The organism is uncultured Maribacter sp., assembly GCF_947500405.1.
Classification (GTDB): Bacteria; Bacteroidota; Bacteroidia; order Flavobacteriales; family Flavobacteriaceae; genus Maribacter_B.
Window position 1 is genome coordinate 115,343 of the sequence record NZ_CANMRY010000001.1, and the last position, 57,671, is coordinate 173,013.

At 30.8% G+C, this 57,671-nt stretch carries 63 protein-coding genes (2 of these 63 running past the window's edge); 24 read left to right on the plus strand and 39 right to left on the minus strand.

Annotated features, from left to right (window positions below; all coding sequences use genetic code 11):
• The 7 genes from Q0945_RS00570 to Q0945_RS00600 form a co-directional block, all read right to left on the minus strand.
• Nucleotides 1-411, minus strand: the 5' portion of a protein-coding gene (locus Q0945_RS00570; protein WP_299429719.1) for a hypothetical protein. Its footprint begins 87 nt before the window's first position; the window shows 411 of its 498 coding nt (coding positions 1-411); it begins with the start codon at nt 409-411; the stop codon falls past the left edge of the window.
• On the minus strand, nt 411-947 hold the full coding sequence (locus Q0945_RS00575; protein ID WP_299429722.1) for an FMN-binding protein: 537 nt from the start codon (nt 945-947) through the stop codon (nt 411-413). The genes Q0945_RS00570 and Q0945_RS00575 overlap by 1 nt, the downstream gene beginning before the upstream one ends.
• A gap of 181 nt (nt 948-1,128) precedes the next feature.
• On the minus strand, nt 1,129-2,310 hold the full coding sequence (locus Q0945_RS00580; RefSeq protein ID WP_299429724.1) for a hypothetical protein: 1,182 nt from the start codon (nt 2,308-2,310) through the stop codon (nt 1,129-1,131).
• A 158-nt stretch (nt 2,311-2,468) separates the two neighbouring features.
• Nucleotides 2,469-3,335: a hydroxymethylglutaryl-CoA lyase gene (locus tag Q0945_RS00585; protein ID WP_299429726.1), complete on the minus strand. Its 867-nt coding sequence runs from the start codon at nt 3,333-3,335 to the stop codon at nt 2,469-2,471.
• Nucleotides 3,336-3,364: 29 nt separating this feature from the next.
• Nucleotides 3,365-3,991, minus strand: a complete 627-nt coding sequence (locus tag Q0945_RS00590) for a LysE family translocator (protein ID WP_299429728.1) — start codon at nt 3,989-3,991, stop codon at nt 3,365-3,367.
• A 99-nt stretch (nt 3,992-4,090) separates the two neighbouring features.
• Entirely contained in the window at nt 4,091-5,131 is a 1,041-nt protein-coding gene (locus Q0945_RS00595) for a quinone-dependent dihydroorotate dehydrogenase (RefSeq protein WP_299429730.1), read from the minus strand.
• Between the two features lie 86 nt (nt 5,132-5,217).
• The gene (locus Q0945_RS00600) at nt 5,218-5,658 is read right to left on the minus strand and encodes a Spy/CpxP family protein refolding chaperone (protein ID WP_299429732.1); all 441 of its coding nucleotides are present in this window, start codon (nt 5,656-5,658) and stop codon (nt 5,218-5,220) included.
• Nucleotides 5,659-5,823: 165 nt separating this feature from the next.
• Here Q0945_RS00600 and pepT point away from each other — a divergent pair, with 165 nt between their 5' ends.
• From pepT to Q0945_RS00615, 3 genes are all read left to right on the plus strand, one after another.
• Nucleotides 5,824-7,050, plus strand: coding sequence for a peptidase T (gene pepT / locus Q0945_RS00605; protein ID WP_299429735.1), 1,227 nt, complete (start codon nt 5,824-5,826; stop codon nt 7,048-7,050).
• Nucleotides 7,051-7,054: 4 nt separating this feature from the next.
• Nucleotides 7,055-7,657 carry a DUF1801 domain-containing protein gene (locus Q0945_RS00610; protein ID WP_299429737.1) on the plus strand — a complete coding sequence of 201 codons (603 nt, stop codon included), beginning with the start codon at nt 7,055-7,057 and terminating at the stop codon, nt 7,655-7,657.
• Between the two features lie 94 nt (nt 7,658-7,751).
• Nucleotides 7,752-9,212, plus strand: a complete 1,461-nt coding sequence (locus tag Q0945_RS00615; RefSeq protein WP_299429739.1) for a phospholipase D family protein — start codon at nt 7,752-7,754, stop codon at nt 9,210-9,212.
• A gap of 56 nt (nt 9,213-9,268) precedes the next feature.
• On the opposite strand, the gene yajC is transcribed toward Q0945_RS00615, so the two are convergent.
• From yajC to nusB, 3 genes are read right to left on the minus strand one after another with little or no spacing between them, the layout of a single operon-like run.
• Nucleotides 9,269-9,562, minus strand: coding sequence for a preprotein translocase subunit YajC (gene yajC / locus Q0945_RS00620; protein ID WP_299429741.1), 294 nt, complete (start codon nt 9,560-9,562; stop codon nt 9,269-9,271).
• A 23-nt stretch (nt 9,563-9,585) separates the two neighbouring features.
• Nucleotides 9,586-10,062 (minus strand): DUF1573 domain-containing protein, encoded by a 477-nt coding sequence (locus Q0945_RS00625; protein WP_299429743.1) that lies wholly within the window; start codon nt 10,060-10,062, stop codon nt 9,586-9,588.
• A 40-nt stretch (nt 10,063-10,102) separates the two neighbouring features.
• On the minus strand, nt 10,103-11,050 hold the full coding sequence (nusB, locus tag Q0945_RS00630) for a transcription antitermination factor NusB (protein WP_299429745.1): 948 nt from the start codon (nt 11,048-11,050) through the stop codon (nt 10,103-10,105).
• 185 nt (nt 11,051-11,235) lie between these two features.
• Between nusB and Q0945_RS00635 the strand changes: the two genes are divergently transcribed.
• Together Q0945_RS00635 and Q0945_RS00640 are read left to right on the plus strand one after the other, a co-directional pair.
• Entirely contained in the window at nt 11,236-12,987 is a 1,752-nt protein-coding gene (locus Q0945_RS00635) for an ABC transporter ATP-binding protein (protein ID WP_299429747.1), read from the plus strand.
• Between the two features lie 80 nt (nt 12,988-13,067).
• Nucleotides 13,068-13,445: a PUR family DNA/RNA-binding protein gene (locus tag Q0945_RS00640; protein ID WP_299429749.1), complete on the plus strand. Its 378-nt coding sequence runs from the start codon at nt 13,068-13,070 to the stop codon at nt 13,443-13,445.
• A 196-nt stretch (nt 13,446-13,641) separates the two neighbouring features.
• On the opposite strand, the gene Q0945_RS00645 is transcribed toward Q0945_RS00640, so the two are convergent.
• The 3 genes from Q0945_RS00645 to Q0945_RS00655 all read right to left on the minus strand — a co-directional run bounded on the left by Q0945_RS00645 (nt 13,642) and on the right by Q0945_RS00655 (nt 15,620).
• Nucleotides 13,642-14,544, minus strand: a complete 903-nt coding sequence (locus tag Q0945_RS00645; RefSeq protein ID WP_299429751.1) for a lysophospholipid acyltransferase family protein — start codon at nt 14,542-14,544, stop codon at nt 13,642-13,644.
• An 83-nt stretch (nt 14,545-14,627) separates the two neighbouring features.
• Nucleotides 14,628-15,278 (minus strand): bile acid:sodium symporter, encoded by a 651-nt coding sequence (locus Q0945_RS00650; RefSeq protein ID WP_366135560.1) that lies wholly within the window; start codon nt 15,276-15,278, stop codon nt 14,628-14,630.
• Between the two features lie 3 nt (nt 15,279-15,281).
• On the minus strand, nt 15,282-15,620 hold the full coding sequence (locus tag Q0945_RS00655; RefSeq protein ID WP_299429753.1) for a tRNA-binding protein: 339 nt from the start codon (nt 15,618-15,620) through the stop codon (nt 15,282-15,284).
• Nucleotides 15,621-15,711: 91 nt separating this feature from the next.
• Between Q0945_RS00655 and Q0945_RS00660 the strand changes: the two genes are divergently transcribed.
• Nucleotides 15,712-16,269 carry a thioredoxin family protein gene (locus Q0945_RS00660; protein ID WP_299429755.1) on the plus strand — a complete coding sequence of 186 codons (558 nt, stop codon included), beginning with the start codon at nt 15,712-15,714 and terminating at the stop codon, nt 16,267-16,269.
• Between the two features lie 6 nt (nt 16,270-16,275).
• On the opposite strand, the gene Q0945_RS00665 is transcribed toward Q0945_RS00660, so the two are convergent.
• Entirely contained in the window at nt 16,276-16,815 is a 540-nt protein-coding gene (locus tag Q0945_RS00665) for a YfiT family bacillithiol transferase (protein WP_298487723.1), read from the minus strand.
• 169 nt (nt 16,816-16,984) lie between these two features.
• Here Q0945_RS00665 and Q0945_RS00670 point away from each other — a divergent pair, with 169 nt between their 5' ends.
• The 5 genes from Q0945_RS00670 (at nt 16,985) to Q0945_RS00690 (ending at nt 20,544) form a co-directional block, all read left to right on the plus strand.
• Nucleotides 16,985-17,623 (plus strand): peroxiredoxin, encoded by a 639-nt coding sequence (locus Q0945_RS00670; RefSeq protein ID WP_299429758.1) that lies wholly within the window; start codon nt 16,985-16,987, stop codon nt 17,621-17,623.
• 88 nt (nt 17,624-17,711) lie between these two features.
• A complete protein-coding gene (locus Q0945_RS00675; RefSeq protein ID WP_299429760.1) occupies nt 17,712-18,491 on the plus strand; it encodes a HipA family kinase in 780 nt (259 codons plus the stop codon).
• Nucleotides 18,481-18,864 carry a DUF3037 domain-containing protein gene (locus Q0945_RS00680; RefSeq protein ID WP_299429762.1) on the plus strand — a complete coding sequence of 128 codons (384 nt, stop codon included), beginning with the start codon at nt 18,481-18,483 and terminating at the stop codon, nt 18,862-18,864. The genes Q0945_RS00675 and Q0945_RS00680 overlap by 11 nt, the downstream gene beginning before the upstream one ends.
• Nucleotides 18,865-18,866: 2 nt before the next feature.
• Nucleotides 18,867-20,066 carry a crosslink repair DNA glycosylase YcaQ family protein gene (locus Q0945_RS00685; protein ID WP_299429764.1) on the plus strand — a complete coding sequence of 400 codons (1,200 nt, stop codon included), beginning with the start codon at nt 18,867-18,869 and terminating at the stop codon, nt 20,064-20,066.
• Nucleotides 20,067-20,349: 283 nt separating this feature from the next.
• Entirely contained in the window at nt 20,350-20,544 is a 195-nt protein-coding gene (locus tag Q0945_RS00690) for a cold shock domain-containing protein (RefSeq protein WP_013304911.1), read from the plus strand.
• 509 nt (nt 20,545-21,053) lie between these two features.
• Here the strand turns inward: Q0945_RS00690 and Q0945_RS00695 are convergent.
• The 3 genes from Q0945_RS00695 to Q0945_RS00705 form a co-directional block, all read right to left on the minus strand.
• Complete coding sequence (locus tag Q0945_RS00695) at nt 21,054-21,986, minus strand: peptidylprolyl isomerase (RefSeq protein ID WP_299429766.1); 933 nt, start codon at nt 21,984-21,986, stop codon at nt 21,054-21,056.
• 105 nt (nt 21,987-22,091) lie between these two features.
• Nucleotides 22,092-23,489: a M20/M25/M40 family metallo-hydrolase gene (locus Q0945_RS00700; RefSeq protein ID WP_299429768.1), complete on the minus strand. Its 1,398-nt coding sequence runs from the start codon at nt 23,487-23,489 to the stop codon at nt 22,092-22,094.
• Nucleotides 23,479-24,360 carry a PPK2 family polyphosphate kinase gene (locus tag Q0945_RS00705; RefSeq protein WP_299430304.1) on the minus strand — a complete coding sequence of 294 codons (882 nt, stop codon included), beginning with the start codon at nt 24,358-24,360 and terminating at the stop codon, nt 23,479-23,481. Before Q0945_RS00705 ends, Q0945_RS00700 begins: the two co-directional genes overlap by 11 nt.
• Before the next feature lie 197 nt (nt 24,361-24,557).
• Here Q0945_RS00705 and Q0945_RS00710 point away from each other — a divergent pair, with 197 nt between their 5' ends.
• Nucleotides 24,558-25,244 carry a hypothetical protein gene (locus Q0945_RS00710; protein WP_299429770.1) on the plus strand — a complete coding sequence of 229 codons (687 nt, stop codon included), beginning with the start codon at nt 24,558-24,560 and terminating at the stop codon, nt 25,242-25,244.
• Nucleotides 25,245-25,250: 6 nt separating this feature from the next.
• Here the strand turns inward: Q0945_RS00710 and Q0945_RS00715 are convergent, their stop codons facing one another.
• The 10 genes from Q0945_RS00715 to Q0945_RS00760 form a co-directional block, all read right to left on the minus strand.
• Nucleotides 25,251-26,414 carry a sigma-54 dependent transcriptional regulator gene (locus tag Q0945_RS00715; protein WP_299429772.1) on the minus strand — a complete coding sequence of 388 codons (1,164 nt, stop codon included), beginning with the start codon at nt 26,412-26,414 and terminating at the stop codon, nt 25,251-25,253.
• Nucleotides 26,415-26,423: 9 nt separating this feature from the next.
• Nucleotides 26,424-27,248 carry a DUF6268 family outer membrane beta-barrel protein gene (locus Q0945_RS00720; protein WP_299429774.1) on the minus strand — a complete coding sequence of 275 codons (825 nt, stop codon included), beginning with the start codon at nt 27,246-27,248 and terminating at the stop codon, nt 26,424-26,426.
• Between the two features lie 89 nt (nt 27,249-27,337).
• On the minus strand, nt 27,338-28,186 hold the full coding sequence (locus Q0945_RS00725) for a mechanosensitive ion channel domain-containing protein (RefSeq protein ID WP_299429776.1): 849 nt from the start codon (nt 28,184-28,186) through the stop codon (nt 27,338-27,340).
• A gap of 1 nt (nt 28,187) precedes the next feature.
• Complete coding sequence (locus Q0945_RS00730) at nt 28,188-29,516, minus strand: ABC transporter permease (RefSeq protein WP_299429778.1); 1,329 nt, start codon at nt 29,514-29,516, stop codon at nt 28,188-28,190.
• Nucleotides 29,509-30,444, minus strand: coding sequence for an ATP-binding cassette domain-containing protein (locus Q0945_RS00735; RefSeq protein ID WP_299429780.1), 936 nt, complete (start codon nt 30,442-30,444; stop codon nt 29,509-29,511). Before Q0945_RS00735 ends, Q0945_RS00730 begins: the two co-directional genes overlap by 8 nt.
• 216 nt (nt 30,445-30,660) lie before the next feature.
• Entirely contained in the window at nt 30,661-31,782 is a 1,122-nt protein-coding gene (gene dnaJ, locus Q0945_RS00740) for a molecular chaperone DnaJ (RefSeq protein ID WP_299429782.1), read from the minus strand.
• An 8-nt stretch (nt 31,783-31,790) separates the two neighbouring features.
• The gene (locus tag Q0945_RS00745) at nt 31,791-32,342 is read right to left on the minus strand and encodes a nucleotide exchange factor GrpE (protein ID WP_299429784.1); all 552 of its coding nucleotides are present in this window, start codon (nt 32,340-32,342) and stop codon (nt 31,791-31,793) included.
• A gap of 140 nt (nt 32,343-32,482) precedes the next feature.
• A complete protein-coding gene (locus Q0945_RS00750; protein ID WP_299429786.1) occupies nt 32,483-33,391 on the minus strand; it encodes a TIGR01777 family oxidoreductase in 909 nt (302 codons plus the stop codon).
• An 89-nt stretch (nt 33,392-33,480) separates the two neighbouring features.
• Nucleotides 33,481-34,146 carry a tRNA (5-methylaminomethyl-2-thiouridine)(34)-methyltransferase MnmD gene (mnmD, locus tag Q0945_RS00755; protein WP_299429788.1) on the minus strand — a complete coding sequence of 222 codons (666 nt, stop codon included), beginning with the start codon at nt 34,144-34,146 and terminating at the stop codon, nt 33,481-33,483.
• Between the two features lies 1 nt (nt 34,147).
• Nucleotides 34,148-34,639: a DUF4920 domain-containing protein gene (locus Q0945_RS00760; protein ID WP_299429790.1), complete on the minus strand. Its 492-nt coding sequence runs from the start codon at nt 34,637-34,639 to the stop codon at nt 34,148-34,150.
• A gap of 105 nt (nt 34,640-34,744) precedes the next feature.
• Between Q0945_RS00760 and Q0945_RS00765 the strand changes: the two genes are divergently transcribed.
• Nucleotides 34,745-35,809 (plus strand): branched-chain amino acid aminotransferase, encoded by a 1,065-nt coding sequence (locus Q0945_RS00765; RefSeq protein WP_299429792.1) that lies wholly within the window; start codon nt 34,745-34,747, stop codon nt 35,807-35,809.
• A 46-nt stretch (nt 35,810-35,855) separates the two neighbouring features.
• Here Q0945_RS00765 and Q0945_RS00770 read toward each other — a convergent pair whose 3' ends face one another.
• Entirely contained in the window at nt 35,856-36,242 is a 387-nt protein-coding gene (locus Q0945_RS00770; RefSeq protein WP_299429794.1) for a nucleoside triphosphate pyrophosphohydrolase family protein, read from the minus strand.
• A gap of 360 nt (nt 36,243-36,602) precedes the next feature.
• On the opposite strand from Q0945_RS00770, the gene Q0945_RS00780 reads away from it, so the two are divergent.
• The 5 genes from Q0945_RS00780 (at nt 36,603) to Q0945_RS00800 (ending at nt 40,280) form a co-directional block, all read left to right on the plus strand.
• Nucleotides 36,603-36,779 carry a hypothetical protein gene (locus Q0945_RS00780; protein WP_170146751.1) on the plus strand — a complete coding sequence of 59 codons (177 nt, stop codon included), beginning with the start codon at nt 36,603-36,605 and terminating at the stop codon, nt 36,777-36,779.
• Nucleotides 36,780-36,797: 18 nt separating this feature from the next.
• Nucleotides 36,798-37,166 (plus strand): fluoride efflux transporter CrcB, encoded by a 369-nt coding sequence (crcB, locus tag Q0945_RS00785; RefSeq protein ID WP_299429800.1) that lies wholly within the window; start codon nt 36,798-36,800, stop codon nt 37,164-37,166.
• 297 nt (nt 37,167-37,463) lie between these two features.
• Nucleotides 37,464-37,802 (plus strand): P-II family nitrogen regulator, encoded by a 339-nt coding sequence (locus Q0945_RS00790; RefSeq protein WP_299429802.1) that lies wholly within the window; start codon nt 37,464-37,466, stop codon nt 37,800-37,802.
• Nucleotides 37,803-37,832: 30 nt separating this feature from the next.
• The gene (gene amt, locus Q0945_RS00795; RefSeq protein ID WP_299429804.1) at nt 37,833-39,071 is read left to right on the plus strand and encodes an ammonium transporter; all 1,239 of its coding nucleotides are present in this window, start codon (nt 37,833-37,835) and stop codon (nt 39,069-39,071) included.
• Between the two features lie 117 nt (nt 39,072-39,188).
• Entirely contained in the window at nt 39,189-40,280 is a 1,092-nt protein-coding gene (locus tag Q0945_RS00800) for an outer membrane beta-barrel protein (protein ID WP_299429806.1), read from the plus strand.
• A 48-nt stretch (nt 40,281-40,328) separates the two neighbouring features.
• Here the strand turns inward: Q0945_RS00800 and Q0945_RS00805 are convergent, their stop codons facing one another.
• Complete coding sequence (locus tag Q0945_RS00805; protein ID WP_299429808.1) at nt 40,329-40,979, minus strand: DUF1684 domain-containing protein; 651 nt, start codon at nt 40,977-40,979, stop codon at nt 40,329-40,331.
• A gap of 225 nt (nt 40,980-41,204) precedes the next feature.
• Between Q0945_RS00805 and Q0945_RS00810 the strand changes: the two genes are divergently transcribed.
• On the plus strand, nt 41,205-42,416 hold the full coding sequence (locus Q0945_RS00810; RefSeq protein ID WP_299429810.1) for an MFS transporter: 1,212 nt from the start codon (nt 41,205-41,207) through the stop codon (nt 42,414-42,416).
• 45 nt (nt 42,417-42,461) lie between these two features.
• On the opposite strand, the gene Q0945_RS00815 is transcribed toward Q0945_RS00810, so the two are convergent.
• The 3 genes from Q0945_RS00815 to Q0945_RS00825 form a co-directional block, all read right to left on the minus strand.
• Nucleotides 42,462-43,874, minus strand: coding sequence for an alpha/beta hydrolase (locus Q0945_RS00815; RefSeq protein WP_299429812.1), 1,413 nt, complete (start codon nt 43,872-43,874; stop codon nt 42,462-42,464).
• Nucleotides 43,875-43,932: 58 nt separating this feature from the next.
• Entirely contained in the window at nt 43,933-44,757 is an 825-nt protein-coding gene (locus Q0945_RS00820; protein ID WP_299429814.1) for a mechanosensitive ion channel family protein, read from the minus strand.
• A gap of 61 nt (nt 44,758-44,818) precedes the next feature.
• The gene (locus Q0945_RS00825; protein WP_299429816.1) at nt 44,819-45,271 is read right to left on the minus strand and encodes an Lrp/AsnC family transcriptional regulator; all 453 of its coding nucleotides are present in this window, start codon (nt 45,269-45,271) and stop codon (nt 44,819-44,821) included.
• A 179-nt stretch (nt 45,272-45,450) separates the two neighbouring features.
• Here Q0945_RS00825 and Q0945_RS00830 point away from each other — a divergent pair, with 179 nt between their 5' ends.
• The 4 genes from Q0945_RS00830 (at nt 45,451) to Q0945_RS00845 (ending at nt 49,335) form a co-directional block, all read left to right on the plus strand.
• On the plus strand, nt 45,451-45,780 hold the full coding sequence (locus tag Q0945_RS00830) for a hypothetical protein (protein WP_299429818.1): 330 nt from the start codon (nt 45,451-45,453) through the stop codon (nt 45,778-45,780).
• Nucleotides 45,781-45,881: 101 nt separating this feature from the next.
• A complete protein-coding gene (gene purU, locus Q0945_RS00835; protein WP_299429820.1) occupies nt 45,882-46,733 on the plus strand; it encodes a formyltetrahydrofolate deformylase in 852 nt (283 codons plus the stop codon).
• A gap of 11 nt (nt 46,734-46,744) precedes the next feature.
• Complete coding sequence (locus Q0945_RS00840; protein ID WP_299429822.1) at nt 46,745-47,452, plus strand: DUF4197 domain-containing protein; 708 nt, start codon at nt 46,745-46,747, stop codon at nt 47,450-47,452.
• A 362-nt stretch (nt 47,453-47,814) separates the two neighbouring features.
• A complete protein-coding gene (locus Q0945_RS00845) occupies nt 47,815-49,335 on the plus strand; it encodes an AraC family transcriptional regulator (protein ID WP_299429824.1) in 1,521 nt (506 codons plus the stop codon).
• Nucleotides 49,336-49,625: 290 nt separating this feature from the next.
• On the opposite strand, the gene Q0945_RS00850 is transcribed toward Q0945_RS00845, so the two are convergent.
• Nucleotides 49,626-50,408: an alpha/beta hydrolase gene (locus Q0945_RS00850; RefSeq protein ID WP_299429826.1), complete on the minus strand. Its 783-nt coding sequence runs from the start codon at nt 50,406-50,408 to the stop codon at nt 49,626-49,628.
• Between the two features lie 219 nt (nt 50,409-50,627).
• Between Q0945_RS00850 and Q0945_RS00855 the strand changes: the two genes are divergently transcribed.
• The gene (locus Q0945_RS00855) at nt 50,628-50,822 is read left to right on the plus strand and encodes a hypothetical protein (RefSeq protein ID WP_299429828.1); all 195 of its coding nucleotides are present in this window, start codon (nt 50,628-50,630) and stop codon (nt 50,820-50,822) included.
• Between the two features lies 1 nt (nt 50,823).
• Here Q0945_RS00855 and pyrF read toward each other — a convergent pair whose 3' ends face one another.
• The 6 genes from pyrF to Q0945_RS00885 form a co-directional block, all read right to left on the minus strand.
• The gene (pyrF, locus tag Q0945_RS00860; RefSeq protein WP_299429830.1) at nt 50,824-51,636 is read right to left on the minus strand and encodes an orotidine-5'-phosphate decarboxylase; all 813 of its coding nucleotides are present in this window, start codon (nt 51,634-51,636) and stop codon (nt 50,824-50,826) included.
• A 6-nt stretch (nt 51,637-51,642) separates the two neighbouring features.
• The gene (gene prfA / locus Q0945_RS00865) at nt 51,643-52,719 is read right to left on the minus strand and encodes a peptide chain release factor 1 (protein ID WP_299429832.1); all 1,077 of its coding nucleotides are present in this window, start codon (nt 52,717-52,719) and stop codon (nt 51,643-51,645) included.
• 134 nt (nt 52,720-52,853) lie between these two features.
• Nucleotides 52,854-53,849 (minus strand): FAD:protein FMN transferase, encoded by a 996-nt coding sequence (locus tag Q0945_RS00870; protein ID WP_299429834.1) that lies wholly within the window; start codon nt 53,847-53,849, stop codon nt 52,854-52,856.
• A 52-nt stretch (nt 53,850-53,901) separates the two neighbouring features.
• Complete coding sequence (locus Q0945_RS00875; protein ID WP_299429836.1) at nt 53,902-54,345, minus strand: Rieske 2Fe-2S domain-containing protein; 444 nt, start codon at nt 54,343-54,345, stop codon at nt 53,902-53,904.
• Nucleotides 54,346-54,395: 50 nt separating this feature from the next.
• Nucleotides 54,396-55,574, minus strand: coding sequence for an AIR synthase related protein (locus Q0945_RS00880; RefSeq protein ID WP_299429838.1), 1,179 nt, complete (start codon nt 55,572-55,574; stop codon nt 54,396-54,398).
• Between the two features lie 69 nt (nt 55,575-55,643).
• On the minus strand, nt 55,644-57,671 hold the 3' portion of the coding sequence (locus tag Q0945_RS00885) for a glutamine synthetase III (protein ID WP_299429840.1). Its footprint extends 159 nt past the window's final position; only the last 2,028 of its 2,187 coding nucleotides appear in the window; its start codon lies off the right edge, out of view; its stop codon occupies nt 55,644-55,646.

The following is a 57,671-nucleotide window of genomic DNA, read 5'->3' on the forward strand; positions in this document are numbered from 1 at the left end:
TATCACAATGTACTTCATCCATAAGACACCTGTCCAAAGTAAATAGATACCTCCAAAAGTTAGTATTACAGATACAAATGGTTCTACGGTTAAAAACAGCTTTATCTTTTTAGGCAATTTAGTTAACCACACTAATATTCCTAAAAGAAAAAATATAAATGACATGGAAAGAATGTGTGTGTGAATGATAGTTAACATTTCTCTTTCACCCTTATGAAATTTCATTACTTCAGCATTTTCATCCTCTTCATTTCCTAAATAATTTTCTTGAATTCCTGCTGGAGATGCAGTACTGGTTTGGTTTACAAATAATAAACCTGTAAAAAAGCCCGCTGAGAGAATTAAAACAAAGGCCGATATAAATATTTTTATTTCCTTTGGAAATGTAGTAAGCAAACCATTGTACACCATTACAATTGGTTATTTTCTTGAAGAATTCCTATTGTTTGAAGTAGGTTATCCATTGATTTTGTCATTGAACGCACAGAAATTGTTGCTCCAGAAATAGCATCAATATTCGTTTTTATATCTACTCTATCAGACCCTGTTTTTCCTAAAAATTGTTTTAACCACCTCTTACTTCCTATCTCACCACCATATTCTTCTCTATAAATTAATACTTTAGAGTGTATTACTTTTAGATCCTTATCAAAAAGCACCAAATAATCAAACTGAGCAGTTTTACTGTTAGCCTTATCTGTAAAAGCATACCCTAAAAGGTTTGCTCCATCCATAAGTTTAAATAGGTTATCAGTTGTAATTTTAGAAGGCAATTGCGCATTTACACTTTCTGAAACGCTTACTGATTCCATAGAAAACGTACTAACTTCAAAAACGTTCATTACCTCTTTTTGTACTTTTTTATGAATGGATTTTGGCAATCCAAACCCAAAAAGGAAAAAAGTAAGCAACAATAAAAGACCTGTAATTTGGTTTCTAAGTATCATAGTGTAAAATTACTAATTTAGAATCATTTTTAATAATAAAATTTATTGATTTTATTGGATTACTGTAAACAATTATATTACCAATTTAACAAACCCGAATATGCAACCTAATATTTATTACAAAACTCTTGTTTTTTTAAATCCCCTCCCTTTTTTAAGGAAGAGGATTATTATTTATAATTTAGAACCAAACTCCTACTCCAAAATTTAGTCTGTTTTTTACACCATCATTACCATCAGCTTTATTTTTCCTAAACTGATAATCCCCTTTTACAACTACTCCAGGAGCAATATGATAGGTTAAGCCTGTTGTAAGATCTGTTCTGTTATATGCTTCATTTTCAACCAAAGCTCCATCTGTATTAGCATGGGTATCATACTTTTCATAACGAGCAAAAGCAAATAATTTTTGCATTTTATTTGTTGGTAATAAATTATAAGCTCCTTCTACATACCAACCTTGTAATGCACTTCCTAAATCTTTCCCTGTTGCAGTGTTATATGCTTCTGTATCCGATAATGATGCGTGTATAAATTGTCCACGTGCTGTAAAACGTTGGTACGCATATCTAGCATCTAATCCCAACATTGCTATACCAATATTAGCTCCATCTATCTCTTCTACATCATCAGCAGCCTGTGTTTTACCAAAATAAGTAGAAAACCCTAATCTTAATCCTGGAATGCCATAATAATCTAACTTTGTAGATAACGTTGGACTATCTACTGTAGATTGTATTGCTTTTTGCCTTCCTCCACGTAAACCGTTAGAACCTTTTAGCACTCCTGACAAGCCTCCTTCGCCATCACTAAATGTAGACTTAAAACCATTAAACACATAGGCTTGGTATCCTAAAGAAATATCATTAAATTTCCCAGAAACCCCAATACCTATTTCTCTCCAAGTAGTTGGTACTATTACGTTATCCATTGTTGGTCGTTCTGTACCATTAAAGGTAGTTGGCTCATGAAACTCATTCACAATTCCCATAGGCACTAACATTAAACCACCTCTTAAGTTTACATTATTGGCTACATTATAATTTACAAAAGCCTGCTCCACAAAAACTTCATTTACATGCTCTAATTCAACTTCTGTTACAAACTGGGTTTTATCATTAAAACGATAACCAAATAAAAGTACCATACGTTGTACATCTAGCTCTCCATTATCACCTTCTGGCTGGTTGTATAACATTTCAGCATAAGCACCTACAGTAACTGCTGATGCATAATTACCAGATAATAATCGTTGTGCTGCATTTATTTGTTTTTGCGGATTTAAGGTTATAGAATCTGTTGCAGTTTGCGCTGTTACGGTTAACGCAAAAAGTAAACCAAAAAGTAATGCTATTTTTTTCATTTGAATAATTACTATGTTTATTTAGACTTGTTTTAAATAATTTACGCAAAAATAAACCCAAAAATGGAATACACAAACTTTATTTGTAATAAATCTAAATAAACTTAATATTTTTTAATGAAAAGAATTATAACAACATATAGACCAACACAATAGAGTTAATGGTATGCTGAAAAAAGTTCTGAAGCTTTATTATAAGCCGCTTCAAAAACCATCCAATTTACGTTAGTTTCAACTTTCTCTGAAGTAAAATAAGAAAGTACTTTTTCTGTTGGCATATTCCCAGTAAGCTCATCTTTAGCCATTGGGCACCCACCAAAGCCTTGTATTGCTCCATCAAACCTACGACAACCTGCTTGGTATGCTGCGTTTACTTTCTCATGCCATTTTGTAGGCGTTGTATGTAAGTGTGCACCAAACTCTATGTTTGGATATTTAGGAATTAGATTAGAAAATAAATAATCTATAGTTTCCGCATTTGAGGTTCCTACCGTATCTGAAAGCGATAAAATTTTAACGCCCATATTAGCTAACTTCTCAGTCCACTCTCCAACTATATCTACATTCCAAGGATCACCATAAGGGTTTCCAAAACCCATAGATATATAGGTTACCACTTCTTTATTAGAAGCATCTGCTATATTTAATATTTCTTGCAGTATTTCTACAGACTGTGAAATTGTTTTATGCGTATTACGCATTTGAAAGTTTTCTGAAATAGAAAAAGGATATCCTAAATATTGTATTTCTTTATGTTCCGATGCATCTTGCGCTCCACGAACATTTGCTACAATAGATAATAGTTTACTTTCTGTTTTGGATAAATCTAAATTAGCTAAAACCTCAGCAGTATCAACCATTTGGGGTATTGCTCTTGGCGAAACAAAACTTCCAAAGTCTAGCGTATCAAAACCACAACCTAATAAAGATTGAATGTATTTTACTTTTTTATTGGTTGGAATAAAAGTTTTGATGCCTTGCATAGCATCTCTAGGGCATTCTATTATTTTAACAGATGTAGACATTCTTTAATTTAATGGGTATAAATTTACTATTATTTATCCGAAGAAAATAGAAATATTGCAATTCCGACAAACACAATAATTTGCAACCATTTAAAAAAAGAACCCATTTTCTGATTTTTTGAAAAAAAATCAGAAATAAAACCTGATAAAATTACGATTATGCTAAAAATAACAAAAGAGACAAACATAAACAAAAACCCTAGAACATAAAACTGAACTACAGTATTTAGCTCTTTACTAAACAAGAATCCTGGAAAAAAAGCTAGAAAAAAAATGGTGACTTTAGGGTTTAACACGTTCATTACAAACCCCTGTTTAAACAGCTGCCAAGTACTCCTCTTCGCCACCTCTTCTCCAGACAAATTAATCACATCTTTACTACTATATACCTTATATGCTAAATAGATTAAATAACTAGCTCCGCATAACTTTATAATAAAAAAAATGTTCTCGTTATTTTTAATAATTGCAGATACTCCAAAAGCTAGTAGTGTCGTATGTATTATGCAGCCAGAAATAAGCCCCATAACTGTAGCCATACCGTATTTTCTTCCATTTGTAATACTCTGCATTAGCACATAAATATTATCTGGCCCTGGAGAAATAGCCAAAACAGAAGTTGCCGCTACAAAAGCAAACAAAATTTCTACATTCAATTTTGATACATTATAGTTTATACTTTTTTTAAGCGTATAAGAGAAAAACTATTTTTCATGAAACCTCTAAGGAATCTTATGCTAAAAAACACTGAAATATTAGATATTTCTCTCTAAAATAGCCTTATTAATTTTCTTAACTAATGCTGGACCTTCATAAACAAAGCCTGTCCAAACTTGAATTAGGTCTGCTCCTGCTTCAAGCTTCTCTATAGCGTCTTCTGCAGAGTTAATACCACCAACTCCAATTATAGGAAATGCCTTATTACTCTTTTCGGACAAAAAACGGATTACTTCTGTACTTCTATCTTTAAGCGGTTTCCCACTTAAACCTCCTTTTTCTTCCGTTTCCACTAAGCTAGATTTTAAATCTTTTCTTTCTATAGTAGTATTGGTAGCTATTATTCCATCAATCTTAGTTTCTGCTACAATAGTAATAATATCTAATAACTGTGCATCTGTAAGATCTGGTGCTATTTTTAAAAGTATTGGTTTATTTTCACCATCTCTTTTAACCGTATACTTTTTGTTCTGAGTTTTTAACTCTTTTAATAAAGCTGTTAACGGTTCTTTATCTTGTAATTCTCTTAAACCTGGTGTATTAGGAGAACTTACATTTACAACAAAGTAATCTACATGATCAAAAAGAGCATCAAAACACACCAAATAATCTTTTATTGCATCTTCATTTGGCGTTATTTTATTTTTCCCAATATTACCTCCAATAAGCACATTATGCTTCTTTTTTAATTTTTCTACGGCTTCAAAAACACCTTTATTGTTAAACCCCATACGGTTAATAATAGCCTTATCTGCCTTTAATCTAAAAAGTCTTTTCTTAGGATTACCATCTTGGGGTTTTGGCGTTAAAGTTCCTATTTCTACAAAACCAAAACCAAAGTTTGCCAATTCATTATATAAAACAGCATTCTTATCAAAACCAGCTGCAAGCCCTACTGGATTATCAAATTTTAATCCAAATACCTCGCGTTCTAAACGCTTGTCTTTAACAACAAAAAGTAACCTAAATAGTCCGGACATTCCAATTTTTGAAGCAAACTTTATTAGTTTAAAACTAATATGATGAACTCTTTCTGGATCTAATAAAAAAAATAATGGACGTATTAAAATCTTATACATGATGTAAGGGAAAAATTTTGACAAAAGTACAAACTCAATTTGAGTATTATCTTCTTCTAGTTCTGTTTTTTAAAAGAACTTTTAAATTATTTTGGAGCAATACTATCTCTATAAACTACTGGTGTTATTACAAAGGGTTTTCTATACGCTTCTTTACACAATGCTATATAACGATTATATTGTTTTTCGTTAAAACTTTCTAACAATTTAAGATCTGTTTCCTCTGCTTTATCTGCTAATTTATTTTTGAGTGCTATATATTTATTTCCTAAAAGTTGTAATTCCTGTGGCGTACTCTGCGGATGATCTGCTAACAACTTTTCTATTTCTTCCTCCAAAGATTTTGCCTCTATACTATAAGCCGCTTTTATATCCTCAAGCTTATTTTTTTGGATTGTATTTAACTGAAAAACAGATACAATAGTTTCTACATTACCGCCCCCTACATTCAAGGTGCAATCTTGCGAAAAACTAACAAAACAGGAAAAAACAAATACTACAACACTATTATATTTAATATTCTTCATTTATTTACATTTTTACTAAAACCCTCTCCTAATAAGTGATTAAAATTTACGATAAAAGTACTTTTTTAGCTGTACTAATAAAAGTGATAATAAACTTACTTTTAACACACTACAATATTATAATTTATACATTAGAAACCCTATTTTTGAATAAAAATTATAGTAATGCAGCATCTTATTAATCGGTTTTTAAGTTACGTAAAAATTGACACCCAAAGTAATCCTGAATCTAAAACCACTCCTAGTACTGAGAAACAATGGAACTTAGCTCTAGAATTAGTAAATGAGCTAAAAAGTATTGGTTTAGAAGATGTTACTATAGATAACCATGCATATATTATGGCAACCTTGCCAAGTAATATAGACAAAGAAGTACCTACCATTGGTTTTATTGCTCATTTTGATACTACTCCAGATTTTTCTGGAACCAATGTTAAACCTCAAATTATAAAAAATTATGATGGAAAAGACATTGTATTAAATGTTGACAAAAACATAATTTTATCTCCAGATTATTTTGAAGATTTACTTTTATACAAAGGGCAAACACTAATTACTACAGATGGCACTACCCTTTTAGGCGCGGATGACAAAGCTGGTATTGCAGAAATTGTTACTGCTATGGAATACCTTATTAAACATCCAGAAATTAAACACGGTAAAATTAGAATTGCTTTTACTCCTGATGAAGAAATTGGAAGAGGTGCTCATAAATTTGATGTAGAAAAATTTGGAGCAAAATGGGCTTATACCATGGACGGTAGTCAAATTGGTGAGTTAGAGTACGAAAATTTTAATGCCGCTGGAGCAAAAGTAACCGTTACCGGAAAAAGTGTGCACCCAGGATATGCTAAAGGAAAAATGGTAAATGCAATAAACATTGCCAATGAATTTATGTCTATTTTACCTATGGAAGAAACTCCAGAGCATACTACTAAAAGAGAAGGCTTTTTTCATGTACACCACATGCAAGGAGAAATAGAGCAAGCTACTTTTGAACTAATTATTAGAGACCATGACAGGGAAAAGTTTGAAGAACGCAAACAGCTACTATTAAAAATAACCGAAAAATTAAATTCTATCCATGGAAATTGCATAACTATAGATATTAAAGATCAATATTATAATATGCGCGAAAAAATAGAACCTGTAATGTATGTGGTAGAAATTGCTAAAAGAGCAATGGAATCTATAGGAATTACTCCTATTATAAAACCTATTAGAGGAGGCACAGATGGTTCTCAACTTAGCTACATGGGACTTCCTTGTCCTAATATTTTTGCTGGAGGACATAATTTTCATGGTAAATATGAATATGTTCCTGCAGAAAGCATGGTACAAGCAGTTGGAGTTATCGTAAAAATTGCCGAAATTACTGCTGCTAAAGCGTAATATTATGGAAACTTCTGAAAAGCTAGAAAAGTATTTTTCTGAAGAACACACTTTTAAAAAAGAAATAGCAATACTCCGAAAACTAATCTTATCTACAGATTTAGAAGAAACTTTTAAATGGAGTGTTCCAACCTATACCATAAAAAACAAAAACGTTTTATCCCTTGGTAAATTTAAAAACCACTATGGCATCTGGTTCTTTAATGGGGTATTTTTAAAAGACCCAAACAAGGTTTTACGAAACGCTCAAGAAGGTAAAACAAAAGCTATGCGCCAATGGAAGCTTACAGTAGGAGATAAAATAAATACCAAGATGGTATTAGACTATTGCATGGAAGCCATAGAAAATGAAAAAAAAGGCCTAAAAATTTCTACCGTAAAAAAGAAAGCTTCTCCCTTAAAAATTCCTTCTTTATTATCTAAAGTTTTAAAAGATAATAGTAACCTAAATAAAGCGTTCAGAAAATTATCACCGTATAAACAAAAAGAATATACAGAATACATAATGCTAGCTAAACAAGAAAAAACAAAAATAGCAAGGTTAGAAAAAATCATCCCCTTAATAGAAAAAGGTATTGGCATAAACGATAAATACCGTAATTGCTAACTTTTAAGCTTTTCAAAAAATAAAAATGATTAAAAAGCTCTTTTTTTTACTTTTAACACTATTATTAATTCTCTCCTGTAAAGAAGAAAAAATAATGACAAAGACCTCTAGTAATTGCCAAAATATAAAAAGAGATACTACCATTTCTCTTTCTGCAGCTTTAAAAGAAGTTAAACCTTTAATGCAAGATAAAACAGGGGTTTATGTTTTAGAAGATGGCGGAACCGCCATGGTAACCAGAGCTTGGCTATGTGAGTATGCAGAAAAGAGCATAGATATACAGTACTTTATTTTCTCTACAGATAATATAGGTTTAATTGCGTGCGATTATCTTGTACGTGCAGCAGACAAAGGCGTAAAAGTTCGTTTATTAATAGACGATATTATGGTAGATGGCGGTTTTAAGGATATTCTTTCTCTTAATGCGCATGAAAATATAGAAATTAGAATTTACAACCCTGGAGTAAATCTTGGAAAAAACATTTTTCAAAAAATAGGAAAATTCGCTACAGACTTTAGGTCTGCTAACCAACGCATGCACAACAAAACTTTTGTTGTTGATGAGCAAGTTGTAATTACTGGCGGTCGTAACATTGCTGATGAATATTTTGATTATGACCATGAATATAATTTTAGAGACCGAGATGTTTTATTATTAGGAAAAGAAACAAAACAGGTAAATACGTCTTTTCAACAATTTTGGAATAGTTATTTAAGTGTACCTGCTACAGAATTAACAAATACATTACCAAAGGAAATTAAGGATAAAGACCGATTTTCTAAATTACATGAATACGCCTGTAATCCTGAAAATTTTTGGCCTCAAGTACGCGAAAAAATTCAAAATTTACCTCAGGTATTTAATTCTTTAAAAGAATCGGATAAGCTAGTTTGGACAGATTCTGTTTCTTTTGTTTCTGATTTTCCAGGGAAAAATGATGGCGAGAGTGGCTTAGGAGGAGGTGGCATTACTACCAGCAAACTTTTAAAATTAGTAAAAAGCGCAAAAAAAAGTATAGAAATACAAACTCCTTATTTAATTACTTCCGAACTGGGAAAAAATCTTTTTAAAGAAGTTGTAGAACGTGGTGTTAAAGTTAGAATCTTAACCAACAGTTTAGCATCTACAGATAATGTAGAAGCCTTTAGTAGTTACCAAACAGACCGTGAGCCATTATTAAAAACAGGGATAAAAATATATGAATTTAAACCAGATGCTGCAGAACAAACAAAAATAATGACAGGTGCTCTCCAAGAGAAATTAGAGTATAAACCTACCTTTGGATTACATGCAAAATCTATGGTCATAGATGGTAAAACAACAGTTATTGGCACTTTTAATTTAGACCCTAGAAGCGCTAATTTAAACACAGAGTGCATAACAATAATAAACTCTAAAGAAATAACAAAATTTGTTTTAGAAGGTATGGAAGAAGAGTTTAAACCAGAAAACTCCTGGCATATTACATTAGATTACAATCCGGATAGTGAAGTTAGCAACTACAAACGTTTAAAAACTTGGACACGTAAAATACTACCTAAAGATATTTTATAAATAAAAAGACCAGCAGTATTGCTGGTCTTTTAAATTATTTAAAAAATAATAAAGTCTTACTTTTTCTCTGAAGCTGGAGCATTCAACTTTTTACTCATTTCCATTGAAATTGCAGAACGATCAAATTTTAATTTTCCTGCCATGGTTTCAATAACGCAAGAAGCATCCTTATCATTTAAATCTATTACTTTTCCGTGTAGACCACTTTTAGTAACAATACGATCTCCTCTTTTTAATTGTTCTCCAAATTTGCGTTCATCTTTTTGCCTTTTCATTTGTGGTCGTATCATAAAAAAATATGCGACTACAAAAATTAAAATCATTGGCAAAAACTGTCCAATATCACCCATGTTATTTATTTAAAATTAATTATTTAGTTAGCAGTTGGCCCAACAGGAGTTGCTCCTTTAGGGTTTACAAATGCTTTAATACGTAACGTCTCAGACTTTTTTGCTGTATTAGCAGTTACCGTAATTGTTTTAGTTATTTGGTTTTGTCCAGACCCGTTAAACTTAACTAACATTTCTCCAGACTCTCCCGGAGCAATTGGTGTATTCTTTGGGTATTCTGGAATAGTACAACCACAACTACTTTTAGCATCTGTTAAAATTAATGGCCCTGTTCCAGTATTTGTAAAGGTAAATACAGTCTCTTGCGGGGTACCTTGTGTAATAGTACCAAAGTCATGCTCCGATTTATTAAAAGACATTATAGGTAAAGCTTTTGATGCTTCGTCTCTTTCTGCGGCTACAGCTACATTTTCTGTTTTTATTTTACTAGAAGCTTTTTCTTTGCACGACACAAATGTAAATGCAGAAAATAAAGCGGTCATTAAAAGAATTCTTTTCATTATTGTTGTTTTTTATTTATTACAAAATTAAAAAAAAAAATTATAAGAGCCCCCTACCTATTTTGTTTAGCTTTCCTTCTTTTTTATATTCTTTTACCAATTTATCTAAAATACCATTAATAAAAATACTACTTTTTGGAGTAGAATACTCTTTCGCAATTTCTAAATATTCATTTATAGTTACTTTTTCTGGAATAGACGGAAAGTTTAATAACTCACAAATTGCCATTTTCATTAAAATAGCATCTATACCTGCAATACGGTCTTTATCCCAATTAGGAGTTTTTCCTTCAATTTCTTTCTCTAAATCATCATTAGTTAATAATGTTTTAGACAATAGCTTTTGGGCATACTGCATATCCTCCTCATCTTTTATAAGGCTTGGCAAAAAGAAAGCATCCCTTGAGTTTTCTTTTACTTTCTTTAAATGTTTTAGTAAATAGGTGTTTACAATAGGAATATCATCTACCCAAGTAAGTTTGTCATCTTCAAAATAATCGTAAATCTTCTCATTAGGAGCAATTATTTCTTTAAACAAATCTACAATTAACTCTTTATCTTTATCATAAGAGTTGTCTTTGGTATGCATATATTTTAAATATATATTACTCTCTAGAATACTTTTATAAATTAATTTTACGTATTCTTCATTTAAATACCAATTATTTAATTTACGTATCTCTAACTCTTCTTTTAGCTGTTCATTATTTACTAATTGCAGTAGTAATTTATTAGCAACAAACTTTTCTTTAAAAGGTAAGTCGTCTCCTGCAGTAGCAATATATTTTTTTGAAGATAATTTTAATTGATTATCGGCCATTTGGTGTACCTCTATCAATAAGCTTAGTAACAATAGGTACAGGCTGTACATATTTTCTATACTTACATCTAAAAATTTTTTCTGTTTTTCTAAAGAATCGTCTTTAGATTGTATCAAGGCATAAATGCTTTGCATTACTTTTACCCTAATGTGTCTTCTTGTAAGCATGTTTTTAAGAACTTAAAAATAAAAAATAGGTTAAACTTTGAGGCTGTAAAAGTAAGCATCTATTTTAAAAACTAGACACAACATTTCCAATTATCTTATGTATTTTATAACATTTGGTTAAACATCAAAAAGTTATCTTTGCTACATTGTTCTATAAAACCGCAACATTCCCCTTATTATAACGCATGAAGGAATTAAAACATCTAAATAAATACTTTAAAAAATATTGGAAAAAACTAGTAATTGGTATCCTTATTACCATAGTTGCACGTGTTTTTCAGCTAGTATTACCTACTTACGTAAATAAATCTATTTCAGTTTTAGAAAATACTATTGGCTCTACTATTACAAAAGGAGAAGGGGAAGATTTATTGTTACAGTATATTTTAATAATTATTGCTGCAGCTTTACTTTCTGGTTTTTTTACATTTTTAATGCGTCAAACCATAATAAATGTATCTAGGTATATTGAATTTGATTTAAAAAATGAAGTTTTTGACCATTACCAACGCCTTAGTTTAAGTTTTTATAAACAAAACCGTACTGGTGATTTAATGAACCGTATTAGTGAAGATATAAACCAAGTGCGTTTATATTCTGGCCCTGCCATTATGTACGGTATGCAAACCTTAACTCTTTTTGTTTGTCTTATACCTTTAATGTTTATTAAAGCTCCCATTCTAGCAATGTATACTTTGCTGCCGTTACCTATTTTATCAGTTTTAATATACCAAATAAGTAAAGTAATACACAAAAGAAGTACTGTTGTCCAAGAATATTTATCCTCTCTCTCTACATTTACCCAAGAAGTTTTTTCAGGTGTTTCTGTTATTAAAGCGTATTCATTAGAACCACAAACTAATACAGACTTAGGGGTTTTAGCTTTAGAAGGAAAAGAAAAAAGTATGAACCTAGCTAAAATAAATGCTTGGTTTTTCCCTCTTATGATTCTACTTATTGGTATTAGTAATTTATTTGTAATATATATTGGTGGTAAACAATATATAAATGGAGAAATAGGTGTTGGTTTAATAGCGGAGTTTGTTCTTTATGTTAACATGCTTACCTGGCCTGTTGCTATTGTTGGCTGGTTAACTTCTATTATACAAAGAGCAGAAGCATCTCAAAAAAGAATAAATGCCTTTTTAAAGGAAAAACCCTCTATAACAAATACTGTTGAAGAAATAACTGCAATCGTTGGAAAAATAGAATTTAAGAATGTTAGTTTCACTTATGAAGACACAAATATTACTGCCTTAAAAAACATATCCTTTACAATAGAAAACGGAGAAACTGTAGCCATAATAGGTAAAACTGGCTCTGGAAAATCTACTATTTTAGATTTAATTTCTAGACTTTATGATGTTTCTTCTGGAGAAATTTTAATAGATAACAAACCTATAACCAACCTTAATTTAACCAGCTTAAGAGAAGCTATTGGAGCGGTACCACAAGATGCTTTTTTATTTTCGGACGCTATTAAAAACAATATTAAATTTGGGAAAGAGAATGCTACAGATGAAGAAGTTATTACGGTAGCAAAAAAAGCTGTAGTTCACAACAATATTTCTGATTTTGCTGGCGGATACGATACCGTTTTAGGAGAAAGAGGAATTACCCTTAGTGGCGGGCAAAAACAAAGAGTATCTATTGCTAGAGCTCTTTTAAAGAACCCAAATATTTATTTGTTTGATGATTGCCTTTCTGCTGTAGATACAGAAACAGAAGAAGAAATTTTAAACAACTTAAAAAAAGCATCAAAAAACAGAACTACTCTTATTGTAAGCCATAGAGTCTCTTCTGCAAAAAACGCTTCAAAAATTCTAGTTTTAGAAGACGGAAAACTAATACAGGAAGGTACCCACAAACAATTAAACAACGTAAATGGATACTACAAAGAATTGTACAAAAATCAGCTTTTAGAGAAAGAAAATTAAAAAATTGTTGCTCGATACGCTTTTTTTTTTCATTTTTGATAGAATAATATCTAATTAAATAATTTAGAAACTAGATTAAAATGAGCGACAGAGATTTAATGGAGCAGGAAGAGATACACTCCAAAGTATTAAGAGCAGGAAGAAGAACTTATTTTTTTGATGTTAGAAGCACAAAAGCAGGAGATTACTATTTAACAATCACTGAAAGTAAAAAGTTTACACATGATGATGGTACTTTCCACTATAAAAAGCATAAAATTTATTTATATAAAGAAGATTTTACGGCTTTTAAAGAAAACGTAGAAGAGATGATGGATTTTATTATTGATGAAAAAGGTTCTGAAGTTATTTCTGAGAGACACCAAAAAGACTTTAAAAAAGAAGAAGAAGTTAAGAAAGAAGAGGAGCCAACCTCTTCTCCAGAAAACTTTACAGATGTAAATTTTGACGACATTTAATCCTATAAAATATATTTTACTAAAAATGCTCTTTATTTCTAAAGAGCATTTTTTTTATACTAATTTTACGTATAAGTAATTATAAATAATTATAGCAAATACAACCAAAGAACATACACCCCAACTAAAGAAAAAGCCCAAAACTAAAGAAAGTAGTATAAAAAAAATGGGGTACATAAATAAAGCTAAAGCAAACCTAAAAGTTGCTGTAAACTCTTTTTCTGGTAATTTTGAAACTATTACTTTTTTCCACAAAAAAAACAATTGGAAAATTTAGAAGAACAAATAAATAATAAAAAAATCCCATCCTTCTTTTATTATTTGTAGCAGTTAACTGTATATCTTCTTTTAAATCATATCCTTTAATTTCAGTATTTACTTTTTCAGGGTCTAAATAACTTAAATTATCTACCCCAATTTTTTTAATGATTGTATCGTAATTTTCATCATCATTAATATGAGTAGTTATTTTTTTTAACTGACTAGATACTAAATCTTTAATTTTTGTAACAGACTCATTTAAATTCTCACTATTGTACCATTCTGAAATTTCAATAGGCTTTCCAAAAAAAAGTGCAGCCTTATCAGGAAAACTAATTGCTTCTTCATAATTAACGCCTACCGGAATAATTATTATATGTAAATTAGGATTCTTATGTAATGCTGTAAATATAATTCTAGTAAACCCTTTACTTAAAGGTCTCACTTTTCTTATAAGATTATGGCTGGCTTCAGGAAAAGCAAGAATAGCTTCCTTATTGCAAAGTAAACTAGCACAGGTATTAAAAATTGCTTCATTATTTTTTAAAGAACTTCTACCATCTCTAATTCTATATATAGGAAGCATTCTTAAAAAGTGGAATATTTTTTTTAGGAAAGGTTTTGCAAAAACATCTGACCTAACTAAAAAATATGGTTTTCTACCAGTACTTACTCCTATTAAAAGCGCATCTATAAGAGCGTTCTGGTGGTTTGGTAAAAATAAAACAGCCTTATTTTTGGGTACATTTTCTAACCCATGAACTTTTATTGTTTTAAAATAAAAATGCAAACTAAACTTTACCCAACTTCTAATTAGTTGATATCCTATAGTATTCAAAGAAAATTATTATTTAAACTGTTTTTTTATTCCAATAATTAGCTAAAATTAAACCCGAAACTAAATGCCACACCCCCTAACTCTCAAAAAAGTAAAATTAAAAGTAATCCTAAACCAAAATTTTGTATTCCAGTTTCTATTGCTATTGCCCTTTTATCCTTAACAGATAACCCAAACGTACTTGCTAAAGAAAACCCTGTAAAAAATGCTAATAGATTATGAAAAATAGTAATCCCTAAAACTAATGGAACTCCAAGCAATAAAGCTACAAGTTGTATCATTTTTAATGGACAAATTGCAACTTCTTCTAATATCATAGCAATTGGCAAATACAAATTACCCCAAAACTTTAAATTCAAAGGTATCATTACAATAGCAAGTAACGTTGCTATTGCTGTTAAACTTACTGATAATGCAGAATTGCCCTTTGCCAAATGGGTAATAAAATTTGATACATTCTCTCCAGGACAAGCCGCTACCATAAACATTCCTAATGCAATACTTGGGGTAGGTTCTACAATATAAACTAGTAAAAATGTTACTATAGGTAAAAAAACAAATTGACTAAAAACCCCGACCAAAATAGGTTTTGGCTTCTTTAAAAGCTCTTTAAAATCTGACAAAGAAATTTCTAAAATAATACCAAACATTATCAATGCCAAAGTAAAATTTAGAGTCCATAAAGATTGCTCATCAAAATTTATTTTAAGAGCATCTAAAGAGGTTACCAACATTAATTATGAAACTTTAAGCCCGTTAGAAACTACTTCTGTAGGCTGTAACAATGTTACATCTTTACCATCTACAGCTCCTAAAATAAGGCATTCGCTCATAAAATTGGCTATTTGTTTTTTAGGAAAATTTACTACTGCAGTGACCTGTTTTCCAAGCAAATCTTCTTTGGAATATAATTTTGTTATTTGGGCTGATGTTTTTTTTATTCCTATTTCCTCTCCAAAATTTACCTCTAGCTTAAAAGCAGGGTTACGTACTTCAGGAAAATTAGTAACACCTACAATAGTACCCACTCTAATATCTATTTTAGAAAAATCTTCCCAACTAATTAAATCTTTCATTCTTATAAAATATTTTTTGAAGTTAAAAAATGCCCTTTTATATTGCAAAGAATACCGTAAATACTTTTATCTTTAAAATAAAAAACTTGTCATGGCAAGAACACCAAGTAATATGCTACCCTTAGGTACAATAGCACCAGATTTTAATTTATTAAATACTATTTCTTTAAAAGAAGAGACTCTTACACAATGGAAAGGAGAAAAAGGAACTTTAATAATGTTTATTTGCAACCATTGTCCTTTTGTTATTCATATAAATCCAGAAATTGTAAAAATGGCAGAAAAATACCAGAAAAAAGGTATTCAATTTATTGCTATTTCTAGTAATGACGTTATTAATTACCCGCAAGATTCACCAGAGTTAATGAAAAAAGTTGCCCTAAAAGAAAACTATAGCTTTCCATATTTATATGATGAAACACAAGAAACAGCAAAAGCTTATGATGCCGCTTGCACACCTGACTTTTTCTTATTTAATACTAAGCTAGAATTAGCTTATAGAGGTCAATTAGATGATTCTAGACCCGGAAATGGCATACCAATTTCTGGTAACGACTTAAGGTTAGCAATAGACAATCTACTAGAAAATAAAGAAATTAATTCTATTCAAAAACCAAGTATAGGCTGTAATATTAAATGGAAAAACTAAAATATACTACCAACCTTTTCTATCTACCAATCCTTTTATATGTGCATAATGGTGGTTACTATGCCATGCATATTTATAAATATTTTCTAAAACGGTAACCTCTACATTACCTTCTGGATGCATATAACTTTTCTTTAAATCATCTGAAGATAAACCTCGTAAAAGATATACCAACTTTGCATGTAATGCACTTAAATAGTGTAGAGATAATTTTATAGGTGCAGTTTTAGCATCAAAAAGTTCGCTCCAATCTTTTTCTTCATATGCTTTAATTAATGGTTTATCTTCAGATAAAGCCCATTTAAACCTAGTATAGCTATGATGATGGCTATCTGCAATATGATGTATTAATTGCCTAACAGTCCAACCTCCAGGACGGTATGGCTCCTCTAACTGTTCCGCAGATAAATCTTTTACCAACTCTATTAAATTAGTTGGCAAATTTTCTAAATCTAAAATCCATTCTTCTAACAATTCTTTAGAAACTATTTCTGGAAATTTGATATTCCCTATTGGGTACTTTAACTTCTCTATATTTTGCTCCATACTTTAAAGATACTAAGTTCTATGATTAAGGAAAATAGTTTTCTCATTATTATTGAATCCGAAAATACCACAAACTTTAATACAGTTTTAACTTCATTTTTACGCTTATAATTATTAATCTAGTAATTTTGTAGGATAATTTTTTTATAATTTAAAAAATAAAGAACATATGGCAACATTAAGATTGGGCGATACTGCCCCAGATTTTACAGCAGATAGTTCTATGGGAACTATAAATTTATATAAATATTTAGGAGACTCTTGGGGAATTTTATTTTCGCACCCTGCAGATTTTACTCCAGTATGTACTACAGAATTAGGTACAGCTTCTAACTTTAAAGGAGAGTTTGACAAGCGTAATGTAAAAATGCTAGCATTAAGTGTAGATGGTTCTGACTCTCATAGAGAATGGATAAAAGATATTAATGAAGTACAAGAAACCACTGTAAACTTCCCTATTATAGCGGATGAAGATAAAAAAGTATCCGATTTATATGACATGATTCATCCTAAAGCAGACAGTACGCTTACGGTACGTTCGGTATTTATTATAGCTCCAGATAAAACGGTAAAACTTACTTTAACATATCCAGCATCAACAGGTCGTAATTTTTATGAATTACTAAGAGTTGTAGATTCTTTACAACTTACAGCAAACCATAAAGTTGCAACTCCTGCAAACTGGAAAAATGGAGAAGATGTTGTAGTAAGTCCGGCTATACCTACTTCAAAAGCGAAAGAAATATTTAGCAAAGGGGTTAACGAAATAAAGCCTTATTTAAGAATGACACCAGACCCTACTAAATAAAGATAATTTTAATAGTACAAAAAGAGGGGTAACTAAAATTAGTTACCCCTCTTCTTTTAAAAAATACAATTATAGTATCTTAGTAATTATGAACAAAATTGATATTCGTACAGTAGATGTTGTACAATACATAAAACCACTAAGAGAAGGTGGTTCTCTACCCGCCATTGTTAAAGCAGACGATGATTTTCTATACGTTTTAAAATTTAGAGGCGCTGGGCAAGGAAAAAAAGCCCTGATTGCAGAACTTTTAGGTGGAGAATTTGCTCGCGCTATAGGCTTAAAAGTCCCAGAACTTGTCTTTATGAATCTAGATGATTCTTTTAGTAAAACAGAGCCCGATGAGGAAATTCAAGATTTACTAAAATTTAGTGTTGGCCTAAATTTAGGATTGCATTATTTATCTAGCGCAATTACTTATGACCCTTTAGTTTCTACTATAGATGGTACAACAGCGTCTAAAGTTGTTTTATTAGACAGTATAATTAGTAACATAGACCGAACTGCAAAAAATACCAACCTATTACATTGGAATAATGAGCTATGGATTATAGATAATGGTGCTAGTTTTTATTTTCATCATAATTGGCCCCAATGGGAAAACCACCTTACTAAAACTTTTCCCCTTATTAAAGACCACGTTCTTTTAGAACGTGCTGATAATTTACAATCCGTAGCAAAAGAGATAAAAGATAAAATTAACCAAGAAAAGATTGAAGAAGTTATTTCTTTAATACCAGAAGAATGGTTAATAAATGAAATCGATTCTTTTTCTCCAGATCAAATGAGAGCTGCATATGTATCTTATATAAATGCTAAAATTTCTATGTTAGATAATCTAGTTAAAGAAGCCGAAGATGCAAGATAGAGTTACGTTTGAATATGCTATAATACGAGTTGTACCTAAAGTAGAGCGGCAAGAATTTTTTAATGTTGGGGTAATTTTATTTTCTAAACGAAAAAAATTTCTAGATATAAAATATAACATTAACCAAAAAAAATTAGAAGCTTTTTCTGAAGAGATAGATATAAACATGCTAAAATCTTACTTGAATGCATGGAAACTAGTATGCGAAGGAGTTCCATCTGCTGGTACTATTGGTAAGTTAGAACTATCCGATAGGTTTAGATGGTTAGCAGCTTCTAGAAGCACAATAATACAAAGCTCAAAAACACATTCCGGAATTTGCGATAATCCAGAAAAAGTTTTAGAAGATATATTTACTAAATACGTATTATAGATGTGGAGGTAAAAAAAACAGAAACTCTATCCAATAAAGAAGCCCAAAAAATTATATTGCTATCTCAAAAAGTACTAACTGCAAAAAATACTGGAAGTTCTTTACCTGCTACATTAGATGTTATTGAACATCTTGGATATATACAAATTGACACTATTTCTGTTGTTCAACGCGCACATCATCATACCTTATGGAATAGAAACCCTCGTTATCAAACTACACATCTATCAGAATTAATTAAAGAAAAAAAAGTTTTTGAATACTGGTCTCATGCAGCAGCTTATTTACCAATAAAAGAGTATAAATATAGCCTTCCTAGAAAAAATGATTTAGCAATTGGAGCCCAAAAGCACTGGTATAATCCCAATAAAAAACTAATGCAACAGGTTCTTGAACGTATTAAAAAGGAAGGACCTTTAATGGCTAAAGATTTTGAAAATACTGGAAAAAAGAACGGTGATTGGACTACAAAACCAACCAAAAAAGCCTTAGAGTATTTATTTATGCAAGGAGATTTAATGATTTCTTCACGCAAGAATTTCCATAAAGTTTACGATATTACAGAAAGAGTTTTACCCGAAAATATAAACACCAGTTTACCGTCTCCAGAAGACTACGCCCGATTTTTAATTAAAAAGTATTTAAATGCAAACGGACTTGCTCAAAGTAATGAAATAGCATACTTACTAAAAAATATAAAACCTAATATTACTAAAGCTTTAAAAGAAATGCTTCTTAGTAATGAAATAATTAAATGCAATGTAAATAACAAAATATATTACATGCTACCTAATACTATAAACTTACTTAATAAACCTCTATACCGTAGTAAATTAAAAATATTATCTCCTTTTGACAATTTACTTATACAGCGTAAACGAATGCAAGATTTATTTAATTTTAATTACTTAATAGAATGCTATATTCCTGAAGCTAAACGAAAATACGGCTACTTTTCATTGCCAATTTTATGGGATGGTAAATTTGCTGCGCGAATGGACTGTAAAGCGAATAGAAAAGATAAAACATTACACATTAACAATTTAGTTTTAGAACCTTCGCTTAAAAAAATTGATGAATTTTCTATAACTCTATCTAAAGAGCTAAAAAAGTTTAAAGAATTTAATAATTGTGATTCTATAAAAGTAAACAGAACAAATCCTACAAATATTAAACAACTTATAGAAAAGCAACTTAATTAAACCATGTTGATGTTGAGATGAAGCATGCTATTAGAAAAGGTAATTTAAAATTAGGACTACATATTCTTATTAGAAATTCGGTCAAAGAAAAGTTATCTAACTTATTCACAGCACTTAAAGCAGAAAAATTAAAACTACAGAGTGGTATTAATAAAAAAAAATGCTAATTCTTAAAATATTTATACCATAAAACATTGATAACCTAAAGATAACTTACTAAAAATCTTACATTTAATAATTTAGCAGTATATTTGCGCTTTAATAATTATTTAATATTTGTATTATGAGTAAAGGAACAGTAAAATTCTTCAACGATTCCAAAGGTTATGGTTTCATCACTGAAGATGGTTCAAACGAAGATCACTTTGTACACATTTCTGGCTTGATCGATGAAGTTCGTGAAGGTGATGTTGTAGAATTTGAACTACAACAAGGTAAAAAAGGATTAAACGCCGTTAATGTGAAAGTAGTTGACTAGGTAACGATTTTAACTTTTTTATAGTAAAAACCCAAACAAATATGTTTGGGTTTTTCTTTTTTAATAATCAAAAATGTAAGAAATAAGCTTCTTTTATATTTTATCAATATAATTACGCAACCTTTTATAATTTATTTATCTAAGTATTAAAACGTAATAAGTTCCCCAAAGAACTAAACTTATATTTATGACAACTTTTTTTTCCATTTTGTTTGTATTACTTTTTATTAATGCAGTACTTCTCTTTTTTAGTGTAGGTAAAGCAAAAAAATAAAGAATAGTAAGTAGGGTTTTTACTGGCCCTGTTGTTTTATAAAAAACAACTAAAAATTTGATTCCCTTAATTTTTACTTATGACAACTTTCTTTGGTATTGTATTTTTTCTTTTACTATTAAACTGTATTTTTTTTATTCTCAGTTTTAAAAAACAGAAAAAGTCTAAAAAAATCATATAAAAAAACCCTTTTCCAGTAAAGAAAAGGGCCTTTATATATTGTAGAATGAGGATTTTATCCTACACCCATTAACTCTACGTCAAAAATTAGAGTAGCATCTGGTGGTATAACACCACCTGCTCCTGCACTACCATACGCTAAATTAGAAGGAATAACAAAACGCGCTTTATCTCCTACTTTTAATAAAGCAATACCTTCATCCCATCCTGGAATTACTTGTCCTATTCCTAATTGAAAATCTATTGGTTCATTACGCTTATAAGAAGAGTCAAAAACTTGACCGCTTAATAAAGAACCTTCATAGTGTACAGATACTTTCTTTCCACTTTCAGCTTGCGCTCCAGAACCATTTTGAATCATTTTGTAACGTAAACCACTTTCTGTTTGATCAAAACCAGCTGCAACTTTATCTAACTCTGCTGCTTGTCTTGCCTTTTCAGCTGCTTTTCTTTCTTCACCAGAACTTGCAAAAGTTTTAAAAGCCTGTAAAGCATCCCAAGCTTTTGCTTCTTCACCTACACGTACAATCTCTAAACTGTCAATTTTATCTCCTTGCGCTACAGCATCAACCACTTCTTGTCCTGCAGCTACATTACCAAAAACCGTATGCTTATTATCTAACCATGGTGTTGGAACGTGTGTTATAAAAAATTGACTTCCATTTGTACCAGGCCCAGCATTTGCCATAGATAAAACTCCTGGCTCACTATGATTTAAGTCTGGATGAAACTCGTCATCAAATTTATAACCAGCGTCTCCTGTTCCAGTACCTAGTGGACAACCACCTTGTATCATAAAATCTGGAATTACTCTATGAAAACTTAAACCATCATAATAAGCTTCTCCTGCAGATTTTGCTGAGTTTTCCATTTTACCCTCTGCTAAAGCAACAAAGTTACCTACAGTTCCTGGGGTTTTATCATGTGTGAGTTTTACTAATATCTCACCTTTAGTTGTATTGAATTTTGCGTAAATGCCGTCTTGCATAATGCTATTTTTATATGAGCGGCAAAGATACTAATTTTTAAAAGTTTTTACCACGCTATTACAGCAATTACCTTAGAATCCTATTCTAAATTTTAGTTAGTAATGCTAGCCTTTAATTTTTGGCAGCATCTTTACTCCGTAAGTATCAAAAAGATAAACTAAGCTTGCCATTGTTGCTGCGCCAAGTTGTAATTCTCTTTTATTTACGTGCTCAAATGTATCATTCTCTGCATGGTGGTGGTCAAAATATCTTTGAGAATCTGGTCTTAACCCAGCCAATACTATGTTTTCATTTTTTAGAGGACCTACATCTGCACCACTTCCTCCTCGTACAAACATGTGAATTAAATATGGTTCAAATAATTTTTTCCAACTTTCTACTTGTTTAAAATTTGCATCTGAACAATCAAAAGAAAAACCTCTTGGCGTAAATCCGCCTGCATCACTTTCCAATGCAAAAACATGATTTTCCTTTTTGCTTTTTGCTACCTCAGCATATTTATTACCACCACGCAAACCGTTTTCTTCATTCATAAATAAAACTACCCGTATAGTACGTTTTGGTTTGTACCCTGTTTCCTTTAGTAAACGTAATACCTCCATACTTTGCACTACTCCAGCTCCATCATCATGAGAACCATCTCCTAAATCCCAAGAATCTAAATGGCCGCCCACTATCATAATTTCATTTGGGTAAGTGGTTCCTTTTATTTCTCCTATAACATTAAAAGATTCTACATCCTTATACTGCTTGCAATTTTGCTTAAAATAGAATTTTATATCTGGGTTAAGTTTTAAAGTTGTACTTAATAATTCTGCTCCATTGGTACTTATAGCTGCTGCAGGGACTCTATTAGTTACTGGAGTATCTCCATAACTCATAGAACCAGTATGTGGAAAATCGTCTAAACGTAAATTAACCGATCTTACAATTACGCCAACAGCTCCATATTTCCCAGCTTCTTCTGCACCGGAATAACGCTGGTCTACACAACCGGAATAAGAATGAAATGTGCTTATTAATGTTGGCTCCATTGGCCTATTATAAAAAACTATTTTTCCTTCTATATTTTCTTTCCCTAACGCTTTTAAATCTTCAATCCCTTTAACCTCTATTATATTTGCTTTTACACCTTTCTGTGCTGTAGCTACAGAACCTCCTAATGCACAAATTGGAACGTTTGTAGTTTCTCCTGGTGATGTTTCAAAATAAGCAAATTCAGGAGTACCTCTCACCCATTTTGGAACCATTACGGATTGTAACCATACCCTATCTAAACCTAAAGAGTCTAATTCTTTCTTTGTATACTCTACTGCTTTTTGTGCTTGTATAGAACCAGATAACCTTCCTCCTATTTGGTTAGAAAGATAATTAAGCCAATCGTAACCTTGCCCCTTTACTAATGAGGCATTATAAATATTTTTTAATTGTTTTTCATCTGCTGTTTGCGCATTACTAACAAATACAGAGAATAGTATTAGTATGAGAAAGTTATTTTTCATTATTTAATTGATTTTCGTAATCCTCTAAATTAGCCATTATTTTACTATCTAAAGCTGGCTCTACCACATCTTTGTATTTTTTTAACTCTTGTAATAAGATACTTGCTACAATTACCCTTGCACCTTTTTTATTATCCGCAGGTATTATATACCATGGAGCATGCTCTTTATTTGTATTAAGTATTGCTTCCTCATAACAATCCTGATAAGCATCCCATAATTTACGTTCTTTTAAGTCTCCTGGCGAAAATTTCCAATGCTTTTCCTTTATTGCTAATCTTCGTAATAACCTTTGTCTTTGTTCTTCTTTAGAAAGGTTTAAGAAAAACTTAAAAATAATAGTACCATTTTCTGCTAAATTTTTCTCAAAATCATTAATCTGCCTAAATCTTCTATCCCAAAATTCTTGATTTATATCATCTACGCTATCTATTCCTGGTATATGCTCTCCTAAAATATATTCTGGGTGAACCCTTGTTACTAAAACATTCTCATAATGCGTTCTATTAAAAACCCCAAAGGTTCCTTTTGCTGGTAATGCTATATAATGTCTCCATAAATAATTATGACTTCGTTCTAAATCTGTAGGAACCTTAAAACTATGTACTTCTACCCCGCTAACATTAAAATCTTTAAATACTTCTCTTATTAAACTGTCTTTACCAGAAGTATCCATTCCTTGCAGACAAATTAACACACTATACTTATCGTGCGCATAAAAAACATCTTGCAATTCCCCTAAATCTCTCCTAATTGATTTTAAATCCTTTTTTAATTCTTTATCTGTTACATTAAAATTTTCATAGGTATCTATATTTTTAATTGCTGTGCTTTTTTTTGCTAAATAAGTTTCTGATTTTATATTATGCATATTACTAAATTGTGTATTAGTTATTTTTTTAAAGGTAAAAAATGTTGTTTTAAATATCCTTTTATCTACTAAAACTTTCCATTTATCAGGATCAACGATATTAATTTGCATTCCATCGAAAATCTATTTCTAATGAGGTAACTATATGTATTTTTACATTGTAATAACCCAAATTTTACATTTAAACTAATTTTACTATGAAGTATTCATACTTTATTTTACTTACTATAACACTTTGCTTATTTTCTTCTTTTAAGCTTAGTAAACCATGCGAATATGCAGGTTCTAATATTGGTTTTGTAAAAACCGAAACACAAAAGGCTATTAATAAAAATGATATTAATATTGCACGCTATCATGCCTATAAAGCCATAAAGGCTATTGAAAAAACAAAAAAACAATTAAACAACTGCGGCTGTGATTATGCTGCAACTAGCATAGAAGATAGTTTTAAAGATTTAGTTTTAGCTACTAGAGCTACTACTATAAGAAGTACGCGAATATTGCTAAACCGTTCTTTAGAAAAAACAATAGGAAGTCTAGAGGCTTTAGAAAAACACGAGTTACATAATAGTGATTATGCTAGTGATGTTTTAGAAGTAAACACCCTAGATGTTAGCAAAAAAAATAAATCTTTGGCTGCTCCTAAAGGCATTTTATTAGAGAAAAAAATAGATTCTACCTTATTTGCGTATGAAAATTCTTTGCAAAAAATAATAGAAACTGTAGATTGTAAAAAAGCACTAAGCTATGCTACTCACATTTTTGAACATTGTGAGCAACAATTACTTAAACCTAATTTATCTGAAGGTAAAAAATATTATAATTTACGTACTAAAGAAATTACTGCAAATGCTATAGAGCAATTAAACAATTGTAATTAGCACAGCTTATTTGCTGGCAAATAGTTTTACATCTTCTTCTGTAACCTCAATCCCTCCAAGAATAATTAAACGTTCTACAACATTTCGTAGCTCTCTAATATTCCCTGTCCAATCGTAACTTTTTAACAACTTAATAGCTTTATCTGAAAAAGTTTTAGTTGCAATACCTTGTTCCGAAGTTATTTTTTTTACAAAGTGAGATATTAATAATGGAATATCTTCCCTTCGGTCATTTAAAGCAGGAACTTTTATAAGAATTACAGCTAGTCTATGGTATAAATCTTCTCTAAAGTTACCTTCTGCTATTTCCTTTTTTAAATCCTTATTTGTTGCCGCTAATACTCTTACATCTACTTTAATATCCTTATCTGTACCAACTCTAGAAATTTTACTTTCCTGTAAAGCTCGTAATACCTTTGCCTGTGCAGACAAACTCATATCACCTATTTCGTCTAGAAAAATAGTTCCTTTATTTGCAGCTTCAAATTTACCTGCTCTATCTTTTACTGCAGAAGTAAAAGCTCCTTTTACATGGCCAAACAACTCACTTTCTATTAGTTCTGATGGTATTGCCGCACAATTTACTTCTATAAATGGTGAAGCACTTCTTGGACTTTTTTCGTGCAACCAATGTGCAACTAACTCTTTACCCGTACCATTAGAACCCGTTATTAAAACTCTTGCATCTGTAGGAGCTACTTTTTCTATCATATCTTTTATTGCAGATATTTCATCACTATCCCCAATCATTTGGTAGTTTTTACTAACTTTTTTCTTCAGTTTTTTATTTTCTACTACTAACTCTTTACGATCTAAAGCATTACGAACGGTAGTTAAAAGTCTATTTAAATCTGGCGGTTTAGAAATATAATCAAAAGCCCCTAAACGCATTGTATTAACTGCTGTATCTAAATCTCCATGACCAGATATCATGATAAAAGGAATTTCTGGTTTTATTTTTTTTGCGGCCTCTAAAACCTCAACACCATCCATTTTTGGCATTTTTATATCGCAAAGTACAAGGTCGTAATCTTTATTTTTAAGAATCTCTATGCCTCGTAAACCGTCTTCAGCCTCTTCTACTACATACCCATCATTTTCTTCTGATAATATCTTAACTAGAACTCTTCTAATAGACGATTCGTCTTCAATAACTAATATTTTTGACATATTCTTTGTTTAAATTCCTATTCTTATTCCTGTTCTAAAATACAAACCAGGCTTATTATTTAATATAAATACACTATTCCTATCTGTATCTCTTAACGATCCATTTTGTATTATACTATGTCCTCCCATAAGATATACTGAAATATCTTTAGTAATCTTATGTTGGTAGCCAATAGTTGCTAAAAAAGAAGTAGATGAAACATCTGTTGAAGTGCTATTATCATCTAACAAAATATCATTCTGAATATTTACATAATACCCATCTAAAATTAATTCCGTTTGAAAAAAATGATCCTTCTTTAGAAAATACTTTAAGCCAGTTTTTGGGACTCCTAATGTGTACGACCAGTTTTTATGAAATCTTTTTTCATAATATACAAACGGTAATGGCACTCGTACAGACGATGTATTATTATAGGACAAACCCAATACCAATCTAAATGGTTTTTCAATATCTTTTTTTTCTTTAAAAGCTCCTGCTGTTACGTTTATTTTAAAATCTTTTTTATCAAATTCTATGGAAAAATTTGAAGCCCATCTAGGGGTTACTAAACCTATAAACCTCCAATCATCATTCCATTTAAGAACATATCCAAAATTTAAATCTACCACATAAAACTTTGCTAAGGCTTCTTGGACCTGAACCGTTAATGTAGATGGTATTTCATAATCGTATTGATTATATTCTGCTCCTACAACTAGCACATCTTTTTTTAATACTTTAATAGGAACATTAGCTACTAATTTAATCCTAGATGTTCTATTACCAACATCAGTCTTAGGTAATAGCATATACTCTACTCTAAAAACATCTGGAGTTTGTGAATAGCTCAAAAAATGAAAAATAAAAAAAATAAAAAAATAAAAAACCTTATTCATATACTACTCTACTTCATTAATCTATGCAAAACACGCTATTACTTTTAATTCTTTGTTATAATATGAATATCTCTTTGCGGAAAAGGGATACTTATATTATTCTCCTTAAATTTAGTATTTATTCCATACCTAACCTTACTTTTTAAGCCTGGCGCATTAAAACTATCTTTAATGTAAAAATGGACAGAAAATAATAATGCACTATCCCCAAAATCCTCAAATTGTACAAAAGGCTTAGGACTATTTAATAAAGATTTTTCTTCCGTTACAACTTCTAATAAAAGCTTTGTCACCAAATCCACATCACTACCATAAGAAACTCCCACTTTCACCATTTCTCTAGTAGTTTTATGATTTTGCGTATAATTATAAATACTATCCGTTAAAAATTTATGATTAGGAATTACAATTACTTTATCATCTCGTGTTAAGGCTCTTGTAGTACGTAATCGTATTTCAAAAACCCGCCCAACTTTATTTTCCACTTCTATAATATCTCCTACGTGCAAAGATTGATCCAAAATGATTAAAATTCCAGAAATTATATCTTGAAAAAGATATTGTAATGCAAAACCTAACCCAACAAACAGTGCTGCAGAGGCAGTTAATAATACTGTTAAGTTAATACCAGAAGAGTGTAATATGGTAAGAACTGTCATTATATAAAAAAGGTACTTTAAGAACCCAAAAATACTCTGAAACTTATTTTGGTCTTCTTCTGGAAGTTTTACCGTTACTAACTTGTGAATTAATTTAAGTAAATAGGTAACAATAATTATTGCAATTACAATAGTTAATAATGTACTTATTGTAATATGTCCACTATCACTAGAATAAATTTCTAATGCTAAAAAATCTTTTATTCCGCTAAAGAAATCTACTAACTTATCCATTCTAATATTTTAACCAATTAAATATTTCTTTGTAGGTAGGTTTTTTACCGTACATTAAAATACCAACTCTGTATATTTTAGATGCCAGCCATACAATCCCAATAAAAGTTATTATTAATAGCAATATAGATGTTAATAACTGCCACAAAGGCACGCCCCCTTCTCCTATACCACTTGGCAATCTCATTAACATAACAATAGGGGATGTTAATGGGAAAATTGAAAAACCTACAGCAATAGGGCCATGAGGGTTACTAAAGACCGAGAAAAAACCAACATAAATAGCCAACATTAAAGGTAATATAATTGGAAATATAAATTGTTGCGTATCCGTCTCATTATCTACTGCAGCACCGATAGCTGCATATATAGAACTGTAAATTAAATACCCTAAAAGAAAATATATTATAAAAAAAGAAATCAACGTAAACCAGGGTATATCTAATAATTCTTGAGCGTATACTTGCATAGTTTGATCTACAGTTGGTATTGCTGTATTTATACTTGCGGCTAATTCTGCTCCGTTTTGTAAAGCAGAAAACTCAATGTCTAAAAAAAACAAAGCTATTAACATTAATAGAGACCCTAGTAGTATCCAAATTATGAATTGCGTTATTCCTGCTAAAGATGTTCCAAGAATTTTACCTAACATTAATTGAAAAGGCTTTACGGATGAAATAATAATTTCTATAATCCTACTTGTTTTCTCTTCAATTACACTTCGCATAACAAAACCACCATAGATTATAATAAACATCATTATAAGGTACCCAAAAGCCCCTCCTATAACTGCCTTAATCTCATTAATTCCTTTTACGTTTTGTTTGCCATTAAAAGTAGCTGTATTAATAGCGTAATTAACTTTTAAAGCAGAAAAGTCTTTTGTAGACACTCCCAGATTTTGCAATCTCTTTTCTCTTAGTCTATCCCGAAAAACAAGCTCTAAACGGCTAATTAAACTTGTATTTGGAGATTTTTCGCTATAAAAAAAAGACCTCGCAACTACTTGTTCTAAATTAGACTCTTTAGGTATATACAACAAGCCCGAATACCCCATTTTTAATGTAGAGTCCTTAGCTGCCTCTAAATTAATTTCGTTAAAATGAATAAAAGAAGTTCCTTCTGTAGTTAAAAACTCATTAGAAAAATAATCACTTTCATTTAATAGCGCTACAATACTTTTTTCATTATCATTAATCTTAGTTAAATAAGCTATTAAAACCCCCATTCCTACCATGAGAATAGGGCTTAAAAACGTCATAACAACAAAAGATTTATTACGCACTTTTGCTATATATTCTCTTTTAATTATTAAAAATAATTTATTCATTATTATTTTTACTTTGAACAGTTTTTATAAAAATTTCATTTGCAGAAGGTATTGTTTCTACAAAACTGTTTATGTTTCCTTTTGATGCTAAATAAGATAGTATTTCCCCAGTCTCCTTCCCTGGAAACTGCATTGTAAAATCTAACTGTTGTTCAACTGTGTTATAGTCTGACGCACTAATTTTAAATTTACCAGATAATTCTCCCAATAAAGCTTCTCCATTAAGAACCTGCATTCCTATTTTATAAACATTATTTTTATATGCTTTTTTAATATCGGATAGTTTGCCGTCTAATATTTTTTGTGATTTGTGTATTAGAGCAATATATTCACACAATTCTTCTACGGACTCCATTCTATGCGTAGAAAAAATAATAGAAGTACCTTTTTCTTTTAGTTTTAAAATTTCATCTTTTATAATGTTTGCATTTATAGGATCAAAACCACTAAAAGGTTCGTCAAAAATAAGTAGTTTAGGCTCATGCAGTACAGTTACAATAAATTGTATTTTTTGTGCCATTCCTTTAGATAATTCTTGTATTTTTTTATCCCACCAATTACCTATTTCTAAACGCTCAAACCAGAATTTAAGTCTCTTTTTAGCCTCAGACTTAGACAAACCTTTTAGTTGCGCTAAATATAATGCTTGCTCCCCTACCTTCATGCTTTTATACAAACCTCTTTCTTCTGGCAAGTATCCTATCTGAGCAATATGTTCTGCTTTTAGTTTTTCACCATCAAAAAAAACACTTCCTTTATCTGGGTGTGTAATTTGATTTATTATACGTATAAGTGTAGTTTTTCCTGCTCCATTTGGACCAAGAAGCCCGTAAATACTATTTCTAGGAATTTCTAAGGAAACATTATGTAAAGCAATATGTTTTCCAAAATGTTTGGTAACCTCTTTAGTAACCAAAATATTATTCATGTAAGCCTTTTTACCAAAGATATATAATTGCTTTAAACCGTATTCTTTTTTATGATTTTTTGTTAAAAGTTTAAGAGAATTTGCGCTAAAAAAGAAACCCACCCTTAAAATAAATTCAAGGATGGGAAAAAAATTGCTATGAAAAAGAAAATTTATATTGACAAAATCAATATATCTCAAATATACGTTTTTTTAATTAAGGATAATAAAACGCAGTTAGGAGAACATATCCTTGACTTTTTCAAAAAAAGATTTATCGGATTTTTCTGGCTTAGGCTCAAAATTATCATTGTTCCTCATACGCTCAAAAAACTCTTTCTGTTCTTTATTTAACTCTTTTGGAGTCCATACATTTACATGTACTAACAAATCTCCACTACCATACCCATTAATACTAGATATTCCTTTACCTCGTAAGCGTAAAATTTTACCAGATTGTATTCCTGCTTCTAATTTAATGCGTACTTGACCACCTACAGCATCTATCTCTTTAGAGGTTCCTAATACTGCTTCTGAAATACTTATGTATAAATCGTAGTGTAAATTATCTCCTTCTCTCTTTAAAGTATCATGATCTATAGTTTCTATAGCTACTAATAAATCTCCTGGCACACCATTTCCTGGTGCATCATTTCCTTTTCCTGTAACTTTTAACTGCATTCCTTCTTCTACTCCTGCAGGAATAGCAATAGAAACTGTTTCCTCATCTACTATTAAACCTTGCGCATCTGCTCCGCTTGGTTTTTTATCTATTATTTGTCCGCTACCTCCACAAGTACTACAAGCCGCAGAAGTTTGCATTCTTCCTAAAATGGTGTTTTGTATTTTAGTTACTTGTCCACGTCCTCCACAAGTTCCACAAGTTTTATAAGTAACTCCTTCTGCTTGTTTTTTTCTTCGAACTTTAACTTTTTTCTCTACACCATTAGCTACTTCTTCTAAAGTAAGTTTAACACGGATTCTAAGGTTGCTTCCCTTTACTCTACGTTGGCCGCCTCCACCGCCAAAACCGCCAAAACCACCAAAACCTCCGCCGCCAAAAATGTCTCCAAATTGACTAAAGATATCATCCATATTCATACCACCACCGAAGCCGCCACCTCCTCCGGCACCACCTTCAAAAGCAGCATGACCAAATTGATCATATCTCGCTTTTTTATCTGCATCACTTAATACCTCATAAGCCTCTGCAGATTTCTTAAATAATTCTTCTGCCTTAGCGTCACCAGGGTTTTTATCTGGGTGATGTTGTATTGCTTTTTTACGGTAGGCCTTTTTTATTTCTGCCGCAGTAGCATTTTTAGTCACCCCTAATATGTCGTAATAATCTTCTTTCATACCTTTATTTAGTTACCAACAACAACTTTTGGATGACGTATAATCTTATCTCCAAGAGTAAACCCCTTTTCAATAACATCAATAATTTTTCCTTTTAACTTTTTCTCTGGAGCTGGTATTTGGGTAATTGCTTCATGCATTTCTGCATCAAAAGCATCACCTTTTTTAACATCCATTGCATTTAAGCCTTTAGATTTTAAAGTTTCTTTTAACTTTCCGCTAATTAGCTCTACTCCTTTAAAGGTTTCTTTATCATCAGACTTAGAAAGTTCATTTAAAGCTCTATCAAAATCATCTAAAACAGGTAATAAAGAAACAAGTACTTCTTGCCCAGCCGTTTTAAACAAATCCATACGCTCTTTAGAGGTTCTTTTTTTATAATTTTCGAACTCTGCAAAAAGACGTAAAAACTTATCTTTTTCTTTAGATAAATCTTCTTTTAATTGCTCCTCTACAGAAATTTCTTCCTGCGCCACTTCTTGCTCTTCTTGTTCTATAGTATTTTCTTGTGCTTCAGAAACAGAATTTTCTAATTCTTCTTCTTTACTTTTGTTACTCATTTTAAGTCACTTTTTATATGCAATTTTTAAAAAAGCAAAAGTACTGCCAATTCTTTAAAAATGTCAAAATGTCACGCAACTTTCTATAAATATATAATTGAAGACAAAAAGAAGAAGTTATGTCTTAAAGTTTTAAATTTCTATGAAGTAATTTTTTCTAATGCTAAACACACATTAGAATATTTAAAAACAAAGCCTTCTTTTTCTATTTTTTTACTACTAACTCGCTGACTAACAAATAATAAATAAGCCATTTTTCCTAGTACCAAATACATAATAAATTTTGGAACATTGGGTAAGAAAATTGGTTTTTTTAAAACACTTGCTATTTTACTTACCAATTTAGTATTTGAAACAGGATTAGGCCCTACTCCATTATACACTCCTTTTAATTTATTTTTACTAATAAAAAGAAAAATACGAGCCAAATCGGTAACATGAATCCAAGATTGCCATTGCTTACCTGTCCCTAATGCAGAACCTAAATAATATTTTACTGGCTTAATTAACATTGGTAATGCGCCGCCATTTTTAGCCATTACTAGACCTATCCTAACTTTAGACACACTAAAATTATACCCTTTAAACGCATCCACTTCTTTTTCCCAGAGATTAACAACTTTACCAAGAAAACTCTCATCTACCGCTTTTTCTTTTTCTGTATAGAAATTTGTTATAGAATTTGGGTAAATACCTATTGCAGAAGCAGATACAAAAGACGTTATTAAACTAGTATCTACTTTATCTAATCCTAAACGTAAAGTTTTTAGCGAATTTAGTCTACTCTCTAGAATTTCCTTTTTATTATTGCTTGTCCATTTTTTTACAATAGAACTACCTGCTAAATTTATAATTGCCGTAACCTCATTAAAACAGGAAATATCTATCTCGTTATAAGATGGATTCCAGTAAAAGCCATTATAGCCTTCTTTAGCAACTATTTTTTGTTTTGAAGTTGTTAGATAGTTTACCGCAATAGAATTTTCAAGACATTGTTTAACAATCTCCTTACCTACCAATCCTGTTGCTCCTGTAATTAAAACTTTCATATTCTAAAGGTATATAGTTTTAATTACTATCTAGGTAATTTTAATTTGGTTTTAACAATAAACATAAGAATATTTAGTGTACTATGTTTTTAAAGTTTCTTTTGAGCTCTTAGCATTTCTCTTTTTCCCGGAGGGCCAGGCAACCTTTCTACCACAAAGCCTACAGATTGCATTGCTCTCCTAACACTTCCCTTAGCAGAATAGGTTACTAAATACCCATCTTCTTTTAGAGAATCATACATAATTTTAAAAATTTCTTCAGTCCACAACTCTGGTTGTACACGAGCACCAAAAGCATCAAAATAAATTAAATTAAAAGCATTTGTATTTTTAATTTCTGAAAAATCCTTTTGTTCTTTTAATAAACTAAAATCATCAGAAATTTGAACTGTAACACCCCATTCCGAAGTATGCATTTTATTAAAAAACAATTTTTCTTTAGTTGCATTTAACTCTTCTAAATAATTTAAAGACTGTAATTCCTCTAAAGAAACCGGATACCTCTCTACCCCTGTATAATTAACTTTTAAATTCGTTTTTTTAGACTCAATATTCGTAATTAAAGCATTTAAACCTGTGCCAAAACCAATCTCTAAAATAGTTATTTCACTATTAGAAAATAATGATAACCCGTTTTTTATAAAAACATGGTAAGCCTCTTGTATTGCTCCATGTTTAGAGTGGTATTGCTCATTCCATTCTGGAATATGAATAGTCTTAGAGCCGTCTCCTGTAATAATTATTTCTCTCTTCAAATTATTTTTTTAGTAAAACTCCATTGGCTATAAAGCTATATGTTTTCTTAGCTGTAGTAATTTTAGCTATTTCCTCTTTAGACTCCCCAGCATCTAAAGCATAATGCTGTTGCTCTTTAACACTCGTTTCCTTAACAAACGCTAAGCCATTAACAATTACTTCTTTTCCTGTAATATCTTTAGGAACAAAAAAACTATACTCTTTAAAACGAATCATTGCCTCTTGGTTATCACCTAAATCTAATTTCATCCAACACCCTTTTACCTTACAAACATCTGTAACTATAGCAGAAAACTTTAATGCCAACGTATCATTAGTATTAATTTCTTGAAATTTATTTAAAGCATAAGAACTTGTAACTACTTTTTCAGAATCTATCTTATCCCCAAAAAAATCATAATCATAAGTGCTATTTTTATCTATTATTGCGTCTTGCGCAGCAGCAGAAAAAAACACTAAGAATAAGACAAACAATATGTTAATTCTATTCATATTTATTAAAATTCAATTTTAATACTACAAAACTGATTATTTTTAAATAAAAAAGGAAGCCTAAATGGTAAAATTTTCTATTTTTATTCTTTAATTCTTATTCCAATGAACATTACAGAACAAAAAATTTCGATTGAGAAAGTAAAGCAATCCAAAATTAATCAAGTAGATTTTGATAATTTATCCTTTGGGAGTGTATTCGCTGATCATATGTTGGTCTGTGATTATAAAAATGGAAAATGGGAAGCACCTAAGGTAATCCCTTACCAGCCCATTGTTTTAGACCCTTCTTCAAAAATATTCCATTACGGACAATCTATTTTTGAAGGTATGAAGGCTTATAAAGATGCAAATAATGACACCTGGTTATTTAGGCCATTAGAAAACCAGAAAAGACTTAATGTTTCTGCTAAGCGTATGGCTATTCCAGAAATACCGGAAGATTATTTTATGGAAGGTTTAAAAACGCTTCTAAAAGTAGATGAACAATGGATTCCTAAAAACGAAGGAAGTTCCTTATATATTAGACCATTTATTTTTGCAACGGGTCAAGGTTTTCATGCTTCCCCTGCAAATGAATATAAGTTTATTATTTCTTGCGCTCCTTCTGGTGCATATTTTTCTGGAAAAGTGAAAGTATTAATAGAAGAAAAATATTCTAGATCTGCAAATGGTGGTGTTGGTTTTGCTAAAGCTGGTGGTAACTATGCTGGGCAATTTTACCCAACACAATTAGCAGTTGCTAAAGGCTACAATCAAGTAATTTGGACTGATGACAATACGCATGAGTACATAGAGGAAGCTGGAGCAATGAATATCTTTATTCGTATTAATGACACCCTCATTACTGGACCAACAAGTGATAGAATTTTAGATGGTATTACTAGAAAAAGTATTTTAGAAATAGCTAAAGACGAAAACATTAAAACTGAAGTTAGAAAAATAACTGTTGCGGAAGTTATAGCTGCCGCTAAAGATGGTTCTCTTAAAGAAATGTTTGGAGCAGGTACTGCTGCAGTAATTTCTCCTATTGCTACTTTTGGCTATAGAGATGTAGATTATGATTTGCCAGAAAATGAAGATAGTATGGCAACTAAATTAAAAAAACGTATTACAGACATACAATATAACAAAGCCGAAGACCCTTTTGGATGGCGTTATAAAGTTTAATTATTACAATAATATTCAAAAAAAGGGAGCTTAATGGCTCCCTTTTTTAATTTTCAAGAATTTCTTTAATATTGGGTTTAAAATAATTTGGCCCTTTAAGCACTTTACCGTCTTCTCTATATATAGGTTTACCATCCGCACCAAGCTTACTCATATTACTTCTTTGAATTTCTTCAAAGACCTCTTCAATCTTATATTGCATGCCGTGCTCTAAAATAGTTCCACATAATATATATAACATATCCCCTAAAGCATCAGCTACTTCCACCATATCATTATTACTAGCAGCTTCTAAATATTCTTTATTTTCTTCGTCCATTAAATTAAAACGAAGTAAATTTTTTGCTTCTCCTAAGTCTGCCTTATTTTCATGTAGTATACCCAAACCAAAAGATTTGTGAAATAACTCTACTGCAGCAATTTTATCTTTCATATTTTTATTTTATAGTTTTCCCTTAGATTTGTGTAAAAATATAAAAATATGTTTAGTACAGGGCAACTTGTTTTTGCAGCTCTTTTTGCAGTATCTTTTATTGCTATAATTGCTTTTTCCTACATAAAAGACAAAAATTTACACGCCAAAAACTACAAAGGCGTTAAATGGGTAGCTATAACCTTTGCCATATTCTTAGTAATACTTTTCTGTATTAAGTTTATGCTTAAATTTTAACTCTAAAATTACATACACCACAAAAATGCACCTATTCACAACATTTTTGCATTTTAACCCTTGAAATACAACAAACAACGTAATTTTGCGTTATTCATTTAACAGGGGCAAAATACATAAGTGATGACATTTTTTACAATTCTTTTATTACTAGTAGGACTAAATGCAATAATAATGCTTTTTAGTCTTAAGAATATTAACCAAAAACCTAAATCTATAGGGAAGGAAATATCTGACATTTCCAAAACTAAAATTTATCCAATAGATTTAGCAAATTCAAATTACAAAAAAGCAATCTAGAATTTATACCTTTACGGTATGAATAATATGCTACTTGTATTTTTGGGAGGTGGAATAGGCAGTGTTCTTAGATATTTTATCTCTAAAATTTTCAACTCGTATTTTCAAAACTTTTTTTTAGGAACATTCTTAGTTAATATAATAGGTTGCTTACTTATAGGTATTGTATTAGGAATGTCTTTTAAAAACAATTTACTTTCACAAAATCATACCTTATTATTAACTACTGGTTTTTGTGGTGGATTTACAACCTTTTCTACATTTGCATTTGAAAGTCATTCTTTTATAAAAAGTGGAGATTTTCTCTTTTTTACACTATACACCCTATTAAGTTTTGCCGTTGGTTTATTAGCTATTGCTCTTGGTTTATGGCTAACTAAACTATAAATCCCTTACTTCACATATATTTTACACAACTAAGTAAACTAATAATTATAGATTAACAGCTTACTTTATTGCGAATATGACAATAAAACTAAAAAAAAGCTATCATTACTGCCGTAAATCTGCTTTTTCACAAACACTAAATATTATATCTCAGATATTTATATGCAATAAATATCATACCCATAAAATAATAGGGATATAATTATCATAAATATAAAAATTACAAAACTACCCCCTATTTTTTTAGGGGGTAGTTCATTTTAACATATATTTGGCAACGTAAACAACAAACGAATTATGAAAAAAATCGAAGCAATTATCAGAAAATCAAAGTTTGATGATGTTAAAGAAGCATTACATCAAATAGAGGTAAACTTTTTTAGTTACTGGGACGTAACCGGTGTAGGTAACGAAAAACAAGGACACGTTTATCGTGGAATTTCTTATAGCACCACAGACATTCAACGAAGACATCTATCTATAGTAGTATCTGATGATTTTTTAACTAAAACGGTTGAAACATTATTAGAAGCTGCTTACTCAGGTAATGTAGGTGATGGTAAAATATTTGTATCCGACATAGTGGAGGCATATAGAATTAGAACCAAAGAAAGCGGTCACGCCGGAATCAACTAAAAAAAACCAAACAACTAAAAATTATTAAATATGGACGCAGGATTATTTACAGCCAATAACGTATGGATGATGCTAGCAACAGCGCTAGTATTCTTTATGCACACAGGTTTTGCCTTTTTAGAAATTGGCTTAACAAGACAAAAAAATACAATAAATATTTTATTTAAAAATATCTTTATTATTACAGGAGGCCTTCTTCTTTATTATGCATGGGGATTTAACTTAATGTACCCAGGTTTTGAAGACGGAGATATGGGAATTTTAAAATTTGCAGGTTTTGGAATTGGAGCTCCTGAAGGAGGAATGACAGCTGCTTATGCAGATGGTGGATACACATGGTGGACAGATTTCTTATTTCAAGGAATGTTTGCTGCTACAGCTGCAACTATAGTATCTGGTGCAGTTGCTGAAAGAATAAAAATTGGTTCTTTCATGATTTTCACAGTTATCTACGTAGGTCTTGTTTACCCTATTGTAGGAGCTTGGAAATGGGGTGGAGGATTCTTAGATACATGGGGATTCTATGATTTTGCAGGTTCTACATTAGTACACTCTGTAGGTGGCTGGGCAGCTTTAGTTGCTGTATCACTATTAGGTTCTAGAATTGGAAAATTTGGAAGCGACGGAAAACCAAAAGCAATACCAGGACACAATATTCCACTTGCAACTGCTGGTGTTCTTATATTGTGGTTAGGATGGTTTGGATTTAACGGTGGATCTGTTCTTTCTGCAGACCCAGAATTAACATCTTTAGTACTAGTTACTACAAGTTTAGCTGCTGCTGCTGGTGGGTTTGGAGCATTCATTACATCAACAGTACTATACAAAAACTTAGATTTAACTATGTTCTTGAATGGAATTTTAGGAGGATTAGTTGGTATTACTGCTGGAGCAGATTTAATGTCTCCTAACGAAGCTGTTGTTATTGGCTTCTTAGCAGGTATCATAATTGTACTAGGTGTTGCCTTAGTTGATAAATTAAAATTAGACGATCCAGTAGGTGCTATTGCAGTACACCTTATATGTGGTATATGGGGAACTTTAGCAGTAGGTATCTTTGGAAGTATGGCAGGATTTGACCAATTCTTAACACAATTATATGGTGTCCTTATAGTAGGTGGTTTCTGCATAGTAACTTCAGGAATTATACTTGGTGCACTTAAAGCTACTCTAGGATTAAGAGTTTCTAAAGAAGAAGAATTAGAAGGATTAGACATACACGAACATGGTATGGATGCTTATTCTGACTTTAGAATGAACCAACACTAAAAAAACAAACGGAGTGTTTTGCAGAACACTCCGTTACATAATCATATCACAAAACAACTGAAACTAAATTTATAACGTCCAAATTAGTCAAACACGGACAAACAAATTATTTGAATTATGAAAACAATTACAAACACAAAGTACGTAAAAAATATATTTGCTTCTGCATTAATGCTAGTAGCAACTGTAAATACTTTTGCTCAGGATGAAGAAGCAGCGGAAGAAGCACCAAAATTAGAAATAAGTGGTAGTGTTGACGCTTATTATAGAACTGCTTTTAATGATGCAGGCGCAGCTTCTACAGACCCAGGAACTGCTTTTGCAAACCAAACTGGTTTTGCTTTAGGTATGGGTAACTTAATTGCTAGTTATGATGCTGGTAAAGTTGGTGCCGTACTTGATATCGTTGTAGGACCAAGAGGTGCTGGTGCAACTTTTAACACAGATATTGTAGATGGTATTGTAAACCAAGCCTATGTTTACTGGAATGTTTCTGATAAAACTACCTTAACAATGGGTCGTTTTAACACGTTCTTAGGGTATGAAGTAATTGCTCCACAAGCAAACTTTAACTACAGTACTTCTTATTTATTCTCTAACGGGCCTTTCTCTCATATGGGTCTTAAAGCTGATTTTGCTTTATCTGATGATTTTAGCTTAATGGTTGGCGTAATGAACCCATGGGATACAAATGATATATCAGGAACTGGAGAGTATTCTTTTGGAGCTCAGTTAGGTTTTTACGGTCAATATTTAAACTTCTACTATGATAGCGGTAAAAATGGTGGTTTAGGAACTGAGATCGATTTTACTGGTGGATTTGATATATCTGATTCTTTTTTCTTAGGAATAAACGCTGCTTATGATACTAATTCAAATGGTACTGCAGAAGTTGGTGGTGTTGAACTTGACGCTACTACAGGATTTTATGGTGTTGCTCTTTACCCACAAATAGCTGCTTCTGATGCTTTTTCTATCGGATTAAGAGCTGAATACTTCCAATCTGTTGTTGATGACGTAACTGGAATAGGCGATTTAGATATAGATGGTGTTACTGCTTTTACTCTTACAGGTAGCTACTCTGTAGATAACTTAATCTTAAAGCCAGAATTTAGATTAGACAGCTTAAAAGATGGTTTCACTGATAGTGATGGAGCTGCTTCTGATAGCTTAGCAACTTTTGCTTTAGCTGCAATCTACTCTTTCTAAGCAAATAATATATACTATTCAAAAGCCTTGCAGAAATGCAGGGCTTTTTTATTTACGGCCCTTTTTAAAAGCTTTAACTCCTGCCAAAACTTCTATATCTAGACTATTAATTCCAGGAACTATAGGACAAGAGTACTTTTTATTATAAGCACAATAAGGGTTATACGCTTTATTAAAATTAATTACAATTGTTCTCCCTTCCGGAATAGACAAATCTATATAGCGCCCACCGCCATATGTATGTTCTCCATTCGTTTTATCTATAAAAGGCAAAAACAAATAGTCTTTATATTCTTCCTGTAGCATTAATTTTCTATTCTGATAAATTTCTAATTTATGCTTTTTACCTTTTAAATTAAAAGTAGCTATACCATACACAACTTCTTCCGATTTTCTATCCGTAGTCGTTGGCATTAAAAAAGGAATAGCTTCTGGCGTTCTTTCAAATGAAGCAGTAACAACAAAAGTAGTATCTGGCTCAAAGAAATCTAAGGTTTTAAAATCCTTTCTATATCTATCTGGCAACGGAGATGTTTTTGGATCTTCATATTCTTTATTTAATTCTTTTTGCCATTCTATAATATCCGCTATTAAAGTATCCTGTACTTTTTCTTTTTTTACCTGTGCAATATCATGATATTTTTTCTCTTGCTTGCAAGAAAATACCAACAAAGACAATACTACTATTACATACTTCATATCAAAAAAAATTTAATCTAGTAATGTAAAAATACAACATATACATATTTTTATTAATTTAGTCATGAAATTCAATAAGAATGAACTTTATAACGATTTGCAAACTAGTAAAATCATATTCAGTAAAACTGAACAGGCTCTGCTATATTTAAAAATCAAAAGATAACTATACACCTAAAAGCCTGACAAAAATGTCAGGCTTTTTTTTATTTCAAAAAACTAAAAATGAAACAACTAGCTATAAATTACATAGAATCTTTTAAAGGACTCTCTAAAGAAGTTTGGTGGTTAGCTTTTATTACATTAATAAATAGGGCTGGCACCATGGTAATTCCTTTTCTTTCTTTGTATTTAACAAAAAGTTTAGGCTTTTCTTTAGAAAATGTTGGTAGTATTATGACAGCTTTTGGGATTGGTTCCTTGGCTGGTAATTGGTTAGGAGGAAAACTAACCGATATTTTTGGGTATTATAAAGTTATGTTTGCAAGTTTACTATTAACAGGTGTGTCTTTTATAGCACTACAAGAACTAAATACCTTTTGGCCAATTTGTATAGGTATTTTTATACTAATGATTATTGCAGACGCTTTTAGACCCGCAGCTTTTGTTGCTTTAAGCGCTTATAGTAAACCAGAGAATAAAACTAGAAGCGTAACTTTAATTAGACTTGCTATTAATTTAGGTTTTTCCGCAGGACCAGCTTTAGGTGGATTAATTATTGCCACACTTGGGTATGACAAATTATTCTGGGTAGACGGAAGCACTTGCATACTAGCAGGCATGCTACTAGTAGCTGTTTTAAATCCTAAAAAGGCAAAAGTTTTAAATAATATTTATAACAAATCGCCTATTTCTGCTTATAGGGATTTCTACTACCTTACTTTCATAGCCGCAATGGTTTTATTAGCTTTTGCTTTTGTCCAATATTTTTCTACAATACCCATATATTATAGTGAAGCTTATAAGTTAAATGAATCGCAAATAGGAATCATATTAGCCTGTAATGGCTTTGCCATATTTGCCTTAGAAATGCCGCTTATAAAATATTTAGAAAGCAAAAAGCATTATAAAATAACCTATGTTATAATAGGATTACTACTAATTATGTTTAGTTTTTTAGTTCTAAACATTATAAAATGGACAGGTATTTTAATTATAGGAATGCTACTCATGACTTTTGGAGAAATGATTGCTTTTCCTTTTTCTAACGCAATAGCAATGGAAAGAGCTAAACGCGGTAAACAAGGAGAATATATGGCTCTTTACAGCATCTCTTTTTCTATTGCCCATATATTTGGACACAACTCTGGAATGCATTCTATTGCCGCTTTTGGATACGAAAAAACATGGTATGCAATTACTTTTATATGCCTTTTAGGTATTTTACTACTTGCACATCTACTCAAAAAAAAATCTAAAACTAATGCTAGCTTTTAACACTAAAATACAATATAGAAATAATGACTAAAGGCACACCCCTAGTTATTCTTCTATAACATCATAACGTGCTTCTTTTAAGTACTTCGCAACAGTTTCATTAAACTCTGGACTAATCCTAAATAGTGCAGTATGTTCTAATTTATATAATTCTTCTTTATTAGAATAGCCTGCACTAAGAAGCTCTTCTAAATAAAATAATGCTGTGCCGTAATCTTCAATTTTAGAACTATAAGAGATAACTTTTAAATAACTTTCATATTTAGAAGGAGATGTAATTGTCTTTAACATATACAAAAAGTTAAGTGCCTCCTCATCTATTACTGTTGAAGCATTTACAATATCTATATTATCTTCTATAAGAGCCTCTAAATAGCTTTTCAACCTAGCTCCTAACTGCTTATGAACTGCTTTAGGACTATTTAAAAATTTAGAAATCTCTTCTGTTTGATATTTCCACCATCCCAAATTATTGTAGTTATAAGTAAGTACATCTTCTTCTAAAAAATAATTGTACTCCCCTTTTATAAAATCTTCTTTTAATAATAAGGCACTTTCTTCATTATAACTAGACCTATACAACTTACTCCTTTTTAAACTCTTTAAATTATACTTTATAGAATCTATAGCTACTAAGGGTTTATAAGCTATAAGCATTTGGCTTAATACATTTTCCGAATACAAAGGTTTATTTTCAGCTAACAAACTACCTGCTTTAATCATGCCATCTGCGTAATTCTTTTTAACAAAAGAAACATCTATTTTCTCCGTATTTTTTGCCATTGCAGCTAAATCAAAATACACTAATGCCTCTTTAATAGTTTCTACAGGAGGCCATTCTCTGCCATTTTCATGAAAGATAAGTTGGTTTGGAAACTTTAATCTATTTAATACTTTCTTTGTTTTAATCATTTCAGAATACAAGTAATCCTTCTTACCTACAACACCTATAAAATAAAATGGTTTTCTTGCACTTAAAATTTCTTTATTAGCTATTGTAGAGCTAAAAGACAATACACCCGTAATCCCTTTAATAAACGCTGGGACTAATGTTGCGAACCTCCCACCTTCTGAGTAACCTGATGCATAAATTCTATTTTTCTTTATTGGGAGTAAAGAAAAAACACTATTAAACATTCTGTTCGTAATTAACACATTATCTGCTATTGAAAGAGAGTCTTGAACATTATTAGAAGCAGCAATAATATAACCATATTCTTCTGCTGCAGTAGTATACATACTCAATGCCTGCTTGCCTTTTCCTTTTAAATCAAAAACAAATAATACCGGACAAGCTTTATTTATTTTAAAAGAAGTAGGTAAATAAAGTGAAAAACTTTCTGCTAAAGTATCATTCACTTTTAATCCGTCTAATACAATTCCTTTTTTTAAAGTTATTTCTTGCGCATTAATTGACCAAGAAATTATAATAAAAAAAAATGCTCCTAAATATTTCATAGTACAAAATGTATCAAAAACCTCGCCATAATCATTAATATAAAATAATTTTTAAGTACTACTCTCCTATTGCTCCTATTTCTATTCCCTCTGAGTAAGCCACATTAATACCATGCGTACTAAAAGCTTTCTTTATAGCCTTATTCGTATTAAAAGTAACTTCCCAATAATCATCAGGCACAACATAAGGTCGCACTAGTAGCTCTATATTATGAGAATCAAAATTACTAATCCCAATTTCTGGTTTAGGTTCCTTTAATACTTTAGGGACGGTAAGTAAGGCTTTTTCTATAATATCTTGAACTTTAGGAAAACTTTCTGCATAAGGCATAGTAACAGTAACTTCTAACCGTATCATTCCTTTTTCAGAATAATTAGTAACTACATTATCGGTCACTTTAGAGTTTGGTATTATTAAAATTTTATTTCCAGGAGTAAGAACATCTGTACTAAAAATTCCGATCTCCTCTACCCTTCCAAATTTATCATCTAATTGTATCCAATCTCCTATTTTATATGGTTTTAAGGTTAATATCAATATTCCAGAAGCAAAATTTCCTAAACTTCCCTGCAATGCCATTCCAACAGCAAAACCTGCTGCTGCAAGTATTGCTACTAAGCCTGTTAAGTCTGCTCCAATAACAGATGCAATAGTAAATAATACTGCACCTTTTAATAATACACTTACAGTAGAAGATAAAAAAGGTCTTAACGTAGCAGAAAATCCTGCTTTTTCTAAAACCACACCAATCCATTCCACTAATTTCTTAACTACCTTAAAGCCAATCCAAAATATTAATCCTGCTAGAATAATTTTTGGAAGAAAAAAAACAACTTTTTCTTGAGCAACTAAAAGGTATTCATTCAATTTATCTAAATCCATAACCATAAAAATAAGAGATAATCTCAATTAATTACAAATAATAAGTGATGAAATTCTAATGTTAAAAATTTAGCTTACCAACAGGGGCGTTAGTAACTACATTAGAAAGTATAATATGAGTTCTAGTTTCACCATATTGTATTAGTTTATCTATAAATTGCTCTAAATGAAACTGATCTTTTAAAACTACCTCCATTACAATATTTTCATTACCCGTAATTCTATAACAATTTATTACCTCTTTATACTCTTTTACGATTACCAAAAAAGGCTTTAATTTCCCCATAAAAGCTCTTAATGTTATAATTGCTTTTAATTGATGTCCGGTTAAAGAATGAGAAACTTTTGTTTTATAACCCTGTATAATTCCTAAATCTTCCATTTTCTTAACCCTCTCCGCAACTGCTGGAGCTGTAAGACCAATTTTTTTGCCAATCGCGGTATAAGATTCTCTTGCATTTTCTTGTAAAAAATGAAGTATTTTCCAATTTAACTCATCAATCTTTGTTATCATTACTATTGCTTTATAATAATTAATATTTTAAAGTAAAATAGCTAATTTACTAATTTATTTAAATAAATTTATTTGTAATGCTACGTAACTTTATGGTATAATTAGTAAATACATAAACTGTGTCCCACAAAAGTTTAGGAAAAAATCCTGTATACAAAAAAGCATTAGAACTCTGCGTTATGAGCAGAGAGATAGCTAGTTATGTTTCCCTAAACAAAGATTTATTAAAATTATACCAATCTAATAGTTTAAGGGACACTATCGCTAATTCATTACTTACTGATGCCATTCTTATTCCTCAAAAAATAGCTCAGGCAGAATATACAAAATGCAAAACAGAACGTCTTAAAAATGCTTTGCATATAAATATTATGCTAAGAAACATGGCATCTTACTGCACAGGTTTAGAAAAAGATGGTTTAAAAGAAAAAGAATATATTAATTTATTAAGAAAAGAGGTTTTCACTTTTAAACAATCTTTCAAAAACTGGAGAAATTCCATACTCTAAAGCCTAAAAAGTTCCTATTTGTCTATTAAATCTAAAAAACAACTATTTTTATTTAGTTTGATTTAGATAATGTTCTAATTTTGAAAGTTAAAACATACATCTTGAAAACTTCTATTTTAATAAATTGCCCCGATCAAGCTGGCATCATAAGTATTGTCACAGGCTTTATACATTCAAAAGGCGGGAATATTGTATACCTTGACCAACATGTAGATAAGGCAGCTAATATATTTTTTATGAGGCTTGAAAGTGATTTTGATGAAGAAAGCTTTAACATCACCACTTTTTCTTCTGAATTTGAGAAAAAATTAGCACTGCCATACAAGATGAAATGGACTTTAAAAAAGGGTACCGAAAAATTGAAAATGGCAGTTTTTGTATCTAAATACAACCATTGCTTATATGATTTATTAAGTAGGTTTAATTCTGGAGAATTAAATGTTGATATTCCTTTTATTCTAAGTAACCATAAAGACCTAGAATATATTGCGAACCAATTTAATATTCCTTTTTATCATATTCCTATTACAAAAGACACAAAAGAAGAGGCCGAGCAAAAACAACTTAAATTATTAAAAGAAAACAGTGTAGACTTTATAGTTTTAGCCAGATATATGCAAATAGTTAGTAGCACAGTTATAGAGGAATTTCCAAACAAAATTATTAACATACATCATTCTTTTTTACCAGCATTTGCAGGTGCAAAACCTTACCATGCTGCTTTTGCCAGAGGCGTAAAAATAATAGGAGCTACTAGCCATTATGTAACCGAAGAATTAGATGCTGGCCCAATCATAGAACAGGATGTAACAGCAGTAACACACTCTCATAGTATTAGTGATTTTATAACCAAAGGACGAGATTTAGAAAAAATAGTATTATCTAGAGCAGTTAAATTGCATATTGCAAGTAAAACAATGGTATACAATAATAAAACCGTTATATTTTCTTAAAGCGCAAAACAATGTTTAAAAAAATTTTATTAGCATTTACATTCTTTTCATTTTTCTCATGTGGTGAATTACAACAAATTGTAAACCAACTACCACAAGAAACAACCACTGTTGGTAATTTAGATATTGCAAAAGGGCTTCAAGAAGCGCTACAACTTGGAATAGACAAACAGGTAACAAAACTTACTGCTACAAACGGTTTTTACAAAAATGAATTAGTAAAAATAGTATTACCTGAAGAATTACAAAAAGTAGATAAAACATTAAGAAATATTGGCTTAGGAAAATTAGCAGATGAAGGCTTAAAAGTACTAAATAGAGCTGCAGAAGATGCAGTTAGTGAAGCAACACCCATATTTGTTGACGCAGTAAAAGGTATTTCCTTTACAGATGCGAAAAGTATTTTATTAGGCTCTGATGATGCGGCTACTAAATATTTAACTAAAGAAACACAAACCAATTTATATAATAAATTTTCTCCTGTAATTAGTAACTCTTTCCAAAAGGTAGGCGCAGATAAAATTTGGAAAAACTTAATTACTAAGTATAATAATATTCCACTTACAAACAATGTAAATCCAGATTTAACCAACTATGTAACGCAAGAAGCTTTAAATGGAGTTTACAAAATGATAGCTATAGAAGAAAAAGAAATAAGAAATAAAGTATCTTCAAGGACTACAGATTTACTTAAAAAAGTGTTTATTCTTCAAGATTAACGAAATAAATATTGATTTTTCACAATTTTTTTAACATTATAACGTTGTTTTTAATAAAGAGAATATTTATAAAAAATTTAATCTTTAATTAACTATTATTAGATTTTAATTAAAGACTTTTGTAAAAGTTATTTTAAGTTAGTAATTTTTTGAGTTAGTTAGTTTAAACCGGTGGGAGCACCGGTTTTTTTTTGTTTTAAAACTTAATCATGCGGGTTACTAATTTGGTATAGTTATATAATTTTCATAAATGTACATTATTATCGGTTTTTACTTTAATTAAAACGATAATTCTATTATTAAGTCCTTCATTTTGTTATCTTTATTTACCTTTTTAATATTAAAAACCTTTAAAACACTAAATGAGGAGACTAAGAATCTTAATCACGTTCTTATTTCTGTTCGTAAACCTATATTCTTCTATTGCAAAAGAAGGTATTAGAACAGAAAAAAAAACTACTAGAGAACTACCTCCCATCAGCTTTCGTAACAAAGCTGACGATTTGTTTATGGAGCAAAATTACAATGATGCTATAGAAACATATCAATTAGCATTAGAAAAGGAAATTCCAAATAAAGCTCCTGTATTAAAAAAAATTGCACTTAGTTATTCTGCATTAAATAAAACTCAAGAAAGCTTAAAGTATATTGAAGAATATTTACATAAAGAATACAACCCTAACATCTTAGCAGATAGCGGTTTTGACACTATTAGAGAAACGGAAGCTTTTGATATTATTGAAAAAAGATACATACCTCAAATTAATATTTGGACTTTTATTTATCTTTATGTCGCACTTATAGGTTTTTACTTAACTGTGATTATACACTTTAATAAGAAAATTGATTCTGTTGCCAAAATACTTATTAGCGCTTTTATTTTTACCCATTCAATATTTATAATTCACATTTTCCTATTCTTAACAAATTATCAATTTAATTTCCCTAATTCTTATTTAATTTCAACAGGTTTTTCATTTCTATATGGGCCTTTATTATACTTTTATTTTAAAAGAATAACGCAACAATATACCTTTAAGGTTAAAGACCTAACACATTTAATTCCAACTCTACTCATTTTCATTTATTTAATACCCAAATACTTACTCCCTATAAGTGAAAAATTAGAGATTCTTATTAATGAAGCTTCTGGATACACCTCTGAAAATTCCACAGAATTTATAACCATTGTAGTTTTAAAAGTAATATCATTACTTACCTATGGTGTTTTTATTAGAAAAATATACTTAAAAAGTCAGTTAGACTCTAATTTATCAGACGAAAATAAGATATGGAAAAAAAATATCTACAGAATACACTTCTTGTATTTAATATGTTACTGTATTTACGGTTTTTTATCTCTAAATAACGTCTCTGTTGGATTCTTTTTTAATATGCAAATATTTGCAATGGCTATGATGATTCTATACCTAGGGTACTCTGCAAATGCTCAGCCAGATGTTTTTAGCGGTGTTTTAAATGCTAAAAATGCATTGTTTTTTAAATATCAAAAATCTGGATTAACAGATAGCTTATCTAAAGAACTTAAAGATAACCTTATTCGCTTATTTGATATTGATAAAATATACAAAGAGAACCATATTAATTTAGAAATGGTAGCAACCAATTTGCAAACTACAAGACATAATGCTTCTCAAGTTATTAATGAACATTTTAACATGAATTTTAACGAGCTCATTAATTGGTACCGTATAAGAGAAGCTAAAGAAATACTAGATAACAATATTGCAAAAAAAATGAACATGATTGACATTGCTTATGAAGTAGGTTACAACAATAAAGTAACCTTTAACAAAGCATTTAAAAAGGAAACTCATCTTACTCCTAGTCAATATCAAAAAAAAATAGCTCCAAATAGTTAATTATACCAACTACAGTCAAAAAACTTTAAATCAAACACTTATCTTGTTTACAAAAGAGTATACCCAATATTTAAAGGGTAAAGTTTTATAAGGCTTACCTTTTTTTTCATAAATAAGAGCTTTATTTACATTAGTAAATTATGTAGCAGCCTTGATCACCAACTTTTAAGGAAAAAATACAGTTTTCAATTTTAGTAGGTACATATTTGAATTAGCTATCAAGAAAAAATCAGGGCTGCATTTTACTACTCCCAATTAATATTTACTTTCAAATAATTCAAGAATTTTATTTAAAAACCGGCAAGATAACCTAACACCATATTATTGTATAACTTTGGTTGTTCTACATTAACCACATGGCCACAATCTTCCACTACAAATAAATTAGAAGCAGTATGCTTTTCCACAATTTTACGAATACTTGGTAAGAAAAGATAATCTTCTTCTCCCATTATATATAAAGTAGGAATTTTTATTTCTACAGATCTAAAAAACCTTAACAAGGGATTAATTTCTACAGCCAAGCTAAACCACTTAAGAAACTCTTCTTTATATATTTTCTTTGATTCTTTTATATATAACATTCTAGATTCTCTATGATTCTTATAGGGCATTATAAAGAAAGTAAGTACATTATATAATTTATCATAAGGTATTATTTTCTTTAGCTTCATACCTAGGCCTAAAACTAAACGCGATTTAAAACCAAGTTTCATTATTGCTCCTCCCATAACCATACTCAGAACCCTTTCAGGATTCTTTTCTGCTAAAGTTCTAATAATAATAGTCCCTAATGATATTCCTATAAAATGAGATTGTTTAATATTCTCAAAATTAATAACTTCTATAATATCTTCAGATAAAGAATCAAAAGTATATGTCTCATTAAAATTTTCTAAAAAATTTGATGTTGCGGAGTCACCATGACCTCTTAGATCTAATAAAAGAACATTAAATCGCTTTCTAAACTCCTTTACTTGTTTGTGCCATATAGTGGAACTACCACCTGCACCGTGTACAAAAGTTACCCAGGTATCAGAATTTTCATGTATATATTTTGTGTAACTAAGCAAAGCTCCTCATTTTTTTAGTGAGGCACAATGTATTAAAACTTTTTAAATATTCGACGAAATGCACATTTTTTTAACACTTATTCTATCAACAATAAAATAAGAAAAGCATAACTGGTAAAATAAAGACGAATTACCTATAAATTAGGTGTACTTCACTATTAACAAACGTCTAAAAACATTATCTGAACGTATATTTGTAAACACACATTAACTACTATTATGAACAAACAGTATTGCAAAGTTGGATCTAGCACACCTTTAGGAAATGGAAGTCAAACTATAAGTCTTTTAGAGTACCAATACCAGAATTTTATTGAAAAAGCAAACCTAAATAACACAGACGCTAAGCTTGGTGAATTCTTTAATTTAAAGGCTCAAAAAATAAAAAAAGATTTAGAAAAATTAATGCAATAAATTAATGCATTAACTTTTTCATTTGCTCTTGAAGTTGCAATGCACTTTTTGCTGCTTCTTGTGCAAAATTCTCATCTTTAGAAGCATATATAATACCTCTAGAAGAGTTTACAAGTAGCCCTATTTGCTTATTTGCACCATATTTATATACATCTTGTAGACTTCCTCCTTGCGCACCTACACCAGGAACCAATAAAAAGCTATTTGGAATAATTTCACGTATTTCTGATAAAAAAATTGCCTTTGTAGCACCTACTACATACATTAAATTTTCAGGATTTTTATACGTTATTGAAGTTTCTAAAACCTCCTTGTACAATTCCTTACCATTAATTAATTTGGTTTGAAAATCGTAAGCTCCTTTATTAGAAGTAAGTGCTAACAAAATAGTATGTTTATTTTTAAATGCCAAAAAAGGCTCTACGGAGTCTTTTCCCATATAAGGAGCAATAGTAACAGAATCGAATTCCATATCTTCAAAAAATGCCTTAGCATACCTTGTAGATGTATTTCCTATATCACCACGCTTAGCATCTGCTATAGTAAACAGTTCCGGGTAATTTGCATTTAAATATTTAATTGTTTTGTCTAAAGCAACCCAACCTTTTATACCATAAGCTTCATAAAAAGCTATGTTAGGCTTATAGGCAACACATAAATGGTGTGTAGCATCTATAATTGCCTTATTAAATTCAAAAATAGGATCTTCCTCTTTTAATAAGTGAGAAGGTATTTTTTCCAAATCGGTATCTAACCCTATGCAGAGAAAAGATTTTTTTAAACGTATTTGTACAACTAATTCTTCTGTAGTCATTTGTTTTTAAAAAATTCCGGAAGCTTCTTTTAATTTTTCCGTGTTTTCTACCAAACTAAGTTCATCAATTATTTTTTGAATATCCCCATTTATAATATTCTGCAAGTCATAAAGTGTTAATCCTATTCTATGATCGGTAACTCTACCCTGTGCATAGTTATAGGTTCTAATTTTTGCAGAACGGTCTCCACTACTTACTTGGGAATTTCTTTTCGCAGCATCTTCTTCTTGCTTTTTCGCAAGTTCTAAATCATATAAACGAGAACGAAGTACTTTAAAAGCTTTCTCTTTATTTTTATGTTGCGATTTTTGATCTTGACATTGTGCCACTAAACCTGTAGGTACGTGTGTTAAACGCACTGCAGAATAGGTTGTATTTACAGACTGTCCTCCAGGTCCTGAAGAACAAAAGAAATCTATACGAACATCTTTAGGCTCTATTTGCACATCAAAATCTTCTGCTTCTGGAAGCACCATTACGGTAGCTGCACTTGTATGCACCCTACCTTGGGTCTCGGTTTGCGGTACACGTTGCACACGATGTACACCAGCTTCGAATTTTAGAGTACCATAGACATCGGCTCCATTAACTTCAAACTGAATTTCTTTATAACCTCCACTAGTACCTTCACTTAAATCTATAACATTAGTTTTCCAACCTCTGCTTTCACAATACTTGGTATACATTCTAAATAAATCTCCTGCAAATATACTAGCCTCATCCCCACCTGTCCCTGCACGTATTTCTACAACAACATCTTTAGCATCTTCCGGATCTTTTGGAATAAGCATTAGCTTTATATCTTCTTCTAATTGAGGTAAAAATTCTTTGGCTTCATCTAACTGCATTTTGGCCATTTCTACCATTTCAGCATCACTTCCATCTGCAATTATTTCTTCAGCTTCCTCTATATTACTTGTATACGTTATGTACTCTTCACGTTTGTCCATAAGGTCTTTTAAATCCTTATATTCTTTAGTTAATTGCACATAACGCTTTTGATCAGAAATTACATCTGGTTGTATGATTAAATCAGAAATCTCATCAAAACGTTGCTTTACAATATTTAATTTGTCTATCATAATCTTACATCACTTGGGTTGCGAATTTACAATAATTTTACACATTTAATGCTATTGTTCTTATTAAGAAGAAACCACTTTTTGTTATAAAAAGAAATAAGTTGCATTACTAATATAAAGCAATATAATATTAGTTAAGGTAATTTATCTAAAATTACTCCATTACTCTTATGAAGTATATTATTAGCATCAATAAAAATTGCTTCTGTACCCCCTAGCTGATTTATTAAGGCAATACCTTTTTCTAAACCTAGTACTAAAACAGCAGTAGCCAAAGCATCACATAACTCTGCACTTTTTGCAAAAATAGTTGCTTTCTTAAGGGTTTTAACTGGTTTTCCGGATTTAGGATTTATAATATGCCCAAACTTCTGTTTTTTAAAATTTACATATTTTTCATAAATATCTGTGGTTGCTACTGAAGATTCCACAATAGGTAACCAAGAAATTATTTTATAATTACTTAATGGGTTAGCTACTCCTAAAAGCCATTTTTCTCCACTAGCTTTAGTTCCCCAGGTTGTTATATCCCCATCAGCATTAATTACACCCGCTACAACTTGTTTAGAAACCAATAAGGATTTAGCTTTATCTACCGCATAGCCTTTCCCTATTGCATCAAAAGAAATTTGTGTTCCTTTCGTTTTTAAAAAAATTGTTTGCTTTTCTTTATCTAAAATAATGTTTTTATAACCTACATTAATAATAGATTTTCTTATCTCATTTTCTGTAGGTAAATATTGCATACTCCCATTAAACTCCCAGACTTTATCTACGGAAGCATACGTAATATCAAAAGCACCATCTGTTAATTCTGAAATTTGTTTTGCTCTTTCTATTAAAGCAAACAACTCCAAACTTACCTTTACCGGCTTTACTCCTGCATTATTATTTATTTTAGTTGTTTCAGAATCTTTATCCCAAGAGGAAATTAGTTTTTCTATTCTTTCTATTTCTGCTGATGCTTCATCTATATTAATATATCCCAACTCTTCATTCACTGCAACAACAGTTATATCAAAAGTCTCCCCCATTAAAGGCACTTTTTTCTTTACAGTAACATATTTTTTTTCTTGAGAATGTACACCTATAACAAGAAAACCAAATAGCAAAAAAATTAAGGTTTTCAATTTGTTAGGTTTTAATATTTTATAAGAAACGAGAGTAAAAAAGTTAAGGTTATTAGGCAGTAATAGTTAATATATCGCCTTCTCTTTGAATATTGTAAATTTTTATTGGCCTTGCTGGGTCTCCCTGTACTTGATTTAAAGGGGAGCCGTCTTGTGCAAATTTAGAACCGTGCACATCGCAATGAAAAATACCACCTTCTATTGGAACAAAACGAACCTGATCATACTGTTGATGACTACATACTTGAGAGGCAGCTACAAACTCTCCATCTAGATTTTTAGCAACAACAACATAATTTTTAAGAATAAAACTACCGTTTTCATTTAATTTCTGTCCTTCGCTAGAGTTTAAGTCTACCGTAAAATTCACCCCTTCTGGCTCTTTTACAATAGTACCATTTGTAGCATCATCTTTAGAACAGCTTCCTAAACATGGGTATAACACTGCAAAAGCAGCACTTGCTCCCACACTTCTTAAAAACTCTTTACGTTTCATAATGGTATACTTTATAAATAAAAACGGAAGAAAATTAGTTATCGTATGCCTTAATAGTTAAAGGTTCCATACTCACTTTTAATGGTAAGTTTTTTGGAAGAATTTTCTTCCACACGGCCTATAATTTGTGCCTCTATACCAAAATCTTTACCTATTGCTATTAAATCTTCTGCAATTTCAGGAGAAACATAAGCTTCTAATCTATGACCACAGTTAAAAACCTGATACATTTCTTTCCAATCTGTGTTAGACTGCTCCTGAATTAATTTAAAAAGTGGTGGCACTGGCAGCATATTGTCTTTTATGATATGTAAATCATCTACAAAATGTAAAATTTTTGTTTGCGCCCCTCCACTACAATGTATCATTCCATGCACCTCTTTTGAAGTATATTTTTTAAGAATTTGTTTTACTACAGGAGCATATGTTCTTGTAGGTGACAATACAAGTTTACCTGCATCTATTGGTGAATTTTTAACCTCATCGGTTAATTTTACTCCTCCAGAATACACTAATTCTTCTGGCACAGAAGCATCAAAACTTTCTGGGTACTTATCTGCCAAATATTTAGAAAAAACATCATGTCTTGCGGAAGTAAGACCGTTACTTCCCATTCCTCCATTATATTCGCTCTCATAGGTAGCTTTACCATAAGAAGCAAAACCTACTATAACATCTCCTGCTTGTATATTCGCATTGTCTATAACACTACTTCTCTTAAGTCTTGCTGTAACAGTAGAATCTACAATAATTGTTCGCACCAAATCTCCTACATCTGCAGTTTCTCCTCCTGTAGAGTGTATTATAATTCCGTGTTCTTTTAAATCGGAAATTAACTCCTCTGTACCATTTATAATAGCAGAAAGTACTTCCCCAGGAATTAAATTTTTATTCCTTCCAATAGTAGAGGAAAGCATAATATTATCTGTAGCTCCAACACAAATTAAATCATCTATATTCATGATTAATGCATCTTGAGCAATACCTTTCCAGACAGAAACATCTCCAGTTTCTTTCCAATACATATATGCTAACGAAGATTTGGTACCAGCACCATCTGCATGCATTACCAAACAATATTCCTCATCATTTGTTAAATAGTCTGGCACTATTTTACAAAAAGCCTTTGGAAAAAGACCCTTATCTATATTCTTTATAGCATTATGCACATCTTCTTTTGATGCTGAAACTCCTCTTTGATTATATCTTTCACTATTTGACGAACTCATTCTAAAATATTTGAAGCAAAAATAATAGAAACCATAAAGATGGTAACTATAATTAAAAGTTTATATCCACTATTTAATGAACAACAATTCTCTATACTTTGTTAACGGCCAAGTTTGATCCTCTACAACTTGTTCTAACTTATCACAATGGTATCTTATTTGGCTAAAATATGGCTTAACATTTTCGCAATAAGCATTTGCTTTCTTATCACTATCTAATAGTTTATTCGCTTTTTTTCTGGTATCCGTCATATGGTCTACTAACTTTTTAACCTCTACCAAATGCTCTGCTATTTGCTCTATAATAGATAATTGCCCATCTGTAAGCTTTTTATGAGCTGCTCCATAAATATCTTTAATGCCCATAACATTTTTTATAAGTTTATTTTGATATTCTATAGATGATGGCAGTATATGATTATACACTAACTCTTTTAAAACACGACCTTCTATTTGCAAATGAAGAATGTAGGAGTCTAATTCTACCTCTTGCCTAGCTCTTACCTCTACCTCACTTAAAACCTTAGTTGCTTTAAAAAGTTCTAGACTTTCTTTGGTTGTAAGCACTTTTAATGCTTCTGGTGTTGTTTTATTATTACTTAACTTTCTTCTTACAGCCTCTTTTTCCCATTCTACACTATACCCATCTCCATCAAAACGAATTCTTTTAGAAGTCTTAATATATTCTCTTAAAACATTAAAAATAGCTTCATCTTTCTTAAGGCTCTTTTTATCTACTAAAGCATCCACCTCTTTTTTAAAATCAGTTAATTGCTTTGCTACAATAGTATTTAATATAGTCATTGGTTTCGCACAATTAGTTTTGGAACCAACTCCTCTCATTTCAAACTTATTACCCGTAAATGCAAAAGGTGATGTTCTATTTCGATCCGTATTATCTAGTAAAATTTCTGGTATCTTACCAACTACATTAAGCTTAAGCTCCGTTTTTTCTTCAGGAGAAAGTTTTCCTTGAGAAACCCCTTCTAACTCATCTAAAACTCTACTCAACTGGGAGCCAACAAAAATAGAGAAGATTGCTGGTGGCGCCTCATTTGCACCCAATCTATGGTCATTGCTTGCAGAGGCTATTGATGACCTAAGCAACTCTTCATAGGTATTAACCGCTTTAATTGTGTTTACAAAAAAGGTTAAGAATTGTAAGTTCTTCATGGGTGTTGATCCTGGACTAAGTAAGTTTACACCCGTATCTGTAGCCAACGACCAATTATTATGCTTCCCGGATCCATTTATTTCTGCAAAAGGCTTCTCATGAAAAAGAACTTTAAAATTATGTTTATCTGCCACCTTATCCATGATATCCATTAATAAGAGATTATGGTCTACCGCAAGGTTTGCTTCTTCAAAAACAGGTGCTAATTCAAATTGATTAGGTGCAACCTCGTTATGCCTCGTCTTTACAGGAATTCCTAATTTTGTACATTCTTTTTCTAAATCGCTCATAAAACTAAGAACCCTGCTTGGTATTACTCCAAAATAATGATCATCTAACTGTTGCCCTTTCGCTGCAGTATGCCCTACTAGAGTTCTTCCTGTTAAAATAATATCTGGTCTAGAATGTGCTAAAGCTTTATCTATTAAAAAATATTCTTGTTCCCATCCTAAAGTAGCATTTACTTTAGCTACCGTTTTATCAAAATATTTTGCCACTGCAGTTGCAGCCTCATCTACCGCATGCAATGCTCTTAACAATGGTGCCTTATTATCTAAAGCTTCTCCCGTATAAGATACAAATACTGTAGGAACGCATAATGTAGTTCCATAAATAAACGCAGGTGATGTTGGATCCCATGCTGTATAACCACGAGCTTCAAAAGTATTTCTTATACCTCCACTTGGAAAACTAGAAGCATCTGGTTCTTGTTGTACTAACTGTCCTCCTCCAAATTTTTCCAAAGCAGTACCATTTGGCAATAAATCAAAAAAAGCATCGTGTTTTTCTGCAGTACTACCAGTTAATGGCTGAAACCAATGTGTATAATGCGTTGCACCCATTGCTATTGCCCAACCTTTCATAGCTTCTGCCACCTGGTCCGCAATTTTTCTATCTATTTTTGTACCAGAAAAAATTGCCCC

Bases quoted from the DNA above. Each gene is read 5' to 3' on its own strand.
- Q0945_RS00840 (WP_299429822.1), top strand. From the start codon at position 46,745: ATGTTTAAAAAAATTTTATTAGCATTTACATTCTTTTCATTTTTCTCA.
- Q0945_RS00875 (WP_299429836.1), bottom strand. From the start codon at position 54,345: ATGAAACGTAAAGAGTTTTTAAGAAGTGTGGGAGCAAGTGCTGCTTTT.
- crcB (WP_299429800.1), top strand. From the start codon at position 36,798: ATGAATAATATGCTACTTGTATTTTTGGGAGGTGGAATAGGCAGTGTT.
- Q0945_RS00805 (WP_299429808.1), bottom strand. From the start codon at position 40,979: ATGAAGTATGTAATAGTAGTATTGTCTTTGTTGGTATTTTCTTGCAAG.
- Q0945_RS00845 (WP_299429824.1), top strand. From the start codon at position 47,815: ATGAGGAGACTAAGAATCTTAATCACGTTCTTATTTCTGTTCGTAAAC.
- nusB (WP_299429745.1), bottom strand. From the start codon at position 11,050: ATGCTTACAAGAAGACACATTAGGGTAAAAGTAATGCAAAGCATTTAT.
- Q0945_RS00725 (WP_299429776.1), bottom strand. From the start codon at position 28,186: ATGGATAAGTTAGTAGATTTCTTTAGCGGAATAAAAGATTTTTTAGCA.
- Q0945_RS00745 (WP_299429784.1), bottom strand. From the start codon at position 32,342: ATGAGTAACAAAAGTAAAGAAGAAGAATTAGAAAATTCTGTTTCTGAA.
- Q0945_RS00700 (WP_299429768.1), bottom strand. From the start codon at position 23,489: ATGAAAAATAACTTTCTCATACTAATACTATTCTCTGTATTTGTTAGT.
- pepT (WP_299429735.1), top strand. From the start codon at position 5,824: ATGCAGCATCTTATTAATCGGTTTTTAAGTTACGTAAAAATTGACACC.
- Q0945_RS00675 (WP_299429760.1), top strand. From the start codon at position 17,712: ATGAACAAAATTGATATTCGTACAGTAGATGTTGTACAATACATAAAA.
- Q0945_RS00695 (WP_299429766.1), bottom strand. From the start codon at position 21,986: ATGCAAGACGGCATTTACGCAAAATTCAATACAACTAAAGGTGAGATA.
- Q0945_RS00735 (WP_299429780.1), bottom strand. From the start codon at position 30,444: ATGAATAATATTTTGGTTACTAAAGAGGTTACCAAACATTTTGGAAAA.
- Q0945_RS00690 (WP_013304911.1), top strand. From the start codon at position 20,350: ATGAGTAAAGGAACAGTAAAATTCTTCAACGATTCCAAAGGTTATGGT.
- Q0945_RS00715 (WP_299429772.1), bottom strand. From the start codon at position 26,414: ATGTCAAAAATATTAGTTATTGAAGACGAATCGTCTATTAGAAGAGTT.
- pyrF (WP_299429830.1), bottom strand. From the start codon at position 51,636: ATGACTACAGAAGAATTAGTTGTACAAATACGTTTAAAAAAATCTTTT.
- Q0945_RS00595 (WP_299429730.1), bottom strand. From the start codon at position 5,131: ATGTATAAGATTTTAATACGTCCATTATTTTTTTTATTAGATCCAGAA.
- Q0945_RS00655 (WP_299429753.1), bottom strand. From the start codon at position 15,620: ATGAAAGATTTAATTAGTTGGGAAGATTTTTCTAAAATAGATATTAGA.
- amt (WP_299429804.1), top strand. From the start codon at position 37,833: ATGGACGCAGGATTATTTACAGCCAATAACGTATGGATGATGCTAGCA.
- Q0945_RS00880 (WP_299429838.1), bottom strand. From the start codon at position 55,574: ATGAGTTCGTCAAATAGTGAAAGATATAATCAAAGAGGAGTTTCAGCA.
- Q0945_RS00670 (WP_299429758.1), top strand. From the start codon at position 16,985: ATGGCAACATTAAGATTGGGCGATACTGCCCCAGATTTTACAGCAGAT.
- Q0945_RS00825 (WP_299429816.1), bottom strand. From the start codon at position 45,271: ATGATAACAAAGATTGATGAGTTAAATTGGAAAATACTTCATTTTTTA.
- prfA (WP_299429832.1), bottom strand. From the start codon at position 52,719: ATGATAGACAAATTAAATATTGTAAAGCAACGTTTTGATGAGATTTCT.
- Q0945_RS00800 (WP_299429806.1), top strand. From the start codon at position 39,189: ATGAAAACAATTACAAACACAAAGTACGTAAAAAATATATTTGCTTCT.
- Q0945_RS00830 (WP_299429818.1), top strand. From the start codon at position 45,451: ATGAGCAGAGAGATAGCTAGTTATGTTTCCCTAAACAAAGATTTATTA.
- Q0945_RS00760 (WP_299429790.1), bottom strand. From the start codon at position 34,639: ATGAATAGAATTAACATATTGTTTGTCTTATTCTTAGTGTTTTTTTCT.
- Q0945_RS00790 (WP_299429802.1), top strand. From the start codon at position 37,464: ATGAAAAAAATCGAAGCAATTATCAGAAAATCAAAGTTTGATGATGTT.
- Q0945_RS00615 (WP_299429739.1), top strand. From the start codon at position 7,752: ATGACAAAGACCTCTAGTAATTGCCAAAATATAAAAAGAGATACTACC.
- Q0945_RS00660 (WP_299429755.1), top strand. From the start codon at position 15,712: ATGGCAAGAACACCAAGTAATATGCTACCCTTAGGTACAATAGCACCA.
- Q0945_RS00770 (WP_299429794.1), bottom strand. From the start codon at position 36,242: ATGAAAGATAAAATTGCTGCAGTAGAGTTATTTCACAAATCTTTTGGT.
- Q0945_RS00600 (WP_299429732.1), bottom strand. From the start codon at position 5,658: ATGAAGAATATTAAATATAATAGTGTTGTAGTATTTGTTTTTTCCTGT.
- Q0945_RS00610 (WP_299429737.1), top strand. From the start codon at position 7,055: ATGGAAACTTCTGAAAAGCTAGAAAAGTATTTTTCTGAAGAACACACT.
- Q0945_RS00640 (WP_299429749.1), top strand. From the start codon at position 13,068: ATGAGCGACAGAGATTTAATGGAGCAGGAAGAGATACACTCCAAAGTA.
- Q0945_RS00585 (WP_299429726.1), bottom strand. From the start codon at position 3,335: ATGTCTACATCTGTTAAAATAATAGAATGCCCTAGAGATGCTATGCAA.
- Q0945_RS00705 (WP_299430304.1), bottom strand. From the start codon at position 24,360: ATGCATAATATAAAATCAGAAACTTATTTAGCAAAAAAAAGCACAGCA.
- yajC (WP_299429741.1), bottom strand. From the start codon at position 9,562: ATGGGTGATATTGGACAGTTTTTGCCAATGATTTTAATTTTTGTAGTC.
- Q0945_RS00650 (WP_366135560.1), bottom strand. From the start codon at position 15,278: ATGTTGGTAACCTCTTTAGATGCTCTTAAAATAAATTTTGATGAGCAA.
- Q0945_RS00810 (WP_299429810.1), top strand. From the start codon at position 41,205: ATGAAACAACTAGCTATAAATTACATAGAATCTTTTAAAGGACTCTCT.
- Q0945_RS00635 (WP_299429747.1), top strand. From the start codon at position 11,236: ATGAAGGAATTAAAACATCTAAATAAATACTTTAAAAAATATTGGAAA.
- Q0945_RS00680 (WP_299429762.1), top strand. From the start codon at position 18,481: ATGCAAGATAGAGTTACGTTTGAATATGCTATAATACGAGTTGTACCT.
- Q0945_RS00855 (WP_299429828.1), top strand. From the start codon at position 50,628: ATGAACAAACAGTATTGCAAAGTTGGATCTAGCACACCTTTAGGAAAT.
- Q0945_RS00625 (WP_299429743.1), bottom strand. From the start codon at position 10,062: ATGAAAAGAATTCTTTTAATGACCGCTTTATTTTCTGCATTTACATTT.
- Q0945_RS00815 (WP_299429812.1), bottom strand. From the start codon at position 43,874: ATGAAATATTTAGGAGCATTTTTTTTTATTATAATTTCTTGGTCAATT.
- Q0945_RS00575 (WP_299429722.1), bottom strand. From the start codon at position 947: ATGATACTTAGAAACCAAATTACAGGTCTTTTATTGTTGCTTACTTTT.
- Q0945_RS00710 (WP_299429770.1), top strand. From the start codon at position 24,558: ATGAAGTATTCATACTTTATTTTACTTACTATAACACTTTGCTTATTT.
- Q0945_RS00765 (WP_299429792.1), top strand. From the start codon at position 34,745: ATGAACATTACAGAACAAAAAATTTCGATTGAGAAAGTAAAGCAATCC.
- Q0945_RS00665 (WP_298487723.1), bottom strand. From the start codon at position 16,815: ATGGAGCAAAATATAGAGAAGTTAAAGTACCCAATAGGGAATATCAAA.
- Q0945_RS00580 (WP_299429724.1), bottom strand. From the start codon at position 2,310: ATGAAAAAAATAGCATTACTTTTTGGTTTACTTTTTGCGTTAACCGTA.
- Q0945_RS00730 (WP_299429778.1), bottom strand. From the start codon at position 29,516: ATGAATAAATTATTTTTAATAATTAAAAGAGAATATATAGCAAAAGTG.
- Q0945_RS00820 (WP_299429814.1), bottom strand. From the start codon at position 44,757: ATGGATTTAGATAAATTGAATGAATACCTTTTAGTTGCTCAAGAAAAA.
- Q0945_RS00750 (WP_299429786.1), bottom strand. From the start codon at position 33,391: ATGAAAGTTTTAATTACAGGAGCAACAGGATTGGTAGGTAAGGAGATT.
- Q0945_RS00780 (WP_170146751.1), top strand. From the start codon at position 36,603: ATGACATTTTTTACAATTCTTTTATTACTAGTAGGACTAAATGCAATA.
- dnaJ (WP_299429782.1), bottom strand. From the start codon at position 31,782: ATGAAAGAAGATTATTACGACATATTAGGGGTGACTAAAAATGCTACT.